Below are 56,335 nucleotides of genomic sequence, written 5' to 3'. Positions count from 1 at the left end.
TTGCGCCCGCTGATCGTGCGCTCGAAGATGCGGGCGCCCAGGTCGGTGGGGACGCCGGGTCCCTCGTCCGTGACCTCGATGACGGCCTGGTTGCCGGTCACGCGCGTCCGCAGCGCGACGGTGCCGCCGCCGTGCATGAGCGAGTTCTCGATCAGCGCCGCCAGGACCTGCGCGACCGCCCCGGGGGTGCCCACCGCCCGCAGATGCCGCTTGCCCGAGCTGACGATGGCGCGGCCCGCGCTGCGATAGGCCGGGCGCCACTCCTCCAGCTGCTGCTTGATGACCTCGTCCAGGTCGAAGGAGACGGCGGAGCCGGTACGCGGGTCGCGGGCGTTGGTGAGGAGCCGCTCCACGACGTCCGTGAGGCGCTCGACCTGCGCCAGCGCGATCGTCGCCTCCTCCTTCACCGTGTCGGGGTCGTCGGTGACGGTGATCTCCTCCAGCCGCATGGACAGCGCCGTGAGCGGCGTACGGAGCTGGTGGGAGGCGTCCGCGGCGAGGCGGCGCTCGGCGGTCAGCATCCGTGCGATGCGCTCCGCGCTGCCGTCCAGCACGTCGGCGACCCGGTCCAGCTCGGGGACGCCGTACCGCTTGTGGCGGGGGCGCGGGTCGCCCGAACCGAGCCGTTCCGCGGTCTCGGCGAGGTCGGTGAGCGGCGAGGCGAGCCGGTTGGCCTGCCGCACGGCCAGCAGCACCGCGGCGACGATCGCCAGCAGCGCCACCGCGCCGATGATCAGGAGCGTCCGCCCGACCTCCCTGGTGACGGACGAGCGCGGCTCCTGGACGGTGACCGTCTCGCCCTCCTCGCCCCGGGCGGTGTAGTGGATGATGTCGCCGGTCGGCTTGGTGCCGACCTCGATGGGGGCGCGGCCGGGGATCTCGATCACGGCGTACCGCTCGTCCGTGACCTGGTCCTTGAAGGTCTCCCCGGTGATCTTCTCGTCGCCGAGGATGCGGCTGTCCACGATGCTGGCCAGGCGCAGCGCCTCGGAGTCCACCCGTTCCTGGGCGCTGTTGCTGATGGTGCGGGTCTCGACGATCACGAGGGACACGCCGAAGACGGCGATCACGACGAGTACGACGGCGAGCGTGGACTGGATGAGACGGCGACGCACGGGGCCCTCCGGGCAGGTGGCTGTACGTGGTCCAGTGTGCCCCGGCGCCGCGCCGGCCCGGGCGACACGACGCCCCCGGGCCGGGCCGGGGGGCCGTCAGCTCTTCTCGAAGCGGAAGCCGACGCCTCGCACCGTCGCGATGTAGCGGGGGTTCGCCGCGTCGTCGCCGAGCTTCTTGCGCAGCCAGGAGATGTGCATGTCGAGCGTCTTGGTGGAGGACCACCAGGTGGTGTCCCAGACCTCGCGCATGAGCTGGTCGCGGGTGACGACCCGTCCGGCGTCCCGCACCAGCACCCGCAGGAGGTCGAACTCCTTTGCCGTGAGCTGGAGTTCCTCGTCGCCCATCCAGGCGCGGTGCGACTCGACGTCGATGCGCACGCCGTGCGTGGCGGGCGGCTGCTGGGGCTCGGCCGCGCCGCGCCGCAGCAGCGCCCGTACCCGGGCGAGGAGTTCGGCGAGCCGGAACGGCTTGGTGACGTAGTCGTCGGCGCCCGCGTCGAGACCGACGACCGTGTCGACCTCGTCGGCACGCGCGGTCAGGATCAGGATCGGGACGGTGTGGCCCTCGGCGCGCAGCCTGCGCGCCACCTCCAGGCCGTCCATGCCGGGCAGCCCGAGGTCGAGCACGACCAGGTCGACGCCGCCCTGCATTCCGGCGTCCAGCGCGGTGGGTCCGTCCTCGCGCACTTCGACCTCGTAACCCTCCCGGCGCAGGGCGCGGGCCAGCGGCTCCGAGATGGACGCGTCGTCCTCGGCGAGCAGTACACGGGTCATGGGGTGATGGTAGTCCGCCGCGGACGACAGCCGTGTGGTGATCGGCCCTCGTAATTCACACCCTCCACCAGGGGGATTCTTACCTGTGGCTGTGGGATGCGATCCTGGTGACCACCTTCGAATGAGTGTCCGTGGTTCCACGTTCACCTGTGATCCATCTCTCAAGTCCTTCCATATGCGGCATTGACATGTCGTATGGTGACCAGAACGCCTGTAGCACCACACGGGGACCTTTGGCGAGAGATTCACGCTGAAGGTCTCTTTTGTGTGCGGGCTGGTGTTTGCCAGCCTTGAAAGGAATGACCTGTGGCCGGGCCCGAACGCGCCGTTGCGTGAAGGGCGTGGATCCCGGTGGTCGCCGTCCGCCGCTTCACGATCTGGAGCGGACTCCCCCTGGGCGTGGGGGTGGACGACGTGCTCCGCCGGTGCCGGCCGCCCCCCACCGGGCGCGCAACGCTCATGCCGCGCGTCCCGACCAGCAAGGAACGACCATGGCGTCCAGCCTGACGAAGGACTCGGTCCGCCCGGGCACCCCCGGTTCCGAGAAGACCTTCTTCGGCCACCCCCGCGGACTGGCCACTCTCTTCATGACCGAGATGTGGGAGCGTTTCTCCTACTACGGCATGAGGGCTCTTCTCCCGCTGTACCTGGTCGCGCCGGGCGGCCTCCACCTGAGCGCGGCCACCGCGACCGCGATCTACTCGGTGTACCTGTCGCTCGTGTACCTGCTCGCGCTCCCGGGCGGCTGGTTCGCGGACCGCGTCCTCGGCCCCCGCAAGACCGTCGCCCTCGCGGGCGGCATCATCATGCTGGGTCACCTGACGCTGGCGCTGCCGACGGCCGGCACCTTCTACGCCGGCCTCGGCCTGGTGGCGATCGGTTCCGGTCTGCTGAAGGCCAACATCTCCACGATGGTCGGCCACCTCTACGACGGCCCGGACGACCCGCGCCGTGACGGTGGCTTCACCCTCTTCTACATCGGCATCAACGTCGGTGCGTTCGCCGCCCCGCTGGTCATCGGCACCATCGGCGAGAACGTCAACTGGCACCTGGGCTTCGCCCTCGCCGCGCTCGGCATGGCCCTCGGCCTCGTCCAGTACCTGCTCGGCGGCCGTCACCTCAGCGAGCGCTCCAGCGAGGTCCCCACACCGCTGTCCGCCGAGGAGAAGGCCGCGACCCTGCGCAAGGCCGCGCTGTGGGCCGGTGTCGCCGTGGTCTTCTACGCGATCGTCGGCTTCTCCGGTCACTACACGCTGAACTGGCTGCTGGTCCCGATCACCATCGCCGGTCTGCTCATCCCGGTCCTGGTCATCGCGCGCATCAAGCGCGACAAGAGCCTCGACCGTGTCGAGCAGTCGAAGATGTCCGCGTACATCTGGTTCTTCGTGGCCGCGGCCGTCTTCTGGATGATCTACGACCAGGGCGGCTCGACCCTGTCGATCTTCGCCGACTCGTCGGCCAAGAACACCGTCTTCGGCTGGGAGTTCCCGGTCTCCTGGTACCAGTCCGTGAACCCGGTCCTGATCATGGCGCTGGCTCCGGTCTTCGCCTGGCTGTGGCTGGCGCTGAACCGCCGCGGCAAGGAGCCGAGCACGGCGGTGAAGTTCGCCTCCGGTCTGATCCTGATCGGTGCGTCGTTCTTCCTCTTCCTGGCGCCGCTGGCGATCGCCGACGGCGGTCACAAGGCCGCCGCCATGTGGCTGGTCGCGATCTACTTCGTGCAGACCGTCGGTGAGCTGACCGTCTCCCCGGTCGGCCTCTCCGTCACCACGAAGATGGCGCCCGCGAAGTACGCCTCCCAGATGATGGGTGTCTGGTTCCTGGCCGTCACCGCCGGTGACGCCACGACCGGTCTGCTCTCCATCGCCGGCGTCGACCTCAACAAGACGGGCATCGTCGCCCTGCAGGCCGCGCTCGCCGTGGCCGCCGGTGTCGCCGTCTGGATGTACCGCAAGAAGGTCAAGGACCTCATGGGCGACGTCCACTGACGGACTCCCGCCTCCACGCGCGCCGAAGGGCCGTCGCACCGACCGGTGCGACGGCCCTTCGGCGTTGTGGCCCGGCCGCAGGACGGCTGCTCCGCGGCGACGGTCCGTCAGCCGCCCGCCCTGCGTCCCGGCAGGAACGTGAAGACCGCTCCGCCCAGCAGGACGACCGTCCCGGCGACCAGGCCGAGGGCCTTGAGCGCCCCGTGGCTGTCGGAGCCGGTCTCCGCGAGACCCCCGCCGGACGCCGTGCCGCCGGAGCCCGAGGCGGCGGACCCGCCGCCCGAGGCTCCGCTCGCCTGCTCCGTGGTGTCCAGCGTCAGGGAGACCTCGGACTTCGTCGGGGTGCAGGTCGTCGTCGTTCCGAGGGCCTTCACCGTCAGCACGCCCGGGGAGAGGGTGGAGCTGCCGCTCGCCCCCGGCTTGTAGGTGCCGGTGAGGTCGGGGATCTCGATCGGGTCGCCCGACTTGATCGCCTTGGCGTTGGTCGGCCCCTCGACGTGCACGGTGCCCTTGTCCGACCCGCCCAGGACCACCTCCATCGACGGCTTGACCGAGTCGGCGGGGATGTCGGCGGGGCTGTCCATCACGGACTTCTTGAACTGCACGGTGAGGTCGAAACTCCCGCCGTTCTTCTTGGCGTCGATCTGCACGGGCGAGGTGGCGTTCTTGTCTCCGATGGGCGTCTTGCACGCGTAGGGGACGGAGACCTCCTTGCCCGTGAAGTCCGACTGGCCGCCGCCGTCACCGCCGGTGGTGGATCCGCCGGTGTCGCTGCCGTCGCTCTCACTCGCGCTCGGGGACGGGGTCGCCGAGCCGGTGGGCAGTGTGGGCAGCCCGGTCGGCAGGGTCGGCGTCACCGTGGGCAGACCGCCCGTCGTGCCGCCCGTGTCTCCCCCGCTTCCCGTCACCTTGATGGTCGCCGCCGGTTTCACCGTCTCCTTCGGCGTGCACTTCGTGTCGGTGGACAGCGGTTTGCTGACGTTGATGTTGTACGCGTCCGGGGTCAGCGTGACGTCTCCGGCCGCGGTGAGTTTCAGCTTGCCGGTCATGTCGGACAGCTTCATGTCGCTGTTCTTGGGGATCGCCGGGTTGGACCGCGGCCCCTCCATCGCGATGTCGGCGGTCTGCGCGCCGGCCGCCTTCAGCGTGCCGGTCGGCTTGACCGTGTCCTTGTCGAGGTCGAGGACGTCGGGGTTCTTGGAGGCCGCCTGGACGAACTTCCAGGTGATGGTGACCTCGTCGCCGACCTTCGCCTCGGCGGGCGCGGTGACCTCGACCTTCGTGGTGCCCTGGACCGGGGGCAGCCCGGAGATCGAGGGCGGGATGCACTCGGTCTTGTACGACACCTCGGCGGCCTGTGCCGGGGCCGCGGCCACACCCAGCAGGATGCCCGCGCCGCCGAGCATCAGCGCGACCCCGGCCGCGCTCACTCTCCGCCCCGGTCCCGGTGCCACTCTCCGTTGCTCGCTCACGTATGTCCCTTCCTCGTCTGACTCGTCCGAGTCGTCGGGCTGTTGTCCTGCGGTGCGGAGAGCTGACCGTTCGCCGCGGTTTCCGGACCGTTGTCCGGGGTGAACCACGGCAGGGTCGGGTTCGTGGAGTTCGTGGACGCCGCCGGCGCCGTGCGCCGCTTCGGTGCCTTCCGGGTCTTCGGTGCCGCCCGCCGCCCGGGGGCCGTGTCGTCGGAGGCCGTGTCGTCGGAGGCCGTGGACAGCGCCGGCCGCGGCAGGCGCAGGGCGAGGCCGGGAAGCCCCAGGACCCGGCGGCGGGCCCGCCCGGTCGACCTGCGCGGCCCTACCCGGTCCACCACGGCCATCCCGGCACGGAACACGGCGGCCGGGACGACGAGGCAGAGCAGGATCCAGAAGACGGTCACGCCCCAGGGGCGGCCCACGCCCCACGGCTGCTCGGCGAGCACCTTGCCGCCGTACTTGAGCGAAACGCTGTAGTCGCCGTGCGCCCCGGCCGAGAGTTCGACCGGGAGCTTGATCTGTGCCTTCCGGCCGGGCGCGATCGTGCCGCGCCACTGCTGCTCCTCCCACTGCGGCGCGAACACGCCGTGGGAGGTGCCGACCTGGAAGAGGGGGTTCTTCACGGGGGCGGTGCCGACGTTGCCGACGGTGAAGACGAGGGTGCGCGAGGGCGGTGAGCCGAACCAGGTGAGCAGGCCGTCGGACCCGTCGAGCCGGGTGTCCGTGAGCACCGACAGGCGCCCGCCGCTCTCCTCCTTCGGCAACGGCTCGACCGAGTGCCCGGCCACCATGAAGATCGCGTCCGCCTCGGCCTTCTCGCCGGTGACGGTGGCGACGTGCACCACGCACGGGCACGGTTTCGGCGGCTCGGCGACCGGCAGCCGCTTGCTGAAGCCGCCCTTCGCGTCGGTGGTGACGGCCCGGCCGTCGGCGTTGGCGCAGGAGTTGGTGCCGCCGATCACCCCTCGGGACGGCACGGACTGACCGCAGATCAGCATCATCAGCAGCGCCTTGGGACGCCATCCGCTGCCGGTCACCGTGATCGAACCACCGGTCCCCGCCTGCGAGGCGGACAGCCGCACGCCCGGCTTCCCGTCGGCGGCCACGGCCGCCGTTCCCACCGTCGGGACCAGGACGAGCGCGAGCGCCGCGCCCAGCGCCGCCATCCGCACCTTGACGCTCACGACACCGCTCCCGTCAGTTCGACTTCCGCACACGGCTCTTCACTCGCCCCGCTGCGGCCCGTCCCGCGACGGGTGCGGCGCCGTACGACGACGAGGGCGCCCACCGCCGCGAGGGCGCCCGCCACCCCGGCCACCGGGCCCCACGGCACGAACCGCACCGACGCGGTCGAGGTGTCGCGTGCGCCGCCCGCGGCCGTCACGGTCAGCCGGACGTCGACCGAGTCCAGCGCCGGCGGGTCGTGCCACGGCTCGCTGAGCGTGACGCGGCGGCCTGGCAGGAGTTCGACGGGCAGGGCGCGCGGGGCACGGTCGAGGAGCTCGCCGAGGACGCCTTCGGCGTGGACCGCCAGTCTCGGGGCGAGGACGGTGGTGCCGCGGTTGACCAGCTCGTACGAGATCCGGTCGTGGCGCACGGTGACGTGCTCGACGGTGAGCGCCGACAGCGTCGGTCCGCCGACACGCAGGTGGACGCGGACCGCCGAGGACCGTCCGCCGGCGCTCGCGACGATCGCGCCGGGATGGTCGCCGGGCGTGGCCCCCGCCGGGACACTCACGGTGAACGGCACGTCGGCGCGGGTGCGGGCCGGGACCCGCACCGCGACCGTGCGCACCCCGACCCGCCGGCCCGCGGTGTGGGCGTCGGCGGCGCGGTCGCCGGCCCCGGTCTCCCGCGCGAAGCCGATCCACGCACCGGTGTCCGACGACCTGCTCCGCACGGTGAACGCGCCGTCCGCGGTGTTGTCGGCGTCCGCGCCGCGCAGCCGGACGGTGAGCGGATCCGGGCCCGGGTTCAGCACGGACACGGAGTCCTGGAGCACCGCGCCGGCGGCTCCTTCCGCGTAGACGTAGGGACGGGCGCCGGCCGGGTCCGCCGTGCTCGTGGACGGCACCACGGACCAGCCGTCGGCCCCGAGGGCCGCGGTCGCGGGTGCCGCGACCGACAGCGCCAGGGTCAGGCCCAGCGCACGGGCGGCGAAGAGTGCGTACGGCATCGGCGGCTCCCTGGGGCTTCGGGCGTGCGAGGCGTCAGCGGCGTACCGCCTGATGCCTGCGCGTGAGCCACAGGACGCCGGCCGCGCCCGCGAGCAGCACCGTGCCGCCGAGAGTGCCGAGGGCGATCGCCGAGTCCTCCGGGCCGGTCTGCGGGAGCTCGCCGCCGGAGTCCGAGCCGGCCTGGCTCTGGCTCGAACCCGACGAGCCCGAGCCGCCGCCCGCGGCGGTGACGTCGAGGGTCAGGGAGGGCTTGGGGTCGTTCGAGGGGGTGCACGTGGTGGTCGTGCCGAGGGCCTTGATGGTGAGCACGCCCGCGGTGAAGGTGACCTTGCCGGACTTCTTCGGCGTGTACGTGCCGCTCAAGTCGCTTATCTTTATGGGGGTGTTGGCGGGGATCGCCGCCGCGTTGGCGGGCCCGCTCACCGCCACCGTTCCGCTGTCCGCGCCGCCCACCTTGATCACGGCGCTCGGGCTCATCGCGCCCTTGCCCAGCTCCACGGGGCTGGAGGAGACGCCCTTCTGCCAGGACATCGTGAGCTTGTAGCCGCTGCCGCTCTTGACGCTCTTGATGTCGATGGGCGAGACGGCGCTCTTGTCGCCGATCGGCGTCTTGCACTGGTAGTTGACGTTCACCACGGCGGCCTGGGCCGCGGGGGCGGCCATCAGCACCGCCGAGCCGGCCAGGGCCGCGGCGGACGCGAGCGCGGCGGTTCGTTTCTGGTACGTCCGGTACGACACCTCGAAGTCCCTCCGTCGCCGAGATTTCCTGACGGCACATCAGATCGGGCGCTCAAAGTACGCCCGGGGTCTTGCGGAGGGAAGACAAAGTGCGCGCCGGATCTGAGGAGATCCGGCGCGCATGCGGCGACGTACGAAGAAGGGTTCGAACCGCCGGTAACCCCAGTTGCCGGGGCGGGACGGACACCGGGCGGCAGGTCCGCGAGGGCGCGGCGCGCCGTGGACGGCGGGTGCGCTCGTGCCGGGCGGGGCGCGGCGCGGCGGGTGTGCGCACGCCGGGGGCGCGCCGCACGAGACCGTGCGGCGGCTCCGCGAGCGCTACGCGGGGCCCCCGAGCTCCGCCCACACGGTCTTGCCCGCGACACCCGGGGTCCGCACGACCCCCCAGTCGAGGCACAGCCGCTGCACGATGAACATGCCGTGGCCGCCGGGACGGCCGGCGCGGTGCGGGGTGCGCGGGGCGGGCTGACCGTTGCCCCGGTCGGAGACCTCGATGCGCAGCACCTTGTTGTCGCAGCTGATCCTGAGTTCGTCCGGACCCTCGGCGTGCAGGCAGGCGTTGGTGACGAGTTCGGAGACGACCAGCAGGACGTCCTCGGCGGCGGCCCGCTGGTCGGCGCCCGAGGCGGGCAGCCAGCCCCACGCGTACAGCGCCTGGCGGGCGAAGTCGCGGGCGAGCGGCACCACGCCGCTCGCGCCGTCGAAGTTCAGCCTGCGGGCCTGGCGGTCCGCGGAGGGGACGGCCGCGACGACCGGGGGCGCGCCGTCTCCGGGCGCCAAGCCGCCCACGGACGCCCCGGAAGCGCCGCCGTCGCCCGACTCCGGGCCGCGGTCGCCCGGCGGGTAAGGCCGGGTGGTGCTCATCAGCGCTTCACCTCACCGATTCACCGGTTCACAATTCAAGACTCGGTACGTTTCAGGTCTCAGTACGTGCGGATCGAACTTGTGGATCAAACGTGCGGACCGACGGCGTGTGCACCGCCGCTCCGCTCCCGCCGCCGGCACATGTGCTGCCGACACGTTCAGGATGTCTCCTGCCCGACCGAACCGTCCGAACACCCACTTATTCGGCACGGAACGCGTGACGCGGGTAACGCATCGGTCACTCAGGGGCAACTGGGGCACAACCTCGAGGCGGGAGGGCCTGTGGAACAGGGCGATCAGCCGCCGAGGGCGGCTTCGAGCGTCTCGTGGACGGTGAAGACGGCCTCGGCCCCGGTGATCTCGAAGACCCGGGCGACCACGGGCTGCATCGCCGCCAGATGGACCCCACCGCCCGCGGCCTCGGCCTTCAGCCGGGCACCGAGCAGCACATTGAGTCCGGTCGAATCACAGAACTCAAGGCGTGAGCAGTCGACGACCAACCGTGAGTACCCCTTTTCGAGGCACTTCTCGAGTGGCTCACGCAACAATTCGGCGGTGTGGTGATCCAACTCACCCGCGGGAGTCACGACGGCGCTTGAGCCCTCTTCCCGCACCTCGACAAGAAGCCGGCCCGACTGTGCGCTGCCGACCGTCCCGCGGTCCATGCCGTCTCTCTCCCGGGTGTCGTGACTGCTGAAATCTGCACTCGAACACTACGCCTTCCCTACGACCTCCGACACCCGAACAACCCCCCGAAAATGGACATTTCGCCGCGAATCATACTTGCGGTGACCTCGTGAAAGCGGGTAGGGCTAGTAGAGACACGTATTCGACACGGCCGGCTTTGGAGGCGCCGCACACCGCAGTGCACGTATTGGCTTCGGCGGCCATATGCCGAGAACGATGGAGGACATCATGTCACCCCGGCTCGACGCATCGCAGACCCAGACGGCGACGTCGACACCTTCTCTGGACCTTCCGGAGCGCCTCGAAAGGACCGGTGGCCCCGATTCGGCCGCCGAAACCCACGAGTTCGACGGTTTCGACGCCCTCGCCGGACTTCCTGAGATCCCCCCGTACGACGAGGTGGGGCCGGTGGACGCACGGGCTCTGTCCAAGACGCTCTTCCAGCGGCTCGAGTCCCTCGAAGAGGGCACCCACGACCACGCCTACGTACGCAACACGCTCGTCGAACTGAACCTCGCGCTCGTGAAGTTCGCCGCCTCCCGCTTCCGCTCTCGCAGCGAGCCGATGGAGGACATCATCCAGGTCGGCACCATCGGCCTGATCAAGGCGATCGACCGCTTCGAGCTGAGCCGCGGCGTCGAGTTCCCCACCTTCGCCATGCCGACGATCATCGGTGAGATCAAGCGCTTCTTCCGGGACACGTCGTGGTCCGTGCGGGTGCCGCGCAGGCTCCAGGAACTCCGCCTGGACCTCGCCAAGGCGGGCGACGAACTCGCCCAGCAGCTGGACCGCGCCCCGACCGTGGGTGAACTCGCCGGGCGCCTCGGCATCAGCAACGACGAGGTCGTCGAGGGCATGGCCGCCTCCAACGCGTACACGGCCAGTTCGCTGGACGCCCAGCCCGAGGAGGACGACTCCGAGGGCGCGCTCGCGGACCGCATCGGCTACGAGGACCACGGGCTCGAAGGCATCGAGTACGTCGAGTCCCTGAAGCCCCTGATCGCCGAACTCCCGCCGCGCGACCGGAAGATCCTCTCGCTGCGCTTCGTCGCCAACATGACCCAGTCCGAGATCGGCGACGAACTCGGCATCTCCCAGATGCACGTCTCCCGGCTGCTGTCCCGCACGCTGGTGCGGCTGCGCAAGGGACTGACCGTCGAGGAATGACCTCCCCCGCCCTCGCCGGGCCGGCCGTGTCCCACCGGTCGGCGTCCGGCTGAGCGGCGTCCGGCCGACCGACTGTGTCCGGTACCCGATCGCCCGGGTACCGGACACAGTCGGTTCCGGACCCGCCCACCGCGCGGCCGACGTGCCCGGCGCCGCCCGCGACCGTCGCGGTCACGGCTTGGCATCAAGCCGAGTTACCCCCGGAAACCCCTTTTCCAGCCGGATCGCCTCCACCACTATGGGCCCCCCATACCCGCCGGTAGGTCAGGGCTCCGGCGGGCGGGCCGAGGGGACGCGAGGAGGCACGGGAATGGCTGGGGCCGGCCGGACCGACGCTGAGGACACCGGGGACGAGGCCGGGGGCGAGGGCATGTTCGCCACCGTCTCCGACGCGCAGCTCACCGAACTGCTGCGCGCCGACACCCCGACCGCGTATCCGGCGCTGCGCGAACTGCGCCTGCGCCACCGGCCCGCGGTCCACACCTACGCCCGCATGTGCGCGGCGGGCGAGGCCGCCGCCCGCCAGCTGACCGCGCAGGCCTTCGCCCTCGCCGCCCGCGACACCGCGCTCGGCAGCGACCCGCGCGGACCCTGGCGTCATCAACTCCTGCTCCTCGTGTGCCAGGTGGCCGCCTCCTGGGCCACCGGGGAACGTGCGAGCCGCCTCGACCCCGACCTGCTCGGACGGCTCCTGCACGCCGGTCCCGACGGGCCCGTCCCGCCGATGCTCGACGCCTTCGAGTCGCTGCCGACCCGCGTCCAGGGCCTCGTCTGGTACGGCGTCGTCGACGAGGAAGGCGACGAGCGGACCGCGACGCTCCTCGGCATCACCCCGCAGGACGTGACCTACGGGCGCGGGCCGGCCTTCCAGGCCCTGCGCCAGGCCTGTCTGAAGACCCGCCTCGCCCGCTCCGGCAACCCGCGCTGCCAGGACTTCCGGCGGCTGATCGAGGAGGCCGCGCACCCCGAGAGCCCCCGCTACAGCGCCGACCTGCACGCCCACATGGCGCACTGCGGACACTGCGCCGCCGCGTACGAGGAGCTGGGCGCCCTGCGGGACACCCCGCGCGAGGCCCTGGCGGAGGGGCTGCTGCCGTGGGGAGGTGCCGCTCTCGTGGGGCGCCGTGACGGCGAGCCCCGGACCGCGCCCGCCGCGCGGGGCGGCTGGGCCGGACTGCCCTCGCGGCGCTTCGTGCTGGTCTCCGCCGCGCTCGGTGTCGCGGTGGCGCCGCTGCTGCTGTTCCTGCTGACGTCCGGCGGCTCGGACCCCGCGCCCACGGCCGGAACGGTCCGCACCCCCGCGGCGCCGCCCCCCGTGACGGTGACGGCGACGGTCTCCGCGTCCGCGTCGCCGTCCCCGTCCGCCACCTCCCGGCACTCCAGCCGGCCGCCGACGCCGTCGCCGACCGCGAAGCCGTCGAAGACGCCCGCGAAGACGCCGAAACCGTCGCCGACGCGCAGCGCCTCCCGTCCGCCGGACGGCACCTTCGCCCAGGTGGTGAACGTCGGCTCCGGCCGGTGCCTGGACATCCGCGACGGCGACCTGGACCGCGGCACGGACGTGATCACGGCCCGCTGCACCTCGTCGCCCACCCAGATGTGGCGCGTCGACACCGACCGCGACGTCCTCCAGTCGTACGCCGACCCGGACTACTGCCTCGACAGCCGCGGCGACACCGACCGGGGTGTCGGCATCTGGGAGTGCGACTCGGTCTACGGCTCCCACGGCCAGAACCTGCGCTTCACCGTGGACGGCGACGGCGTGATCCGGCCCGCCATCGCCCCGGACCACGCGGTCACCCCGGACGACTACGGCGTCGCGCTCCTCACCGCCGGGGGAGGCGAGGACCAGCGTTGGCGCGCCGGGGCGACGGCTACCTGACCGGGACCCCGCGCCGCCACACGCGCGACACCAGCGGGACGCCCGGCCGGTAGGCCAGGTGCACATGGCTCGGGGCGTCGAGCAGGGCCAGGTCGGCGAAGGCGCCCGGGGTGAGACGGCCGACGTCGTCACGGCGCAGGGCCGCCGCCCCGCCCGCCGTCGCCGACCAGAGCGCCTCGTCCGGGGTCATCCGCATGTCGCGCACGGCCAGGGCGATGCAGAACGGCACGGACGACGTGAAGGACGAGCCCGGGTTGCAGTCCGTGGACAGGGCGACGGTGACACCCGCGTCCAGGATGCGGCGGGCGTCGGGCCATTCCGCGCGGGTGGAGAATTCGGCGCCGGGCAGCAGCGTGGCCACGGTCCGGCTGTTGGCCAGGGCGTCCACGTCGGCATCCGTCAGATGTGTGCAGTGGTCCGCGCTGGCCGCGTCCAGTTCCACGGCGAGCTGGACGCCGGGGCCGTAGGAGAGCTGGTTGGCGTGGACGCGCGGGTGCAGGCCCTTCGCCTTGCCCGCCGTGAGGATCGCGCGCGCCTGGTCGCCGTCGAAGGCGCCCTTCTCGCAGAACACGTCGACCCAACGGGCGTACGGGGCACAGGCGTCGAGCATCTCGCCGGTGACCAGGGCCACGTACCCGGCCGGATCGTCCGCATGGTCCGGCGGGACGATGTGCGCGCCGAGATAGGTGACCTCGTCCGTGTGCGCCGCCGCGATACGCAGAGCCCGCGCCTCGTCCTCGACGGTCAGGCCGTAGCCCGACTTCGTCTCGAACGTGGTCGTGCCCTGGCGCAGGGCCTCGGCCAGGTAGTGCGTGAGGTTGCGCTCCAGGGCCGCGTCGTCCGCGGCGCGGGTCGCGGCGACGGTGGTGCGGATGCCGCCCGCCGTGTAACCGCGGCCCGACATACGGGCGTTGAACTCCTCGGTGCGGTCGCCCGCGAAGACGAGGTGCGAGTGGGAGTCGACGAAGCCGGGGATCACGGCCCGGCCCCCGGCGTCGACCCGGTTGTCGGCGGCGGGTGCCTTGTCCGACGCACCGGTCCACGCGATGCGGTCGCCGTCGACGACGACGGCCGCGTCCCGGATCAGGCCCAGGGGCGACCCGTCACCGAGGGAGGGGTCGTTGGTGACCAGGCTTGCGATGTTCGTGATGACGGTGGTGCTGCTCATGGCGTCCTCAGGGGTGGCGGGACTGCGGGTGGGCATCAGGCGCGCAGGGCTTCGACGGCGTCCGCGAGCGCGGTCGGCACGTCCGGCACGAGCGTGTGCACCCCGTCCCGTACGACGTGCCGGCCGGCCACGACCGTATGGCGTACGTCGGCACCCGTCGCGGCGAACACGGCCGTCTCGGCGCCGAGGCGCGGCAGGGGCCCCGCTGTTCTGACCGTGTCGAGGGCGATCGTGGTGAAGTCGGCGGACGCGCCCGCTTCGAGGATGCCGGCGTCGTCCCAGCCGAGGGCCGCGTGGCCGTCGGCGGAGGCGGCGCGCAGCAGGGCGGCCGCCGTCCAGTGACCGCGGGTCCGGGTGCGCAGGCGCTCGTTCAGCTCCATCGCGCGGGCCTCTTCGAGCAGGTCGATCACGGCGTGGCTGTCGGAGCCCAGGGACAGGGGCGAGCCGGCCCGCTGGAGGGCGACGGCCGGCCCGATGCCGTCCGCCAGGTCGCGTTCGGTGGTCGGGCACATGCAGGTGCCGGTGCCCGAACCGCCGATCAGGGCGATGTCCTCGTCCGTGAGGTGCGTGTTGTGGACGCCGGTCGTGCGCGGCCCGAGGACTCCGTGGTCGGAAAGGAGCTGCGTGGGCGTGCAGCCGTGCGCTGCCCGGCAGGCCTCGTTCTCCGCCGTCTGCTCGGACAGGTGGACGTGCAGCGGGGCCCGCCGTCCCTCGGCCCAGCGCGCCACGGTCGGCAGCTGGTCCGCGGGCACGGCCCGTACGGAGTGGACGGCGGCACCGATCCGTGCGTGCTCCCGGTCCTTGAGCAGCGAGGCGCGCTGCGCCCAGGCGTCGGCCGTGCCGTCCGAGAAGCGCCGCTGGTGCGCGTTGGGCGGCTGTCCGAAGCCGGAGGACAGGTAGGCCGTGTCGAGGAGGGTGATGCGGATCCCGGCCTCCCGCGCGGCCTCGATCAGCGCTTCGCCCATCGCGTTCGGGTCGGCGTACGGGGTGCCGTCGGGGGCGTGGTGCACATAGTGGAACTCGCCGACCGCGGTGACGCCCGCGAGCGCCATCTCCGCGTACACCGCGCGGGCGAGCGCGCGGTAGGTGTCCGGGGTCAGCCGGTCGGCGAAGGAGTACATGACCTCGCGCCAGGTCCAGAAGGTCCCGGAGCCGACCTGGACGGTGCCGCGCAGGGCCCGGTGGAAGGCGTGCGAGTGGGCGTTGGCGAGTCCCGGGAGGGTGAGTCCGCGCAGGATCTCGGCGCCCGGCGGCGGGGTCTCGGCTCCGGTGCGGACCGCGGTGACGCGGCCGTCCCGTACGTCCAGGGCGACGCCCGGCTCGACGTGGGTGTCGAGCCAGGCGTGTTCCAGCCAGTACGTCTGCGTCACCTGCAGGCCAGCCCTTCGAGTACGTCGGCGAGTGCGGTCACCCCGGCCACGCAGTCGTCCTCGGCGGCGTGCTCGGCCGGGGAGTGCGAGACGCCCGTGGGGTTGCGTACGAACAGCATGGCGGTCGGGACGGTGCCGGAGAGGATTCCGGCGTCGTGTCCGGCACCCGTACCCAGAACGGGGACGGTGAGGTCCGCCTCCTTGCCCAGGATGCGCGCGAGTTCGTCGCGCAGCGCGTGCTCGAACTCCACGACGGGGGTGAACGACTCGCGGACGACGTCGAGTTCGATGCCGTGCGCCTCGGCGTACTCGCGGGCCGCCTTCTCGACGCCGGTGACGACGGTGTCGAGGGTCGGCTGGTCGGCGGCCCGGGAGTCGAGCCAGCCGCGGACGAGGGAGGGGATCGCGTTCACGCCGTTCGGCTCGACGGAGATCTTCCCGAAGGTGGCGACGGCACCGGCGAGTTCCGCCTCGCGCCGGGCGGCGAGCACCGTCTCGGCGTAGGACAGCATCGGGTCGCGGCGGTCCACGAGCCGGGTCGTGCCCGCGTGGTTGGCCTCGCCCCGGAAGTCGAACCGCCACCGCCCGTGCGGCCAGATGGCGCTGGCGATGCCGACCCGGTCGCCGCTGAGGTCGAGGGCGCGGCCCTGTTCGACGTGCAGCTCGACGAAGGCGCCGATCCGGGCGAGCCGCTCGGGGTCGGGCCCGATCGTGGCGGGGTCGTACCCGGCCCGTTCCATGGCCTGCGGCAGGGTCACGCCGTCCGCGTCGGTGAGCCGGTGGGCCTGTTCGACGGTCAGCTGCCCGGCCGCCAGCCGGGAGCCGACGCAGGCGAGCCCGAACCGGGCGCCCTCCTCGTCGCCGAAGTTGACGACGGCCACGGGCTTGGTGAACCGGACGCCCCGCGCACGGAGTTCGTCGAGCGCGGCGAAGGAGGACACGACACCGAGGGGCCCGTCGAAGGCGCCTCCGTCGGGGACCGAGTCCAGGTGCGATCCGGTGACCACGGCGTCCTGCCCGGCGGGGTCGCCGAGCCAGGCCCACTGGTTGCCGTTCCGGTCGAGCTCATAGGTGAGGCCGCGGGTCTCGGCCTGGTCCTTGAACCAGGCCCGGCAGTCGGCGTCGGCACCGGTCCAGGCGAACCGGCGGTATCCGCCGGAGGCGGAGCTGCGGCCGACCGGCAGCAGCTCCGCCCACATGCTCCGGAAGCTCACGCCTCGCCGCCCTCACGCATCGGCACGCGCACGCCGCGCTCGTCGGCGACCGACTCGGCGATGTCGTAACCGGCGTCGACGTGCCGGATGACGCCCATGCCGGGGTCGTTCGTCAGGACGCGGCGGATCTTCTCGCCGGCCAGCTTCGTGCCGTCGGCGACGGAGACCTGGCCCGCGTGGATGGACCGGCCCATGCCGACGCCGCCACCGTGGTGGAGGGAGACCCAGGAGGCACCGGAGGCGACGTTCACCATGGCGTTCAGCAGCGGCCAGTCGGCGATCGCGTCGGAGCCGTCGAGCATGGCCTCCGTCTCGCGGTACGGGGAGGCGACGGAACCGCAGTCGAGGTGGTCGCGGCCGATGGCCAGCGGTGCCTGGAGCTCGCCGCTCGCGACCATGTCGTTGAACCGCTCGCCGGCCTTGTCGCGCTCGCCGTAGCCGAGCCAGCAGATGCGGGCGGGCAGGCCCTGGAAGTGGACGCGCTCGCCGGCCATCTTGATCCAGCGGTGCAGGGACTCGTTCTCCGGGAAGAGGTCGAGGATCGCCTTGTCGGTCTTGGCGATGTCGGAGGCCTCGCCGGACAGGGCCGCCCAGCGGAAGGGGCCCTTGCCCTCGCAGAAGAGCGGGCGGATGTAGGCGGGGACGAAGCCGGGGAAGGCGAACGCCCGGTCGTACCCGGCGAGCTGGGCCTCACCGCGGATCGAGTTGCCGTAGTCGAAGACCTCCGCGCCGGCGTCCATGAAGCCGACCATCGCCTCGACGTGCTTGGCCATCGACTCGCGGGCGCGGGTGGTGAAGCCGGCCGGGTCCTTGGCGGCCGCGTCGGCCATGTCGTCGAAGTCGACGCCGACGGGGAGGTAGGCGAGCGGGTCGTGGGCCGAGGTCTGGTCGGTCACGATGTCGATGGGGGCGCCCTCGGCGAGCATGCGGGGCAGCAGCTCCGCCGCGTTGCCGAGCAGGCCGATGGAGAGCGGCTTGCGCTGGTCGCGGGCCTCGGTGGCCAGCTGGAGGGCGTGCTCCAGGGAGTCGGCCTTCACGTCGAGGTAGCGGTGCTCGATGCGGCGCTCGATCGCGCGCGGGTCGCAGTCGATGCAGATCGCGACACCGTCGTTCATCGTCACGGCGAGCGGCTGGGCGCCGCCCATGCCGCCGAGGCCGGCGGTCAGGGTGATGGTGCCCGCGAGCGTGCCGTTGAACTTCTTCGCGGCGACGGCGGCGAAGGTCTCGTAGGTGCCCTGGAGGATGCCCTGGGTGCCGATGTAGATCCAGGAGCCGGCCGTCATCTGGCCGTACATGGTGAGGCCGAGGGCCTCCAGGCGCCGGAACTCCTCCCAGTTCGCCCAGTCGCCGACCAGGTTGGAGTTGGCGATGAGGACGCGCGGGGCCCACTCGTGGGTCTGCATGACGCCGACGGGACGGCCGGACTGGACGAGCATCGTCTCGTCCTGCTTGAGGGTCCGCAGCGTGCGGACCATGGCGTCGAAGGAGCGCCAGTCACGGGCGGCCTTGCCGGTGCCGCCGTAGACGACGAGCTTGTCGGGGTGCTCGGCGACCTCGGGGTCGAGGTTGTTCTGCAGCATCCGCAGGGCGGCTTCCTGCTGCCATCCCAGGGCGCTCAGTTCCGTACCGCGCGGCGCTCGGACGGGGCGGGGTCCTGACATGGGCTGCCTCCTGTGCGGACGGGTCCGGTGTCCGGACTGTTCAGCGACTGTTGCTATGGATATTCACATCCTGACTTCTTGAATAGAGCTAGTCAATAGCGACGTGCGCCAGCGCCGCCGAGCCGTGGATGTTTGGCTGGGATGTATGGGTGCAGACAGGGACAGGACGGGGGATCCGGTGGAGCACGCGGAGGGCGGGAACGGGACGGACCGGAGCGGCGCGCACGGGGCCGCTCCCGGGAGCGGGGGGACGGACTCCCGGGGCGCGGGCGGGACCGTTCCGCCGCGGGCCCCGGCGGGGCGCGGCGGGACGGGCGGGAGCGGCTCGCCCGAACGGGACGCCGACCGGGTCGCGCGGCGCGACGAGGCGGTCCGGGCCGCGGTCGAGCAGGGCCTGACCGGGCCGGGAACGCCTGTCGTCGCGCTCCTCGACGTGCACGGCATCAGGGCGTCGGCGGCGGACCTGCGGGCCGCCTTCGCGGCGGTGACCGCCCCCGGCACCCCGGTGCTGCACGCCTTCGCGGTGAAGGCGACCCCGCTCGTCCCCGTCCTGCGGCTGCTGTACGAGGAGGGCATCGGCGCGGAGGTGGCGAGCCCCGGGGAGCTCGCGCTGGCGCGCGCGGCCGGAGTGCCCCCCGCGCGCACCGTCCTCGACTCCCCCGCCAAGACGAAGGCCGAACTGCGCGAGGCGCTGGCGCTGGGGATCGCGGTCAACGCCGACAATGCGCAGGAACTGGACCGACTGGACGCCGCCGTCCGTTCCGCACCCACCCGCGCTCCCCTCGGAATCCGGGTGAACCCGCAGGTCGGCGGGGGTTCCATCGAGGCGCTGTCCACCGCCACGGCGACCTCCAAGTTCGGGGTCGCACTGCGCGACGAGGGCGCGCGTCAGTGGCTCGTCGAGGCGTTCGCCGCCCGCCCTTGGCTGACCCGGCTGCACCTGCACTCCGGATCCCAGGGCGTCCCGCTGTCGCTGATGGCGCAGGGGGTGGCGGAGGTGTACGCACTGGCCGAGGAGATCAACCGGCGCGCCGGGCGGCGGCAGGTCGACACGATCGACATCGGCGGCGGGCTGCCGGTCAACTTCGGCTCCGACGCGACGACACCGACGTACGCGCAGTACGCGCGACTGCTGTCGGAGGCGGTGCCGGGGCTGTTCGACGGGCGGTACGGCCTGGTCACCGAGTTCGGGCGGTCGCTGCTCGCCAAGCACGGGACGGTGCTCGCGCGGGTCGAGTACGCGAAGTCCGCCGGAGGGCGGAAGGTCGCGGTCACGCACGCCGGGGTCCAGGTGGCGACCCGCACGGTGTACGCGCCGGCGTCGTGGCCGCTGCGCATCGCCGCGTACGACGCGAAGGGCCGGCCCAAGACGGGCCCGGACGTCGTCCAGGACGTCGCGGGCCCCGCCTGCTTCGCCGGCGACCTGCTCGCCGAGGGGCGTGCGCTGCCGCTGCTCGAACAGGGCGACCACGCGGCCGCGCTGGACACGGGGGCGTACTACTTCGCCCACCACTACGCGTACAACTCCCTGGCCCGTCCCGGGATCTTCGGGTTCGCCCGGGACGCGGGGGGCGGGGTGCGCTTCGCGGTCGTCCGCGAGCCGCAGACCGTCGACGAGATCGTCGCGGAGTCCGGCGGGGCGCAGCGGTCCGCCCTCACGGGGCTCTAGGAGTGCCGTCGGGGGCGCTCACGGGAACGCACGCCTCCCCGCACTCCTGGGCGCCCCCGGCCACCCCTGCGCGACGACACTTACCGGACACAGAATGTGGCCAGTTGACCCACCTTAGTCACCGCGGGCATGTTCCACAGGAAAATGCCGGATCCCTCACCCGTCACGCACACGTTGCGTAACTTCGGCGTCACTCGGCCGAACCCTTGGCGGGAGGGGAGAGACGGTGCCCGGAATCGACGAGTGCCTACTGGAAGCCATGACACTGCCCGGTGCGCGGGGTGCAGCGGTGGTCGACTGGACCAGCGGCCTGGCCCTGGGCACTGTGGGAGACGCGCCGGGCGGTGACCACGAGACGACGGCGGCCGAGGCCGCCGAACTCGCCCGGCTCGCCGCGGAACACCGCGCCTTCGCCCCGTCGGACGGCTCCGACTGGTCGGAGCAGGAGACCCCGGTCGAGGACCTGATCATCAGCAACCGCGACAGCTACCACCTGCTGCGGTTCGTACGGACGACCTTCGACAGCAGCGTGTTCCTGCACCTGTGGCTGGCCCGCTCCGACGGGAATCTCGCGCTGGCCCGGATACGGCTCGGCGAGATGGCCGGACGGCTGGTGCTGGGATGACGACGGTCAGAACACCTCCCCCGCCCCGCCTCCCCGTGCGGGACAGGGCGGCGGGCACCAGCGGCAACAGCGGCGTCTCGCCGATGCTCAGCCGCCTCGCCGACGAACGGGCCACCGGCGTCCTCATCCGCGAACGCGGCACCCTCTACCTCGCCGACGGCCAGGTGGTGCACGCCGAGAGCCCCTCCACCCCAGGGCTCGACGTGCTGCTCGCCGCCCGGGGAGTGCTGGACGCCGAGGCGTGGCGGGAGGCCGTCGCGGCGGCCGGCGCCCGCCGCCGGGTCGGCCGGTTCCTCGTCGACCACGGCCGGATCGCCGAGGGCGCGCTGGAGCTGTGCCACCTCGGCGCGCTGTACGACGCGGCGTACTTCGTGCTCGGCCCGAGCAGCTCCCCGACCCGTTTCCGCTACGGGGCCGCGCACTGGCTGGGCCCCGTCCACCCCGTGCCCGTGACCGCGCTGGAGCGCGAGACGGTGCGCCGCCGCGAACTGCTGCACCGCATCTGGCCCGACCCGGCGACGGACACCGCTCCGCTGCTGCGCTCCGGGCTGCCCGCCGGGCCGTCCGTGCCGCTGCGCCAGGAAGCCGTACTCGGCCGCGTGGACGGCGTACGGACCGCGGCCGACGTCTCCGTCGCGCTCGGGCGACCGGCCTTCCACACCCTGGTCGACCTGCGCCGGCTGGCCGCCGCCGGACTGGTGGGGGCCGTACCCGCACCACAGCCGCCTCCCCTGCCCGGCGTGCTCACCCAGCCCTCCGCCGATCCCGACGTCGCGCTGCTGCGGCGGCTCAGAGACGCGCTGGAGGCCCTGTGAGTGCCAACCCGGGGGAGGCCTTGTGATCCGCGCGCTACGACAGCGTGCCGAGAGGAGACTGCTGATGGCGGCGGAGCCCGAAGTCCTGGACGAACTCCACCGGTTGAGGGCCCGGGTGCCCCAGCTGACCGGGGCGCTCGCGGCCAGCGCGGACGGTCTCGTCCTCGCCCACGACACCCCCGGTGTGGAGCCGGACGGGCTGGCCGCGCTCACCGCGGCGGCCCTGGGGGTCGCCGCACGGATGACGGACGCGACCGAACAGGGCGACTTCCGCGAGCTGCTGGTCCGCGGCGTGCACGGCTATGTCGCCACGTACGCGGCGGGCACCTCCGCCGTGCTGACGCTGCTGGCCCAGGACCGGGTCAACGTCGGCCGGCTCCACCTGGAGGGGCGCCGTTCCGGGACCCGGATCGGGGAGCTCGTGGACGCCGCCACCGCACGCGGCGAACCGCTCGGCCCGGCCAGGGCCGCCGGGAAGGCCCCGTCCGGGGCCCCGACCACACGTACCCGCACGGCGCGCGGCCCGGGGAACGCGCGCACCACCACCGCACCCAACACCCCGACCACATCGGAAAGCTGAAAGGAAGCAATCCACCATGGCGAACACCGAAACCACGCTGAAAGAGGCTCTGGCGTCCATCGAGGGCGCGACCGGAGCGGCTCTCGTCGACTACACCAGCGGAATGGCGCTGGGCACGATCGGCGGCAGCAAGGGCTTCGACCTCAACGTCGCGGCGGCCGGCAACACGGACGTCGTCCGCGCGAAGATCCGCACCATGGAACACCTCGGCCTCAAGGGCGAGATCGAGGACATCCTGATCACGCTGTCCGACCAGTACCACCTGATCCGGCTGCTCAAGGGGCGGGGTGGGAACGGCCTCTTCCTGTACCTGGTGCTCGACGGCAAACGGGCCAACCTGGCGATGGCCCGGCACCAACTGCGCAGGATCGAAGCCGACCTGGAGGTCTAGGCAGGCGGGATGGTCAGACAGGGCCCAGCGCCCCGTCACGTCGTCACCGGCACCCGCGACCTCGTGGTCAGCGGCGCCGCGCCCCTCCGGGCGCGGCGTCGCCGGCCGCGACGCCGGTGGCACGGCAGGCCTTGACGGGCTTGCCCGCCGGTGCGCCCGCGCGGCGGCCGAGCCAGTCGACCCGCACCCAGATCAGCGTCTCCCCGGCGCGCTCGCGGCGCCCCAGCCAGCCGGCCTTGAGCCACAGCCCGGCCCCCACCCCCGCCAGCAGCATGCCGCCGGCGGCGGGCACCGCGAAGGAGCTGCCGAGCGCGGCCAGGAAGGCCAGGACGAGCCACCAGCGGTGACCCCGGCGCCAGTTGCGCACCGTCACGGCACGGTCCTGGAGCACGTCCTGCTTGCCGGCGCGGGCCGCGGAACGGACCAGGGCCGCGTACCGCTTGCGGCGCACGCACGCCGTCACGGCGGCCGCCACGAGGAACAGCGCTGCCCCGGCCGGCACTCCGATCCGTCGGCCGGTCAGTCCGGGGACCAGCACTCCGATCCCGGCCGCGAACACCCCGCACCACCACAGCGGTGCGGCACCGGCCCGCACGACGACGGCCACCCGGGCCAGTCCCTGCCCTCCGCGCGCCACGTTCCGCCTCCTCAGCTCACCGTTCGCCCCGTCGGGCGGGCACGGTAGCCGACGAAGGTGAGACGAGTCTGAGAGGCGGAGCGGCGCGCCGCGACGGCTACTCGGTGAACAGGCCCCGGGCGGCGGCCCGCGTGTCGAACTCCTCCAACCGCGCCTGTGCGTCGGGCAGGTCGTCGCACATGGCCTCCAGCAGGACACGTCCCAGCAGCATCGGGGAGCACGCCGTGTCGAAGGCGAGGCCGGTGCCGACGGCGGCGGGCAGCAGGAGGTCCGACACCTTGGCCACCGGCGCGAAGGCGGAGTCCGCGACGGTGACGACGGTCAGCCCGGCCTGCTTCGCGTAGGCCAGCGAGTCGACGACCTCGCGCGGGTGGCGGGGCAGCGCGAAGCACAGCAGGGCCGTGGCGCCGGCCCGCACGGCGGCGTCGATGCGGTCGTGGAGCATGGTGCCGCCCTCGTGCAGCAGCCGTACGTCCGGGTGGACCTTGGCGGCGAAGTACGCGAAGCCGTACGCCTGGGAGGCGGCGGCCCGCAGTCCGAGGACGGGCAGCGGGCGGGAGGCCGCGAGGAGCCGGCCCGCCCTGGCCACCGGACGGGGGTCGGCGAGCGCCTCCGCGAGGTGCCTCAGGTTCTCGATCTCGGCCTCGACGGCCTGCTGGTACTCGTTGTACGAGGAGGTGTCCGCGGCCGGTTCCGCGGGGGCGACCTCGCGCAGATGCCTGCGCAGCGCCGGGTAGCCGTCGAAGCCGAGGGCGACCGCGAAGCGGGTCACGGAGGGCTGGCTGACCCCGGCCAGCTCGGCGAGTTCGACGCTGGACAGGAACGGCACGTCGGCGGCGCGCCGCACCATGCTGTGCGCGATGCGCCGCTGGGTCGGTGTGAGGCGGTGCCCCTCGAAGAGAGCCTGCAGCCGTGCGGCGGGGCTGTCGGACACGTCGGCGCCCGCGTCGTCCCCCGCGTGCGGGACGGTCCCCGCGTCCCCGTCCGCGGCCGTGCCGGTGCCCGCGTTCCTGCCCGCGTTCCTGTCCACGCTCTTGCCCGCGCTCTTGCCCGCGCTCATGACGTGCTCCCCCTCCAGATGTCCGTGAACCGGTCCAGCAGCGCGGCCGCCGCCGTCACGTCGTCCGTGAGCGGCCGGTCGGCCTGCTCCGGGTCGAGCACCGACTCGGCCAGCTCCAGCGCCCGGCCCACCGGGAGGTCCGGCTCGGGCCGCAGGTCGCGCTGGCGCAGCGCCCGTACGGCGGCGACCAGTTCACAGCCGACGACGAGACGGTACGCGCCGCACGCCCGCAGTGTCTGGCGCGCGGCGAGCGAGGCGAAGCTCGCCTGCTCCTCGACGCCCCGGGAGAGTACAGCGTGTCCCAGCGAGGCGGGCGCGGAGAAGGCCCGCAGGTCACCGAGCGCGGCACCGGCGGCGTACTCCAGGATCATCACCCCGGAGGACGCGGGCTCCGGGTCGGCGAGGAAGGGACGCAGACGGGTGTAGGCCGGCTCGTTGAGGGTGGAGAGCCGGGAGGTGGACAGCCGCGCCACCTGGGTGACGGCCAGCCTGAAGTGGTCCAGGGCGAGCGCGAGTTGGGCCTGGTAGAAGCCGCCGTGGTGGTAGGCGGCCATGTCCTCGGGCGAGATCAGCGGGTTCTCGGCGGCGGCGTTGATCTCCACCGTGAGGACGCCGTCCAGCGCGTCCGCCGCGTCGTGCGCGGGTCCGTGGATCTGCGGCAGGCAGCGGAAGCCGTACGGGTCCTGGATGCGGCCGAGCGGAGGGGTGGGCCGGTCCGCCGCGCCGATCAACCTCCGCATCCGCCGGGCCACTTCGGTCGATCCCCGGTGCGGGCGGGCGGCGTGCACGGGCTCCGCGTACGCCTCGTGGGACCCGTCGACGGCCAGCAGCGACAGCGCGGCCACCACCTGGGTGGCCTCGATCAGGGCTCGCAGTTCGTGCAGCGCGAGGGCGGACTGGCCGAGGGTGAGCGCGTTGCTGCTGATGAGCGCGAGGGCGTCGTTGTTGTCCAGGGGCTGCGCCTCGGGGGCGCCCGCCCCGCGCCACGGGTGCTCCCCCGCCAGCGCCAGGCCCACCTGGGCGAGTGCCGCGATGTCACCCGTGCCCACCGAGCCGAATTCGTTGACCGCGGGGTACGCGCCGCTCTCCAGTGCCTCGCACAGGGCCGTGACGACGGTGGGCCGCAGGCCGGCGCCGCCCGCGAGGAGCTGGTTGGCGCGGACGGCGAGCATGGCGCGGACCTGGCGGGCGGGAAGCTCCTCGCCGATGGCTCCGGCGTGGCTGCGCAGCAGGCGCAGTCCGTGGTCGGCGGCGGCCTCGGTGGGCACGTCCTCGTTCCGGTTCGCGCCGACGCCGGTGGAGCGGCCGTAGACGCGTCCGGTCGCCGCGATCTGCCGGGCGGCGTCCCAGGACTCCTCGACCCGCTTCATCGCATCGGTGGCCGGCACCGGCCGCGCGGTCCCGTCGGCGAGGCGCACGACGTCCTCGACACCGGTGCCGCGCCCGTCCAGGACCACGAGATCGGTCACCGACAGGGGTGCCGCCGTACTCGACGTGTCCACAATCCGAGACGCCATTACGCCCGTACTCCCCTCAACCCGGACATTCAATCTTGCCTGGCGGTCATTGGTGACCAGCGATTAACGCCGGACCGTTGACAACCTATTCAGATACAGAGAACTCTGCATGACGATATACAGGCCGGGCAAGGGACACCTCATGATCCAGTTCGACACGGTCCACAAGCGCTTCCCCAATGGCACGACAGCGGTCCACGACCTCTCCCTGGAGATGCCGGAAGGTGGCGTGACCGTACTCGTCGGGTCTTCCGGTTGCGGCAAGACGACCACCCTCCGGATGATCAACCGGATGGTCGAGCCGACCTCCGGGACCATCCGCGTCGGCGGCAAGGACGTCCTGGAGCAGGACGCCGCGGAACTGCGCCGCTCCATCGGCTACGTCATCCAGCAGTCCGGGCTCTTCCCGCACCGCACAGTGCTCGACAACATCGCCACCGTGCCGCTCCTGCTGGGCTGGGGCCGCAGGAAGGCCCGGTCCCGGGCGGCCGAACTGCTGGAGACCGTCGGCCTGAACGCCGACGCCGGCAAGCGATACCCGCACCAGCTCTCCGGCGGCCAGCAGCAGCGCGTCGGCGTCGCCCGCGCCCTCGCCGCCGACCCGCCGGTCCTCCTCATGGACGAACCCTTCGGCGCCGTCGACCCGGTCGTGCGCACCCAGCTCCAGGACGAACTGCTGCGCCTCCAGAAGGAACTGAGCAAGACCATCGTCTTCGTCACCCACGACATCGACGAGGCGGTACGGCTCGGCGACCAGATCGCGGTCTTCCGCACCGGCGGCCACCTGGTGCAGTGCGCGGCCCCCGCGGAACTGCTCGCCCGCCCCGCGGACGACTTCGTCGCGGACTTCCTCGGCGCGGAGCGCGGTCTGAAGCTCCTCTCGCTGACGACCCTCGCCGACGTCCCGCAGGCCGCGGCCCCGCAGGACGGCCCCTGGACCCTCGTGCTCGACGAGGCGCGCAAGCCGCTGGCCTGGCGCTCCCGGTCCAAGGACGCCGAGGTGCCCCTGCGGCCGCTGAAGGACGGCGACTCCCTGCTGTCCGCGCTCAACGAGTCGGTCGCCTCCCCGGCCGGGCTGGTGGCCCGCGTCGACGGCGACGGCCGGCTCACCGGCGTGACCTCCCGCGAGGACATCCATGAGCACGCGGGCCGGGCGCACAGCGCGGCCGGTGCCACGACCGGCGCGGGCGTGGCCGCATGACCGTCGACTGGTCGTGGATAGGCGACCACACCGACGACCTGACCTCGCTCACCGTCTCCCACCTCGAAGCCGCGTTCACCGCCGTGCTCCTCGGACTGCTGATCTCGCTGCCGCTCGCCGTGCTCGCGCACCGCGTGCGCCCGCTGCGCGGTCTGCTCCTCGGGCTCTCGAACGTGCTGTTCACGATCCCGTCGATCGCGGTCTTCGTCCTGCTGCTGCCGGTCAGCGGGCTCACCCGCACCACCACCGTCATCGGCCTGACGATCTACACCCTGGTCGTCCTCCTGCGGAACACCGTCGAGGGCCTCGACTCGGTCCCGGCGAGGACGAAGGAGGCCGCGAAGGCCATGGGCACCCGCCCGCTGCGCACCCTGCTCACCGTCGAGCTCCCGCTGGCCCTGCCGGTGATCATGGCCGGCGTGCGGATCGCCACGGTCATGTCGATCTCGCTGGTCTCCGTCGCGACGTACATCGGCGACGGCGGGCTCGGCCAGCTGTTCACCGACGGCTTCCAGCGCAACTTCCCGACGCCGGTGATCGTCGGCGTCGTCCTGACCCTGCTGCTGGCCCTGGTCGCGGACGCGCTGCTGGTCGCGGTCCAGTACGCACTCACCCCTTGGACGAGGCGGCGCGCCTGATGTACGAACTCTTCGCAAACCTCGGCGGCTGGCTGGTCAGCGGCGACCAGTGGTCCGGCACGGACGGGATCGCCCACCGCCTGGCCGAACACCTCCAGTACTCCCTGCTCGCCACGCTCGTCGCCGCAGCCATCGCGCTTCCCGTCGGCCTGCTGATCGGGCACACCGGCCGCGGCGCCTTCCTCGCGATCAACCTCGCCTCCTTCGGCCGCGCGCTGCCGACGGTCGGCCTGGTCGTCCTCGTCTTCCTGGCGAGCGGCCTGTCGATGTGGCCGGTGTACATCGCGCTCGTCGCGCTCGCCGTCCCGTCGATCGTGACGAACACCTACGCCGGCATGAACGCCGTCGACGCGGACGTGAAGGACGCGGCACGCGGCCAGGGCATGCGCGGCCACCAGGTGCTCCTCCAGGTCGAGCTGCCCCTCGCGCTCCCGCTGATCATGACGGGCCTGCGGCTCGCGCTGATCCAGGTCGTGGCGACGGCCACCATCGCCGCGTACGTCTCCTTCGGCGGTCTCGGCCGCTACGTCTTCGACGGCCTCGCCCAGCGCGATCTGGTGCAGGTCCTCGGCGGGGCGGTGCTCGTCGCCGTGGTCGCCGTCGTCCTCGACCTCGCCCTCTCCGCGCTCCAGCGCGTCCTGTTCCGCCACCGTCCCGCCTAGGAGCACTCAGTCATGAACCGTCGCACCCTCCTCGGCGCGCTCGCCGGCGCGGCCGTCTCCGTCCCCGTCCTGACCGCCTGCGGCAGCGGCATCACCTCGCTCGACGGCGGGGGTTCCGCCGGCAGCGGCGGCAGCGGCTCCAGCAAGGGCGGCGTCACCATCGGCACCGCCAACTTCACCGAGAACCAGGTCCTCGGATACCTGTACGCCGCCGTCCTGGAGGCCGCCGGTGTGAAGACGACCGTCCGCCCCAACCTCGGCACCCGCGAGATCCTCATCCCCGCCCTCAAGGGCGGCGACATCGATCTGCTCCCCGAGTACCAGGGCGCCCTGCTCCACTACCTGGCCCCGAAGTCCAGGGCCACCGAGGAGGGCGAGATGCAGAACGCCCTCGCGATGGCGCTCCCGGCCGGCCTCCAGGTCCTCCCGTACGGCATGGCGGAGGACTCGGACGCCTTCGTGGTCACCCGGGAGACCGCACGGAAGTACGGCCTGTCCACGCTCGCCGATCTCGCGAAGCAGAACGGCAGACTCGTCGTCGGTGCCGCCCCCGAGGTCAAGAAGCGCGAGGTCGGCGTGGTCGGCCTGAAGGACGTGTACGGGGTGGAGTTCAAGGAGTTCAAGTCCCTCGACTCCTCCGGCCCGCTGGTCAAGGGCGCCCTGAAGAAGGGCGACGTCGACGTGGCGAACCTCTTCACCACCGACACCGACATCCAGGCCAACGACTGGGTGGTGCTGTCCGACCCCAAGAACCTCATCCCCGGCCAGCACATCGTGCCGCTCGTCGCCGACCGCAAGGCCGACTCCACGGTCCGCAAGGCGCTCGCCGAACTCGGCAACGTGCTCACCACCGCCCAGCTCACCGAGCTCAACCGCCAGGTGGACAAGGACAAGAAGGACCCCGAGGACGTGGCGAACACGTACGCCCGGCAGCACGGGCTGGCCAAGTGATGGCGGGCGGCATCGTGGAGCTGCGCTCCATCGACGTGGTCCCCGACGAGGAACGCCACGGCACGGCGTTCTCCCAGTTCACCCTCTGGCTCGGCGCCAACCTCCAGATCACCGCCGTCGTCACCGGCGCACTCGCCGTCGTCTTCGGCGGCGACGTGGTCTGGTCGATCGTCGGCCTGCTGCTCGGCAATCTGCTGGGCGGCGCGGTGATGGCGCTGCACTCGGCGCAGGGCCCGAAACTGGGCCTGCCGCAGATGATCCAGTCCCGGGCGCAGTTCGGGGTGCGCGGCGCGGTGGTCCCCCTCCTCCTCGTCGTCCTGATGTACGTCGGCTTCTTCGCCAGCGGCAGCGTGCTGGCCGGGCAGGCGGTCGGCGAACTCACGCACACCGACGACACCACCGGCATCGTCGTCTTCGCCGTGGTCACGGCCGTGACGGCGGCGGTCGGCTACAAGGTCATCCACGCGCTCGGCCGGGTCGCGAGCGTGATCTGCGCCCTCGCGTTCGTGTACCTCGGCATCAGGCTGCTGGACCGGGTGGACGTCGGGGCCCTGTTCGGGGACGCCCGCTTCGACCTCCCCATGTTCCTGCTGGCGATGTCCCTGTCGGCGTCCTGGCAGCTGGCCTTCGGCCCCTACGTCGCCGACTACTCGCGCTATCTGCCCCGCACGACATCGGCGCGCGCCACCTTCTGGTGGACCCTCGCCGGCTCGGCCCTCGGCTCCCAGTGGTCCATGACCTTCGGAGTCCTGGTCGCGGCCACGGCGGGCGAGAAGTTCCTGGCGAGCCAGGTCGGTTACGTCGTCGCGCTCGGCGGCACCGGACTCGTCGCGTCCTTCTTCTACTTCGTGATCGCGCTCGGCAAGCTGACCATCAACGTGCTCAACACCTACGGCGGCTTCATGTCGATGGTGACGAGCGTCAGCGGCTTCCGCGGTCAGCGGGTGCTGTCGCGAGCCGGCCGGGCGGCGTACATCGGCCTGATCATGGTGGCCGGCACGGCGGTCGCGCTGCTCGGCAAGGACAGCTTCCTGTCCTCCTTCAAGGACTTCCTGCTGTTCCTGCTGACCTTCTTCACCCCGTGGTCGGCGATCAATCTGGTCGACTACTACCTCATCTCCAAGGAGCGGTACGACATCCCCGCCCTGTCGGACCCGAACGGCCGCTACGGAGCGTGGCGCTGGGACGCGCTCGGGGTATACGCGGCGGGACTGCTCGCCCAGCTGCCGTTCCTCGCGACGAGCTTCTACACGGGCCCCTTCGTGGCGCCGCTGGGCGGTGCGGACGTCTCCTGGATCGTGGGGCTCGCGGTACCGGCACTCCTGTACTGGCTGGTCGCGCGGCGCAACACGGCGCACCTCCCGGAGCCGACGGCGCACGAACCGGCCCCCGGTCCCCGGCCGGCGCACCAGGAGCGATGAGTCCGCCTCCGAATCACCGGATGCGGTGAAACGGGCAGCCGAGGAGGCAGATGCGTGCCTACGGTGAGTGAGCGTCACCAGCACTCCTCCTGAGGGAGCGTCATGCCCTCGAACCGCAGGGTCTTTCTCGCGGCGGCCGGCGCCGCGCTCACCGCGGCACCGGCGGCGGCCCCGGCCGCCGCCGCACCGCATCCCCACCCGGCGTCCGCCCACGCGGCCCTCGCCGAACTCCTCGCGGGCAACCGGCGCTACGCCGCCGGCACCCCCCGCCATCCGCACCAGGGCCGCGACCGGCGGCAGCTGCTGGCCGCCGGGCAGCAGCCCTTCGCGGTGGTCGTCGGCTGCATCGACTCGCGCGTCCCGCCCGAACTCGTCTTCGACCAGGGGCTCGGGGACCTGCTCTGCATACGCACGGCGGCACAGGTGCTGGACGAGGCAGGGCTCGCGTCCGTCCAGTACGGCGTGGCCGAACTCGGCATCCCGCTGGTCCTGGTCCTCGGGCACGAGCGGTGCGGGGCGATCGCGGCGGCCCTCGCGCACCTGCGCGACGGGACGCCCGTGCCGGGACACCTGCGCGTGCTCGTGGACGAGATCCTGCCCGCGGCACGGCGGACCCGGCCGGTCCCCGGGGACTGGGCCGACCACACCGTGCGGGCACACACCTCATGGGTCCGGGACGCGATCAGGGCCGACCCGGCCTTCGACGCGGCCGAGGTGACCGCCGCCCGCTTCGACCTCGACAGCGGGCGGGTGCACCTGCTGCCCTGACCGGAACACGGCGCCTGCCGCCCCGGGGCCGCGGGACGTCCGGGCCCGCTGCCACGCGTACGGGGGTGCGGCACAGCCCGAACAGGGGGGCTAACCCCAGTGCCACGGCGGCCCCGGCTCCCTACCGTGAGCGGTATGACCGGTAGGGAAGCCCGCGGCGACGCCGAATTGAAGAAGGAACTCGACGCCACCCTGCACGCGCGCAGGGAACTAGGCGACGAGTACGAGTCCGCGCTGGTCGACTCGTTCCTGGAGAAGGTCGAGCAGCGCCTCGACGGCGCGGTCGACCGCCGGGTGCGGCGCCAGCTCGCCGAACAGCAGATGGTGGTGGCCCGCGGCTCGCGCTCACCGCAGACGACCGACTCCTGGGGCGAGCGCTTCGGGTTCGGGATCGTCTCGCTCGTCCTCGCGATCCCGCTGTCCGCGATCGGCGGCGGCGTCGCGCACCTGCCCGGCCTGCTGGTCGCCTGGGGCGGCATCGTCGGGGTCAACGTGGTCCAGGCCGCGCGCCTGTCCCCCCACTTCTTCAGCCGCCGCAAGGACCGGCCGGAGTCCGACTGGGAGGACTGAGCGCACCTGCGCGAAGGCCCGCCGGCCGGCGTCGGGACGCACGCGAGGGCCCGGCACCTGTGAGAGGTGCCGGGCCCTCGTGACGTGTTGCGCGGGGACCGCCGCACCCCCGTCACCGGGGGGCGGGACGACGGCGGTCCCCGCGAGGGACGCGGGCCGGGTCAGGGCCGGGCTTGCGCGTCCGTGGCGTCCATGGAGGTCCGGGAGCCGCTCCGGAGGTCCTTGGCGCCGTTTCGGTGCCGGCCCGGGCGGGGAGCCGCTCCCGCCCTGCCGACATCCACCAATGTGCCGGACGCGTGTTAAGCGGGTGCTGCGTGGACGTGACACGCTCGTACCACTTCCGCGAAGTCCCGGCCGGCGCCGCCGGAGGATCCGGCACCCGACGGACACCTCGTACGCCCGTCGGGCGCCGCCCGCCCTCACCGGACGGACGGCGGCCCGGCGCGTCACTGCTTGGCGCCGCCCTTGGCAAGGAAGGACAGCAGGTCCTGGCGGCTGACCACGCCGGTCGGCTTGCCCTCGACGAGCACGATCGCCGCGTCGGCGGAGCCGAGCACCGACATCAGGTCGCCGACCGGCTCACCGGAGCCGACCTGCGGCAGCGGCGCCGACATGTGCTTCTCCAGCGGGTCCTGGAGGGAGGCGCGCTGGGTGAAGAGCGCGTCGAGCAGTTCGCGCTCGACGACCGAACCGACGACCTCGGCGGCCATCACGTCCGGGTGGCCGGCGCCCGGCTTGACGATCGGCATCTGCGAGACGCCGTACTCGCGCAGCACCTCGATGGCCTCGCCGACGGTCTCGTCCGGGTGCATGTGGACGAGGGAGGGGATGGAACCGCCGGCCTTGTCGTTCAGCACGTCGCCGACGCGCGCGCTCGGGCCGGAGTCGTCGAGGAAGCCGTAGTCGGCCATCCACTCGTCGTTGAAGATCTTGCTGAGGTAGCCGCGGCCGCTGTCGGGCAGCAGTACCACGACGACGTCGTCGGGCCCGAGGCGTTCGGCGACCCGCAGCGCGGCGACCACGGCCATCCCGCAGGAGCCGCCGACCAGCAGACCCTCCTCCTTGGCGAGCCGGCGCGTCATCTGGAAGGAGTCCTTGTCGGACACGGCGACGATCTCGTCGGCGACGGTCCGGTCGTACGCCGTCGGCCAGAAGTCCTCGCCGACGCCCTCGACGAGGTACGGGCGCCCGGAGCCGCCGGAGTACACGGAACCCTCCGGGTCGGCGCCGATGACCTGGACCTTGCCGTCACTGGCGTCCTTCAGGTAGCGGCCGGTGCCGGAGATGGTGCCTCCGGTGCCGACGCCCGCCACGAAGTGGGTGATCCTGCCCTCCGTCTGCTCCCACAGCTCGGGGCCGGTGGAGTGATAGTGCGAGAGCGGGTTGTTCGGGTTGGAGTACTGGTCCGGCTTCCAGGCGCCGGGCGTCTCACGCACGAGCCGGTCGGAGACGTTGTAGTACGAGTCGGGGTGCTCCGGGTCCACGGCGGTCGGGCAGACGACCACCTCGGCCCCGTAGGCGCGCAGCACGTTGATCTTGTCGGTGCTCACCTTGTCGGGGCACACGAAGATGCACTTGTACCCCTTCTGCTGAGCGACGATCGCCAGACCGACGCCGGTGTTGCCGCTGGTCGGCTCGACGATGGTGCCGCCCGGCTTGAGCGCGCCGCTCTCCTCCGCGGCCTCGATCATCCGCAGGGCGATGCGGTCCTTCACGGACCCGCCGGGGTTGAAGTACTCGACCTTCGCGAGGACGGTCGCCTGGATGCCCGCGGTCACGCTGTTGAGCCTCACCAGCGGGGTGTTGCCGACGAGGCTGATCATCGAGTCGTGGAATTGCACCGTTGTCTCCGGAGCTGCGTTCTAAAAGGGATGGTCCCGTCAGCCTAAGGCCCTGGGGGACCGTTCACGCGCCGTTGAGATTGGCTGACCCTCTGCACGGGGCAAGCAGTGTTTGTACGGCTACGAGGAGGTGGCGGCCAAGGATGTCGAGCTTGTCGAGGGCGAGGGTGGCGCGGCGCATCGCGGCGGGCGCGGCGTACGGCGGTGGTGGGATCGGCCTGGTGGGCGCGGCCGCCGTCGGCCTGGTGCTGGCCGAGGTGCAGCTGGCGAAGCGCCAGGTGGGCAACGGGAACGCGCCCTACGCGCCGCGCGCCGACGGCCTGTACGGGTACGACTACGCCGGCGCCGCCCCCGGCGAGGCCCCGCTCCGCCTGACGATGCTCGGCGACTCCACGGCCGCGGGCCAGGGCGTGCACCGCGCCCGGCAGACACCGGGAGCACTGCTGGCCTCCGGGCTCGCCGCGGTGGCCGAGCGGCCGGTGGAACTGTGCAACGTGGCGCTGCCCGGTGCCCAGTCCGACGACCTCGACCGCCAGGTGGTGCTCGCCCTCGCGGATCCCGCCCGGGTGCCCGACGTCTGCGTGATCATGATCGGTGCGAACGACGTGACGCACCGGATGCCGCCGACCCGGTCGGTGCGCCACCTGTCCTCGGCGGTGCGGCGGCTGCGTACCGCGGGTGCGGAGGTCGTCGTCGGCACCTGCCCCGACCTGGGCACCGTCGAGCAGGTCCAGCAGCCGCTGCGGTGGCTGGCCCGGCGGGCGTCGCGCCAGCTCGCCGCCGCGCAGACCATCGGCACGGTCGAGCAGGGCGGCCGGACGGTCTCGCTGGGCGACCTGCTGGGCCCCGAGTTCGAGGCGAACCCTCGGGAGCTGTTCGGGCCCGACAACTACCACCCGTCCGCGGAGGGGTACGCGACGGCCGCGATGGCGGTGCTGCCCACGGTGTGCGCCACGCTCGGCCTGTGGCCGGCCGACGAGGAGCGGCCGGACGCCTCGCGGCACGAGGGGTTCCTGCCGGTGGCCCGGGCTGCGGCGGAGGCCGTGTCCGAGCCCGGCACGGAGGTCACCGCCGCCATGCCCACGGGGCCGCGGGGGCCCTGGGCGCTCCTCAAGCGCCGTCGCCGCCGCAGGCTCCCCGCCACGGACCCGGCACCGGCGCCGTCCCCATAGCCCCCTGGGGTCTACCGCCCCTGCGGTGCCGCAGCCCAGGGCAGGCTCCTGTTGCCGCAGCCCAGGGGCAGGCTCCTGTGCCTCAGCCCTGGCGGTGGGTTCGGCGCGCCCGGGCATCGGCCTGGACGGCCTCGTCCTCGAGCGCCGGACGGGCTGAAGTCCTCTGCCCTCGGCCGGAACTTCCCAATCCATGTCGAATCGGCCTGGACGGCCTCGTCCTCGAGCGCCGGACGGGCTGAGGTGCCCTGCCCTCCACCGGAACTCCCCGGTCCACCTCGAATCGGCAGGTCCCCTGCCCGGAAACACTCGGCGCACCGGGGGGCGGAGCGCAAGTTTCAGCCCCTCCGGCGTTTGAGGAGCGGGGTCTGGGGCGGAGCCCCAGGTGTGGGACGGGTAGGGGCGGAGGGGGCGAGAGACAGGTCCGGGGTCCAGGCTGGAGAAGAGGCCCCACCGAAAACCCCCGCCCCGCCAAGAGGAAGCCCCACCGAAAACCCCCGCCCCGCCGAGAAGGAGCCCCGCCGCCCCCAGCTAAAAGGAGCCCCGGAGCCCCCTCACGAGGCGCCCCCGCACGGATGAGCCCACCTCCAGCCCCCCGGCCCCCCGCAAAAGGCGCCCCCGCCAGAAAAAAGCAAGCGCTTAGAAAAGTGCGGCCCGAGTCACACCCCCACACCCGTGACCTCGCCCATACGTACGGGTAACTTCCCAACCAGCCCTGCTCGAAGGTTCATCCCCGTATGCCAATGGAGCCGTGATGCCCGAAGCCGTGATCGTCTCAGCCGCCCGCTCCCCCATCGGCCGCGCCTTCAAGGGCTCCCTGAAGGACGTGCGCCCCGACGACCTGACCGCCACGATCATCGAGGCCGCCCTCGCCAAGGTCCCCGAGCTGGACCCGAAGGACATCGACGACCTCATGCTCGGCTGCGGCCTCCCCGGCGGCGAGCAGGGCCACAACCTCGGCCGCATCGTCGCCGTGCAGATGGGGATGGACCACCTCCCGGGCTGCACCATCACCCGCTACTGCTCCTCCTCGCTGCAGACCTCCCGCATGGCGCTGCACGCCATCAAGGCAGGCGAGGGCGACGTCTTCATCTCCGCGGGCGTCGAGATGGTGTCGCGCAGCGTGAAGGGCACCAGCGACGGCATGCCGGACACCCACAACCCCCTCTTCGCCGAGGCGGAGGCCCGCACCGCCGCCGTCGCGCAGACGGAGGGCTCGACCTGGCACGACCCGCGCGAGGACGACCTGATCCCGGACGCGTACATCGCGATGGGCCAGACCGCCGAGAACCTGGCGCGCCTCAAGGGCGTCACCCGCCAGGACATGGACGAGTTCGGCGTCCGCTCGCAGAACCTCGCCGAGGAAGCCATCAAGAACGGCTTCTGGGAGCGCGAGATCACCCCGATCACGACGCCCGACGGCACGGTCGTCTCCAAGGACGACGGCCCGCGCGCGGGCGTCACCCTGGAGGGCGTGCAGGGCCTGAAGCCCGTCTTCCGCCCCGACGGTCTCGTCACGGCCGCCAACTGCTGCCCGCTGAACGACGGCGCCGCCGCCCTCGTGATCATGTCCGACACGAAGGCCCGCGAGCTCGGCCTCACCCCGCTCGCCCGCATCGTGTCGACCGGTGTCACCGGCCTGTCCCCCGAGATCATGGGCCTGGGCCCGGTCGAGGCCAGCAAGCAGGCCCTCGGGCGCGCGGGGCTGACCGTCGACGACATCGACCTGTTCGAGATCAACGAGGCGTTCGCCGCCCAGGTGATCCCGAGCTACCGCGACCTGGGCATCCCGCTGGACAAGCTGAACGTGAACGGCGGCGCGATCGCCGTCGGCCACCCCTTCGGCATGACCGGCGCCCGTATCACCGGCACGCTCATCAACAGCCTCCAGTTCCACGACAAGCAGTTCGGCCTGGAGACGATGTGCGTCGGCGGCGGCCAGGGCATGGCGATGGTCATCGAGCGCCTCAGCTGACACGGTCGCGCACACGGATCCGAACGGGCGGCAGATCCCTTACGGGTGACCGTTGTTGAACCGAACGTGATCGGATCGGCCCGGATCCCCGCAACCACCGGGGCTCTGGGCCGATTTGTGATCCAATCCCGCCCAAGATGTGACCTATCTCCCCCTGGAGAGGGATTTTCGCAGGTCAGAGCGCTTGCACGACTAAACCCCAGGCACAAAGTCCTGTCCCTTTCGTGACGTTACGCACTGACAGCCGGATGGTCCGCCCTTCAAGCTGATGTAGGAAGTCGGGGGCCGACCTTGAACCGGGAGTACGTCAGTGAGCGCCATGCCGATTGCTTTGCTCCTCACCACGGGTGCCACCGCGGCCGTGGGCATCGCCGTACTGCGCACCGTGCGGGGACTGCGTCGACAGGTCGCGGCTCTGCACACCGAGCTCGTCGAGAGCCGGGCGACGGCCGCCGCGCATGGTCTCGTGCCCGCCGCCCGCCCGGCCGCCGACACGGACGGGATACGGGCCGCGGTCGCCGAGGCGCTCGCCGAGGAGCGGGAGCGGGAGCTCGCCGAGGCGCGGGCCTTCTGGGCCGCGCAGGAAGCGCGTGACGCCTCCGAGGCACCCTCCCTGCTGGGCCTCACGGACAGCGAGATGTTCCTGCCGCGCCAGTCGGACTTCGTCGGCCTGGAGCCCCTGGAGCCGGTCACCGAGGCCGCCGCGGACGCCGAGGAGGGCTCCGCCGGCGCCCACAGCGAGTCGCCGGAACTGGCCGCGGCCCGCCGCCGCCACCCCTCGCACCCGGACTTCGTACCGGTCCAGTCGCCCGTGGTGAACGACCATGAGCGCACGGTGGCGTGCCTGGAGGAACTCGCCGTGTCCGGCACGGAGCTGGCGGACGTCCGCCCCGGCCCGCTCGGCACCCTCGACGTCTATGTCTTCGCGGACGGTACGACGCTGTGCATGACGCCGGGTCACCGCGAGACGGCGGAGCGGCTCGCCACCGCGCTGAGCGAGGGCGAGACCCCGGTCCTGCTCGGCGGGTCGGGCGTGTCGGGCGCCTACACGCTGACGTTCGCCTGCGGCGACGAGAACGTCTACATCCTGGCGGACCGCGTCATCGCGTCGCTGTAGGAGCGCGCGCCACCCAGAAACATCACCCCGCGCCGGAGTCGGTCAGCCGATCAGACCCCGGCGCGTTTCTGTGCCTCCTCCACGAGGGCCACCGCCTGCGCCAGCTCCTCCTCGGTCGTCAGTACGAGAGCCAAGTCGTGTGCCGCGACGGTGATTTGGTCGGCGGCGGCGAACATGCCCGCGTCGGGCATCTCCCGGGGGGCCGCGGAGGGGTCCTCCAGATGCTGGGCACGCAGTGCCAACTCCCTGGCCAGACCCAGTGCCTCGGCTGCCGCGCTGCGTTGCAGGCGGCTCTGCGGCGCGGCCCGCAACCGGTCGGCGAAGTGATCCACGGCTCGGGTCAGCGGCGTCGTATCAAGCACGTCGCGAGACTACGCGCCGCGACAGGACTGTTGCCAACAACCCAACCCTCAGGCACGGTGGCGTGAAGGACCGGCTTACATCCCCATTGCGTCCGGAGGCGCCGATGTCCCAAGTCTTCTCCGAGGAGACCCATCGCAATCTGCTCGCCCGAATCCCCCACTGCACCGGTCGTGAGATCTCCGACTGGCTTCGCACCGTCGAGGAAGGCCCCGCCCTCTTCCGCTTCGAGGAGAAGGTCAGCTGGCTCCGCGCCGAGCACAACCTCGCGTACGGCCACGCCAAAGCGATCATTCACGAGTACGACCTGAGGAGGGCCGCGCGCAAACTGCTCTGAGCGCGCACCGCAGTGACATCAGGCATCCGACGACAGGCATCCCACGACGAAGGGCCCGCGAACCGTGGTTCGCGGGCCCTTCAAGTGCCTGTGGCCGGGTCGTCCGGCCAGGTGGCCGGCCGGTGCGGCGACCGCTGTCGCCGCACCGCCGGCAGCCGGCTAGTCGTCGCCGCTGAAGATGGCGACCAGGCGCAGCATCTCGACGTAGATCCACACGAGGGTGAGGGTCAGGCCGAACGCGGCCAGCCAGGCCTCCTCCTTCGGCGCGCCGTAGGCGATGCCGTCCTCGATCTGCTTGAAGTCGAGGGTCAGGAAGAACGCGCCGATCAGGATCGCGAGGATGCCGACGATCGCGCCGAGCGGGCCCATGCTGCGCAGTCCGCCGTCCTCGGCGACGCCGAAGACGACCAGCAGCAGGTTGACCGCCATGACCACGACGAACGCGATGGCGATGGTCATGCCGATGCGCGCGTACCGCGCGGTCACACGGATCCAGCCCGCCTTGTAGACGAGGAGGGTCGCGCCGGTGACCGCCATGGTGCCGAGCACGGCCTGGAAGGGCGCGCCGGACCACTGGCTGTTGTACATCTCGCTGATGACCCCGAGGAAGACGCCCTCGAAGGCGGCGTAACCGAGGATCAGCGCGGGCGAGGCGGTGCGCTTGAAGGACTGCACCATGGCCAGCACGAAGGCGACCAGTGCGGCGCCGATCGCCAGGCCGTAGCTGGTGGACGACACCGGCAGCAGGGCCCAGGCGAGGATGGCGCCGACGGCGACCGTGCCGAGCGTCATGGCCGAGCGCATGACGACGTCGTCCATGGTCATGCGGCCGGTGGTGGCCGGGGCCTGCGGCGGAACGCCGTACTGGAGGTCCTGCTGTGCGTACGGGTTCTGCGCGTAGGGGTTGCCGCCCTGCTGGGCGTACGGGTTGCCCTGGGTTCCGGCAGCGGGTCCCCCGGCCTGCGGCGCCGCGTTGAACCCCGCGTAACCGTTGTCGCGGCTGAACCCCCGTCGCGAGAAGACCGGGTTACTGCTCCTCATTTCACTCCTCCATGGCCACCCTGCGTGGCCTTGGCCTCAAGGGTAATGGGTAGGCAAAGGATTGACCCTAGTGCTTGGGGAGGATCTTTCCCTCGTGCTGCCACGGTACGCGTGCGGTGTCGAGGCTGCCCGCACTGGTACCAAGCCGTGACAGCGCCCGTGGCCTCCTCTTTATGCCCGCCGGCGCCCCGGGTGCCCGGCCCGGCCCTTCGCGGCCCGTACCGCCCCCTCCGCCCCCGCGGGCGCCGCTCCGTCCGCGGGGCCGTGCCTGCGGACGGCCTCGTCCAGCGGGAAGCCGGTGTATCCCTCGGCCAGGTCGGTCTCGGCGGCCCTGGTGCCCGCGATCCGCTCCAGGCGGGCGAGCTGGATGCGGCCGTCGAAGGGCGACGCCCCAGGGTCGCTGTGCAGCAGCGTCGTCATGTCGTAGGAGAAGCGCTCGGCCTGCCAGACGCGGCGCAGGCAGGTCTCGGAGTACGCGTCGAGCAGGGCGGCGGAGCCGGTCTCCTTCTCGTGCGTGAGCGCCCGCGCGAGGGTGACGACGTCGCCGACGGCGAGGTTGAGGCCCTTCGCACCGGTCGGCGGCACGATGTGCGCGGCGTCCCCGGCGAGGAAGAGCCGGCCGTACCGCATGGGCTCGTGGACGTGGCTGCGCATCGGGGTGACGGACTTGGAGGTGATGGGGCCCCGGCGCAGCCGCCAGTCGTCGCGGGTCTCCAGGCGCCGCTCCAGCTCGTCCCAGATCGCCTCGTCCTCCCATTCCTCGGCGGTGGCGCCCTGCGGCACCTGGAGGTAGAGGCGGGAGACCTCCGGGGAGCGCATGCTGAGCAGGGCGAAGCCGCGCTCGTGGCGGGCGTAGACGAGTTCGTCGTGGGAGGGCGGCACGTCGGCGAGGACGCCGAGCCAGCCGAAGGGGTAGGTCCTCTCGAAGACGCGGGAGAGTCCGGCGGGCACGGCCTGCCGCGCGACTCCCCAGAACCCGTCGCATCCGACGACGTAGTCGCAGTCGAGGACGTCCTCGCGGCCCTCGTACCTGAACCGCACGCGCGGCCGGTCGGTCCCGGCGTCCTCGACGGCGAGCGCCTCGGCGCCGAAGAGCAGCGGGCCGCCCTCCTCGAGCTGGAGCGCGATGAGGTCCTTGCAGACCTCCGTCTGGGCGTACACCGTCACGGAGCGTCCACCGGTGAGGGCGGGGAAGTCGACGCGGTGGCGCCGGCCGTCGAACCGCAGCTCGATCCCGTCGTGCCGCAGACCCTCCCGGTCCATGCGCTCGCCCGCCCCGGCGGCCCGCAGTACGTCCACGGTGCCCTGCTCCAGGATCCCGGCCCGCTGGCGCTGCTCCACGTACGCACGGTCCCGGCTCTCCAGCACGACGGAGTCGATCCCCGCGTTGTGCAGCAGCCGCGCCAGCAGCAACCCGGCCGGCCCGGCCCCGACGATCCCGACGGTGGTACGCATCGGCACGCCCCTTCGCGTTCCCATGTTCGTCCAGTGAAATTTCCTTCACTGCTTTCTCCGGTGTGAGTCTCCGACCGCACCGGCCCGCTGTCAACGGTGAGAGACGAAGCTCCCGGGGGAGCCCGGCGCACGGCCGCGTTCCGCGGTGCGCGACGGATGAAAGAGAGGGTTCGGAGGTGCCCGGAACCGGACTTGAACCGGTACGCCCGCGAGGGGCAGCGAGGTTTAAGCTCGCCGTGTCTGCATTCCACCATCCGGGCAGGCCATGGGCTCCGCATCGAGGTTCCGAGCCTATCGGGGCGCGTCCCCCGGACAGCGGTCGAGCGACCCGATGTTGTCTTATTTTATTGACGTCTGAGGGTGCATCAGCACGCGGTACGGGCCATCCGCACTTGCCAATAGCCTTTCGGACGCCCCACGACATCGCATGCGGAATGACGGAATTTCACCGTCCGAACGAGCGCACTGCGTGACGTCGCACCCGGGGGTCCCCTCAGGGGGTTCCGTCATCCCCAGGTATGACTCGGCCGCCGCCGGTCCGACCGCAGTCTGTCCCCGGAACCGGAACAGCGGCTGACTACAGCGCGCGGATCGGGACCGACGATGGGAGACATCCCCGAACGTCGTCCCGACAGGAGCACTCTCCCGTGACCACCACGCCCCTTGCCGGCACCACCACCGCCGTGGCCGCCCGCGCCACGGAACTGTCGAAGGTCTACGGACAGGGCGAGACCCAGGTGGTCGCCCTCGACCGGGTCTCGGTCGACTTCCGGCAGGCCGAGTTCACCGCGATCATGGGTCCCTCGGGGTCCGGCAAGTCCACGCTCATGCACTGCGTGGCGGGCCTCGACACCTTCAGCAACGGCTCCGTGCGCATCGGCGAGACCGAGCTGGGCTCCCTGAAGGACAAGCAGCTGACCAAGCTGCGCCGGGACAAGATCGGGTTCATCTTCCAGGCCTTCAACCTGCTGCCGACACTGACGGCCCTGGAGAACATCACGCTCCCCATGGACATCGCGGGCCGCAAGCCCGACAAGCAGTGGCTGGACACCGTCATCAAGATGATCGGGCTGTCCGACCGTCTCGGGCACCGTCCCTCCCAGCTCTCCGGCGGCCAGCAGCAGCGCGTCGCCGTCGCCCGCGCCCTGGCCTCGCGGCCGGACATCATCTTCGGTGACGAGCCGACCGGAAACCTCGACTCGCGCTCGGGCGCGGAGGTGCTGGGCTTCCTGCGCAACTCCGTACGGGAGCTGGGGCAGACCGTCGTCATGGTCACCCACGACCCGGTGGCCGCCGCGTACGCGGACCGCGTGGTCTTCCTGGCGGACGGCCGCATCGTCGACGAGGTGTACGGGCCGACCGCCGAGTCCGTGCTCGACCGGATGAAGCAGTTCGACGGCAAGGGCCGCACGAGCTGACGCCCCGTCCGACCACCGACCACCCCGCCGCCGCACCTTCCCTGGACTGAGAAAAGACCCATGTTCCGTACCGCCCTGCGCAACGTGCTCGCGCACAAGGCCAGGCTCCTGATGACCGTGCTCGCCGTGATGCTCGGCGTGGCGTTCGTGTCCGGGACCCTGGTCTTCACCAACACGATCTCGGACGCCTACCAGAAGAGCTCCGCCAAGGGCTTCGACCAGGTCGACGTCGCCGTCCGGCCCAAGAGCCAGGAGGACAAGGGCGACACGGTCGGCAAGGAGCACAAGCTCACCCGGCCGCTGCTCGACAAGGTCGCCGCCGCCCCCGGCGCCGGCACCGCCGTCGGTGTCGTGAACGGCTTCACCGCCATCGCCGGCAAGGACGGCAAGCTCATCGGCGGCGGCTTCCAGTCGCAGGGCGGGAACTACTGGGGCGCCGACGACCCCCGGTACCCGCTGACGAAGGGTCACGCGCCGCACGGCGAGGACGAGGTGGCCATCGACTCCGAGACCGCACGGCGGGCCGGCTACAAGGTCGGCGACACCGTACGGATCTCCGTCGACGGGCCCGTCCTGACCCCCACGGTGACCGGCATCTTCACCACGGACGACGGCAACGTCGCCGCGGGCGGCAGCCTCGCCCTGTTCGACACGGCCACCGCGCAGCGGCTGTTCCACTCGGTCGGCTCCTACGACGAGATCGACGTGAAGGCCGCCGCGGGCACCAGCCAGACCGCGCTGCGGGAAGCGATCGACCGGGTCGTGCCCGAGGACGTCGCCTCCACCACCACCGGCCGGCAGCTCGCCGACGACCAGGCCACCCAGATCGCCTCGGCGATGAGCGGCATGAAGACGGGTCTGCTGGTCTTCGCCGGGATCTCGCTGTTCGTCGGCACCTTCATCATCGCCAACACCTTCACCATGCTGGTCGCGCAGCGCACCAAGGAGCTGGCCCTGCTGCGCGCGGTCGGCGCCTCCCGCCGGCAGGTCACCCGGTCGGTGCTGGTCGAGGCGTTCGTGGTGGGTGCGGTCGCCGCCGTCGCGGGCCTGGCCGCGGGCATCGGCATCGGCGCGGGGATGCGTTCCCTGATGGGCACCTTCGGCGCCACCGTGCCCGACGGCCCGCTGGTCGTGTCGCCCGGCACCGTCGGCACGGCGCTGCTCGTCGGCGTCCTCATCACCATGCTCGCCGCCTGGCTGCCGGGCCGCCGCGCCGCGAAGATCCCGCCGGTCGCCGCGATGAGCAGCGTGCACGCGAAGGCGACGACGAAGTCGCTGGTCCTGCGGAACACGCTCGGCGCCCTGCTCGCCGCCGCCGGTGTCGCCGTGGTCCTGTACGCGACCACCCTGGACGGCTCGGACGGCCAGGCGCCGATGGGCTTCGGCGCGGTCCTGCTCATCATCGGCGTCTTCGTCCTCACCCCGCTGCTGTCCCGGCCGCTGATCGCGGCGGCCGCCCCGGTGCTGCGTGTCTTCGGCATCTCCGGCAAGCTGGCCCGGCAGAACTCGGTCCGCAACCCGCGCCGTACGGCGGCGACCGCCTCCGCCCTGATGATCGGTCTCACCCTGATCACCGGCATGACGGTGATGGCGGGCAGCCTGCAGAAGTCCATCGACAAGATGGCCAGTTCGGCCATCCGGGCGGACTACGTCGTCTCGATGGCGAACGGCAACTCGCTCTCCCCCGACGTGGAGAAGAAGCTCGCCGGGGTCGACGGGGTCACCGACACCAGCTCCCTGCGCAACGCGCCCTCCCGCATCGACCGGCAGACGGAGTTCCTGACCGGCGTCAACGGCCCGGCCATCGGCAAGCTGACCGATCTCGACGTCACCGACGGCTCCTTCGCGGTCGGCGGCACCCGGGTCGTCGTCGACAAGGACACCGCCGCCTCCCACCACTGGAAGGCCGGCTCGCGGTTCACCGTCTCGTACGAGGACGGGAAGAAGCAGCGCCTCACGGTCGCCGGTGTCTACGAGGGCAACGAGATGATCCAGGGCATCATCCTGGACAACGCCACCCTCTCGCCCCACCAGACCGACACCTCCGACATGCAGGTCATGCTGAAAACGTCGCACGGCGCGTCGGACGCGACCAAGGACCGGCTGGAGAAGGCCCTCGGCGACAACCCGGCCATCAAGGTGCAGGACAAGCAGGACCTCTCCGACGGCATCGCGCAGATGTTCACCCTGATCCTGAACATGATGTACGGGCTGCTCGCGATGGCGGTCGTCGTCGCCGTCCTCGGCGTCATCAACACCCTCGCCATGTCGGTCTTCGAGCGCTCGCAGGAGATCGGGATGCTGCGTGCGATCGGCCTCGACCGCAAGGGCATCAAGCGCATGGTCCGCCTGGAGTCCCTGGTCATCTCGCTCTTCGGCGGAGTCCTCGGCATCGGCCTGGGCGTGTTCTTCGGCTGGGCTGCCGGTGAGCTGCTGGGCAGCAGGATGTCGACGTACGAACTGGTGCTGCCCTGGGGCCGGATGGCCGTCTTCCTGCTCCTCGCGGCGACGGTCGGCGTCCTGGCGGCGCTGTGGCCGGCGCGCCGGGCGGCCCGCCTGAACATGCTGACGGCGATCAAGTCGGAGTGACACCGGCCGACACGGACCGCAAGGCCGGGGCCCCTCCCGTACGGATACGGGAGGGGCCCCGGCGCGTGCGGGTCAGTTCCAGGTCCGCGCCCGCAGCGGCAGCCCGGAGGCACCGGCCGGTTCGGGTGTCCTGACCGCAAGGACCTGGTTGACCCCGATGCGGTTGTGTTCGAAGGCGAGCGCGCTGGCCGCCATGTAGAGGCGCCAGACGCGGGCGCGCGGGGGGCTGGAGAGCTTGACGGCCCTCGTCCACTGCGCCTCCAGGTTGGCGACCCAGCGGCGCAGGGTGAGCGCGTAGTGCTCGCGCAGGGACTCGACGTCGCGCACCTCGAACCCGGCGCGCTCCAGCTGTGTCACCGTGGTCCCGACCGGCGCGAGCTCGCCGTCCGGGAAGACGTACGCGTCGATGAACTCGTCCACGGAGTACGTCGTCTCGTCCCGCTGCGGGCGGCGGGCGATCTGGTGGTTGAGCAGCCGGCCGCCGGGCCTGAGCAGCCCGTGCAGCACCTGCGCGTACTCCAGGTAGCGTTCGGCGCCGACGTGTTCGGCCATCCCGATGGAGGAGATCGCGTCGTAGGGGCCGTCGGTGACGTCGCGGTAGTCCTGCACCCGGATCTCGACCCGGTCGGTCAGACCCTCGTCGGCGACCCGCTTGCGGGCGTAGGCGGCCTGCTCCTGCGACAGCGTGATCCCGACGACGCCGACGCCGTGCTCGCGGGCGGCGTGGATGGCCATCGATCCCCAGCCGCAGCCGACGTCCAGCAGTCGCAGACCGGGCTTCAGGCCGAGCTTGCGGCAGATCAGTTCGAGCTTGTCGCGCTGCGCGTCCTCCAGGGTCCCGCCGTCCTCCCAGTAGGCGCAGGAGTACACCATGGACGGGCCGAGGACGATCTCGTAGAAGTCGTTGCCCACGTCGTAGTGGTGGCTGATGGCCCGCCTGTCGGTGCGGCGGGTGTGCAGGTGACGGTGTCTGCGCGTCTCCTCGCGCGGCGGGGCGGGCGGCAGCGGCGGACCCGCCATGGCCACCAGTCCGCGGACGGCGGCCCGCACCTGGGGGTCGCGCAGCGACTCGACGAGCCCCCGGGCGTCCTCCCCGCGCTCCCACACCAGCCCGGACATCAGGTCCAGGGCGGCGTACAGGTCGCCCTCGACGCCGAGGTCACCGGAGACCCAGCCGCGCGCCAGCCCCAACTCGCCCGGCTTCCACAGCATTCGGCGCAGGGCCCGCCGATTGCGTACGACAAGGACGGGAGCGCCCGGGGGCCCCGCCTCCGAACCGTCCCAGGCGCGGATGCGCACGGGGAGGGGGGTTCCCAGCATCTGCTCGACAAGGCTCTTCAGCCGCAGCGCGGCGTCCTGCATGGCGCACACCTCCGATGGGGGTCTCCCCCACTCGAACGAAGCCGAGGGCTCGGGGGCGGACCACTCCCGAACGCTCCGACACCACGTAAACACCATCGCGCCCCGCGCGCAGTCCCCCTTACGCGTTACGGCTTCGCAAAATAGGTGTAGCAGCCATGTTTTTCGTCGGTGCGGGCCGCCGCTTCTTTGACCCGTCCGGCGGAACGCCGAAGGGGCCGCCCGCACCACGGATGGCGGGCGGCCCCTTCAGGGCGTTCGGTGACCGGAGGTCAGGAGGCCTTGGCCTTCTCCTCGGTCTTCACGGCGGGCGCCGGGGCGGCCGCCGCTGCGGGCGCCGGCTTGGCGGCCTCGTAGAACTCCTCGCGCGGAGTCTCCATGGCGCCGAGGGAGACGACCTCGCGCTTGAGGAACATCGCGAGCGTCCAGTCGGCGAACACGCGGATCTTCCGGTTCCAGGTCGGCATGGCCATACCGTGGTAGCCGCGGTGCATGTACCAGGCGAGACGGCCCTTGAGCTTGATCTTCATCTTGCCCATGACGATCATCGCGACGCCCTTGTGGAGGCCGAGACCCGCCACCGCACCCTTGTTGGAGTGCGAGTACTCCTTCTGCGGGAAGCCCCGCATGCCGGAGATGACGTTGTCGCCGAGGACCTTGGCCTGACGCAGCGCGTGCTGGGCGTTCGGCGGGCACCAGGCGTTCTCGACACCGGCCTTGCGGGCGGCGACGTCCGGCACCTGCGCGTTGTCGCCGGCGGCCCAGATGTAGTCCGTGCCCTGCACCTGGAGGGTGGTCTGGGTGTCCACGTGGCCGCGCGGGCCGAGCGGCAGGCCGAAGCGGGACAGGACCGGGTTCGGCTTGACGCCGGCCGTCCACACGATGGTGTTGGAGTCGACCTCCAGGCCGTTCTTCAGCACCACGTGACCGTCGACGCAGGAGTCCATGGAGGTGGAGAGGTAGATCTCCACACCGCGGCTCTCCAGGTGCTCCTTGCCGTACTGGCCGAGCTTCGGGCCGACCTCGGGAAGGATCTTGTCCGCGGCGTCGACGAGGATGAAGCGCATGTCCTCACGGGACACGTTGTTGTAGTACTTGGCCGCGTCGCGGGCCATGTCCTCGACCTCACCGATGGTCTCCGCACCGGCGAAGCCACCGCCGACGAAGACGAAGGTGAGCGCCTTGCGCCGCACCTCCTCGTCCGTGGTCGAGTCGGCCTTGTCCAGCTGCTCGAGGACGTGGTTGCGCAGGCCGATGGACTCCTCGATGCCCTTCATGCCGATGCCCTGCTCGGCGAGGCCGGGGATCGGGAAGGTGCGGGAGACCGCGCCCATCGCGATGACGAGGTAGTCGAAAGGCAGCTCGTACGCCTCACCCACGAGGGGGGCGATCGTGGCGACCTTGCGGTCCTGGTCGATGGTGGTGACCCGGCCGGTGAGGACCTCCGCCTTCGGGAGCACGCGTCGCAGCGGGACGACGACATGCCGAGGGGAGATGCTGCCGGCGGCGGCTTCGGGGAGGAAGGGCTGGTAGGTCATGTACGACCGGGGGTCGACGACCGTGACGGTCGCCTCTCCGTAGCGCATCTTCTTGAGAATGCGCCGAGCTGCGTACAGGCCTACGTACCCACCGCCTACTACGAGGATCCTGGGACGCTCCGTGGTGCTCATGCCATCGAGTATCCACCCGCCCCCGGGGGGTCGCTCGTGCGCCCCTTCACAAGCTTTGACAGGGGCTCTGCTACACTGCGCCGCCCACGTGACCCAGGTCATGTCGCCGCGGGGGAACCACTGTGCCATGAAGGCCGTTGCCAACACCGCGTGAGCTGCCACTCCGGCGCCACCGGCCGTCAGGACCACTGCCCCGCGGGGCCCTCCCACGCCGCCCCGGAGACGCTCCGGTGAGCACTCTCCCGGGCCGCCTGAGCCCTCGTACAGGGCCCTGGGGGCCACATCCTCGCCCAGCAGGGCCTTTTTCCTTGTGAAGAACTTCACGAAGTTTTCCGACGGCGTGTCGCCCGGCGCCGTTCCAGCCGCCCGAGGGGCGCTCATACGTTATTCGACCTGCTCAGCCGAGGCTACCGATTGGTAGTAAAAGGAGAGCCAGACCACGGCGGAGCCGTGGCCCGCGTCACCGCCGGGCCTGCGCCGCCGAGGGCGGAACCCCGGCGGACGACGCAGGCCGGGTCGCTATGCGCCGGAGTCCCCGGCCACACTCCAGGCAATGCCGTCGAGGATGTCGTGCTCGCTCACCACGACCTCCCGGGCGCCGATCCGCTCCATGATCGCGAGCAGGACGAGGGCCCCCGAGGCGATGACGTCCACACGGCCCGGATGCATCGAGGGGATCGCGGCCCGCTCGGCGTGCGTGGACGCGAGCAGCCACTCGGTGATCTCGCGGACCTTGTCGTAGGAGACCCGGGAGTGGTGGATCGCCGCGGAGTCGTACTCGGGAAGGTTCTGGGCGATCGCCGACACCGTGGTCACCGATCCGGCCAGCCCGACGAGCGTGTGCGCCTCACGCAGGGGCACCGTGCGCTCCGCGAGGTCCAGCGCGGCCTCGATGTCGGCGCGGATCGCCTCGACCTGGGCGGGCGTCGGCGGATCGCTGACGGCGCCCTCGTGCACGAGGTGCCGCTCCGTCATGCGTACGCAGCCGATGTCCACCGAGCGGGCCGCGCGCGCGTGCTCCTCGCCCACCACCAGCTCGGTGGAGCCGCCGCCGATGTCCACGACGAGGAAGGGCCGGGCGAGGTCGTCGCGTCCGGTGAGCTCCTTGGTCGCCCCGGTGAAGGAGAACTCCGCCTCCTGGTCCCCGCTGATGACCTCCGGCTCGACCCCCAGGATGTCCAGCACCCCGCGCACGAACTCGTCCCGGTTCTCGGCGTCCCGGGAGGCCGAGGTCGCCACGAAGCGCAGGCGCTGCGCGCCGAGCTCCTTGATGACCGTCGCGTAGTCCCGGCAGGCCGCGAAGGTCCGCTCCAGCGCCTCGGGGGCGAGCCGTCCGGTGCGGTCGACGCCCTGCCCGAGCCGCACGATCGTCATCCGGCGGTCCAGCTCGACGAGTTCACCGGTGTGCGGGTCCGCGTCGGCGACGAGCAGCCTGATGGAGTTGGTGCCGCAGTCGATGGCGGCGACCCTGGTCATGGTCTCTGGTCTCCTGTCGTGATCGTCCTCGCCGCCGGGCGTCCCCGCCCGGCTCCTGCCCGAAGGGCGGTTCCCCGGTGCGCGGGTGCGGGCCGGGGCAGGGTCCCGGGGCGAGAGGTGCGCGGGCGCGGGGCGGCGGCCCGAAGGCGGCCGCTCCCGTCACCCGCGGCAGGTCAGTCCTGGTCCCCGTCCGGCAGGACCACACAGGCCCCCTTGCTCCACCACTCCGGGAGCATGGCGATCGCCTCGTCCCCGAGGGGGTTCACACCCGGCCCGGCGGCCAGCGAGTGCGCCACCAGCACGTGGAGGCACTTCACCCGGTCCGGCATGCCGCCCGCGCTGGGGAAGCCCTCCAGCACCTCGATGGAGTCGCGGCGCGCGATGTAGTCCTCGTGCGCGGCACGGTAGGCGGCGGCCAGCTCCGGGTCGCTCGCCAGCCGTTCGGTCATCTCCTTCATGACGCCGTTGGCCTCCAGCGTCCCGATGGCGGACGCGGCCCGCGGGCACGTCAGGTAGTACGTCGTGGGGAACGGTGTCCCGTCGGGAAGACGCGGCGCCGTCTCGACGACGTCCGGCTGCCCGCACGGGCACCGGTGCGCGATCGCGCGCAGTCCGCGCGGCGGCCGGCCGAGCTGCTGCTTGAAGGCCTCGACGTCCGCGTCGGTCGGTTCGGTGCGCGGGGTGGGCGGCGGTGGCGTTTCCATGCCGTGTGTCACATGTCTTTCTGGTCAGTTCACTTGTCGGCGGCGTCGGACTTGTCCACGCCGTCCCAGACGTTGGCGTACCAGGGGCGCGGTGCCGCCCGCCGGTCGGCGCGGGACTGCTTCGCCGCGTCCGGGTCGACGACGATGTAGCCGGTCTCGCCGGGCATCACGTAGTGCAGCCGGTCCCGGATCTGCTGTTCGGCGTACGCGTCGTCCTGCCAGCGCGCCTTGAGGTCGCGCAGCTGCTCGACCCGCATGCGGGCCTGCTCCCGCTGCCGCTCCACGTCGGCGATCTCGGCGCGCTGGGAGACGTACTGCCTTATCGGGTACGCGAGCGCGACGATCAGGGAGCACAGGACGAGGGCGAGCAGCGCGGCCCGGCCGGTCAGCCGGGAACGACGGGCCTGCCGCTTCGTCTGCGAGCGGTACACCCGGGCCGCCGTCTGCTCACCGAGCAGCCGCAGCCTGGTCGCGGTGGAGAACCGGTCCCGGTCCTTCACGGCCATGTATCCCGCCTCCCCGGTGCTTGCGCGTCCGCCGGCCCGTCACGTGCGTACGTCCCCGCACACGGTACGGGACCGAGTACGGGGACGTACGTACGACGCTTCCTAAGCCAGTGCGACTCAGCCCTTGAAGCGGGGGAAGGCGCTGCGGCCGGCGTACACCGCGGCGTCGTCGAGGATCTCCTCGATGCGCAGCAGCTGGTTGTACTTGGCGACGCGGTCCGAGCGGGCCGGGGCACCGGTCTTGATCTGACCGCAGTTCACGGCGACCGCGAGGTCCGCGATCGTGACGTCCTCGGTCTCGCCGGAGCGGTGGGACATCATGCACTTGAAGCCGTTGCGCTGGGCCATCTCGACGGCGTCGAGGGTCTCGGTCAGCGAGCCGATCTGGTTGACCTTGACGAGCAGGGCGTTGGCGGAGCCCTCCTCGATACCGCGGGCCAGACGCTCCGGGTTGGTGACGAAGAGGTCGTCGCCGACGATCTGGACCTTGTCGCCCAGCTTCTCGGTGATGACGTTCCAGCCGGCCCAGTCGTCCTCGTACAGCGGGTCCTCGATGGAGACCAGCGGGTACGCGGAGACGAGCTCCTCGTAGTACTCGGTCATCTCGGCGGCCGAGCGGGACTTGCCCTCGAACTCGTACTTGCCGTCCTTGTAGAACTCGGACGCGGCGACGTCGAGCGCGAGCGCGATCTGCTCGCCCGGGATGTAACCGGCCTGCTTGATGGCCTCGAGGATGAGGTCGAGCGCGGCGCGGTTCGACTCCAGGTTCGGGGCGAAGCCGCCCTCGTCGCCGAGGCCGGTGGACAGGCCCTTGGTCTTCAGCACCTTCTTGAGGGTGTGGTAGACCTCGGCACCCCAGCGCAGGGCCTCGGAGAAGGACTCCGCGCCGATCGGGGCGATCATGAACTCCTGGATGTCCACGTTGGAGTCGGCGTGCGAGCCGCCGTTCAGGATGTTCATCATCGGAACGGGCAGCAGGTGCGCGTTCGGGCCGCCCAGGTAGCGGAAGAGGGGGAGGTCGGACGCCTCGGAGGCGGCGTGCGCGACGGCGAGCGAGACGCCGAGGATGGCGTTGGCGCCGAGCGAGCCCTTGTTGTCGGTGGCGTCCAGGTCGAACATCGCCTGGTCGATCAGGCGCTGCTCGGTGGCGTCGTAGCCGACGAGCTCCGGGCCGATCTGCTCGATGACGGCGAGGACGGCCTTCTCGACACCCTTGCCCTGGTAGCGGTTGGGGTCACCGTCGCGGAGCTCGATGGCCTCGAAGGCACCGGTGGAGGCGCCGGACGGGACGGCGGCACGACCGGTGCTGCCGTCGTCGAGGCCGACCTCGACCTCGACCGTGGGGTTGCCTCGGGAGTCCAGGATTTCCCGGGCTACGACGACGTCGATGGACGGCACGAGCATCTCCTTCTGGGATGTGACGCGGGTACGCCGGACACCGGGCCCGGCACGGCGCGGAGCCTGGGACGGCTTCGCGACATGAGCCTAACCGCCCCGGGGGGATCGGCCAGCCTGACGACCACCCCTTGAGCAGAACCGAGCGTAAATTGTTTCCGAACGGAACAAAAACCTGCCCCGTACATGAATACCGCCCCGCACGAAAAGCCCCGCCCCGGCGCGTGCGGGGGAACACGTGCCGGGGCGGGGAGCCCGTGGGGACGGGGGGACCCTCACGAGACCTCCGGTGCGGAGACCTCTTCTATGGGAGAGCCATGGACCGGCCGAGGCCTTTCGGGGACCGGTGCCGGACCGCGACCGGCGGCGCGGGGCCGGACCGGACGGCGTGGACGCCGGTCCGGACCGCACACGGCCGATGGGGGCGCGGACGCAGGTGGGGGCTGCGGTCGCGGACGGACGCACGGCGGCCGGTGGGGGGCGCGGCCGCCGCGCGAGGGCCGGTCAGCCGAGGTGCAGCTGCTGGCCCGGGAAGATGAAGTCGGCGTCGTCGACGATGTCCTTGTTCAGCTTGAACAGCTGCTGCCAGCCACCCTTGACGTGCTTCTTCTCGGCGATGGAGCTGAGGGTGTCGCCCTTGACGACCTTGTACTCGCCGTCACCCTTCTTGACCTTCTCGCCGGTCGGGGTGGTGACGGTCTCCTTGGCGGCCGGGCGCTCGGCCGAACGTGAGGCGGGCTGCTCCGTCGTACGGGTGGTGGTGCTCGGGGTGCTCGACGCGGAGTCGGCACTGCCGCCGTTGTACGTGGCGTTCGACAGGCCCGTGCCGCAGGTCGGCCAGGCGCCCTTGCCCTGCGCGGCGAGAACCTTCTCACCGACGGCTATCTGCTGGGCCTTGGAGGCCTTGTCGGCGGTGGAGGCGTAGGCGGTGCCTCCGTACGCGGCCCAGGTGGAGGCCGCGAACTGCAGGCCGCCGTAGTAGCCGTTGCCGGTGTTGATGGCCCAGTTGCCGCCGGCCTCGCACTGGGCGACGGCGTCCCACTCGGACGCGGTGGCGGCGGAGGCGTTGCCGGCGGCCATCAGCGGAGCGGCGATGGCGACACCGGTGACACCGGCGAGGGCGGCGACACGTGCGGCCTTGGAAGGACGACGGTGCTTGCCCTTGTCGGAAAACAGCATGGAGGATCCCCTCACCGACGCCTGCGAGGTGAGCTGTCGGGTTCGGGCGGGTGAGTGCCCGGCCGCGCGCTCCAGCGCTCGGCTCCACCCCTAGCCGCTCCCGGTTCAACAACCGTTCGCGGCACTTACCTTGGGTCCCCCGCTCCTGCCCACGGCGCTTGACGCGTCGACTGTTCCCGTACGGCCGTCGGCAGGATTCGGCGTTGCGACCGTCGGGGCCCGCTGTGGCGAGCGATCACGACCGTAGGCATGCGGTCGACGGAATTCCAAAGACGATCAGGGCCTCTGAGACTCATCTCTCACTCGCACCAAACCGGACATTCCACGGCGAACCGTGACGCGAACTCCCGCTACTTTTCGCCCGATTCGGCATCAACTGCAAGGCTCTGACCGGGGAGGATGAGGTCGGGGTCGGCGCCGACCGTCTTCTTGTTCGCGTCGTACAGCCCGGACCATCCGCCCGGCAGGTCGAGGGCGTCGGCGATCGTCGAGAGGCTGTCGCCGTTGCGCACGGTGTAGGAGCCGTCGGCGGATTCACGCGAGGGGGCCGAGCCGCGGGAGGCGTGCCGCCCCGGAGTGCCGTCCTTGCGGGCGTCACCCGCGCCCTCCGTGGCGTCCTCGTCGGCGCTGTCGCCGCGGTGGCGGCCGGCTCCGGCCGTGCCGCCCTCGGACGCCTCCGAAGACTCGTCGCTCCGGCCCGACTTGTCCGATCCATCGCTCTTCGGCGTCGCCTGGTCCGAGCGGTCCGAGTCCTGGGAGTCCTCGTCGGACGAGGTGTCGGACTTGGTGGAGTTCCCGCCCTCGCGCGAGGTGTCGGTCAGGGAGGACGAACCGGACGAGAAAGAGGAGTCGGAAGAATCAGATGAAGAGGACGAACCGGACGAGTCCGAAGAACCGCCCTCGTTCGAGGAATCGTCGCCCAGGCCCGTGTCGACCTCGACGTCAGCGGAGTTCTTGCTGAGCCCGGAGAGCGGCCCGCAGGTCGGCCAGGCGGTGAGCCCCTCGCCGTCGAGGACCTTCTCCGCGATGGCTATCTGCTGCGAGCGGCTGGCCTGGTCGGCGCTCGGGGCGTAGGCGAGACCGCCGTACCTCTCCCAGTTGTCCTGGGTCAACTGAAGGCCGCCGTAGTAGCCGTTGCCGTTGTCGGCGCTCCAGGCGCCGCCGCTCTCGCACTCCGCGACCCGGTCCCACGTGGTGCCGTCGGCTGCGCTCGCGCTGGTGGCGCCGAGCAACGGGATCGCGATGGCCGATCCGGTCACTCCTGCGGCGACGATGAGGGCCGGGGCCTGACGGGGGCGACGGTGACGGCCGTTCCCGGAGAGCATGCGGAAGCCTTTCGCGTGACAGCAGGTGACTACAGCGGCTACAGCGACAGATGGGCCGCGTTGCTGGGTGAACGTATCCGCACTCGAACGCTTGTCACAAGTCGATGCAGCGCAGATCACGTGAAGATCACAGATATGACGGACCGTCATCCACTGCCGGTCGGGACGCCGTTCCGCGGCATGCCTACCTGATCGGCGTGAACTCCACCGGAAGTGTGCGCAATCCACGCATAATGAGGCCACCACGCCAGCGCAAATCGGCCGGATCCCCCGCGAGTTGCAGATCGGGCAGGCGGGCGAGGAGCGTGGCGAGCGCGGTCTGCCCCTCCAGACGGGCGAGCGGCGCGCCGAGACAGTAGTGAAGGCCGTGACCGTACCCGAGGTGCTGGTTGTCACGCCGGGACAGGTCGAGCGTGTCCGGCTGTTCGAACCGTGCGGGGTCACGGTCCGCAGCCGCCAGGACGACGAGGACGGGATCGCCGGGCGCGATGTCCTGCCCGCCGATCCGCACGGACTCCGTGGCGAACCGCCAGGTGGCGAGCTCGACCGGCCCGTCGTAGCGCAGGAGTTCCTCGACCCCGGTCTCGAGCAGTGCCCGCTCCCCCGCGGCGAGGGAGGTCTGGAGGCGGGCCCGCTGCCCGGGGTGGGTGAGGAGGGCGTAGGTGCCGTTGCCGATGAGGTTGACCGTCGTCTCGAATCCCGCGAAGAGCAGGATGAACGCCATCGCGGCGGCCTCGTTCTCGGTGAGGTGCTCGCCGTGGTCGGAGGCGCGGATGAGCCCGGAGATGAGGTCCTCGCCGGGTGCGGGGTGCTCGGGCAGCGCCTCCCGCTTGCGGTGGATGAGGTCGGCCAGATAGCCGCGCATCTTCTTGACGGACCGCGCCACCCCGCCCCTCGGCCCGCCACCGTGCCGGATCATCATGCCCGCCCAGTCCCGGAAGTCGTCCTGGTCCTCGCGGGGGACGCCGAGCAGGTCGCAGATGGCGTAGATGGGCAGCGGGAACGCGAAGTCGTGGATGAGGTCCGCGGAGCCCTCGCCCGCGAACCGGTCGATCAGCCGGTCGGTCAGTTCCTGCACGCGCGGCGCGAACTCCGCCACCCTGCGCGGGGTGAACGCCTTGCTGACCAGCCGCCGCAGCCGGGTGTGGTCCGGCGGGTCGATGTTCAGCAGATGGGTCATCAGCTCGGCCTTGCGCTCGCCCGGGATGCCCGTCTTCCCCTTGGCGTGGGCGGGTTCGTCGTGATGGGCGGGGTTCTTGGACAGCCGTTGGTCGGCGAGCGCCTGCCGGGCGTCCGTGTACCGGGTGACGAGCCAGGCCTCCACCCCGCTGGGCAGCCGGGTCCGGTGCACCGGGGCGTGCTCCCGGAGCCAGGCGTACGCCGGGTAGGGGTCGGTCGCGAACTCCCAGGTGAAGAGTTCGGGGGCGGGGCTGGCGGAGGCGTGGGGCTCGGTCACTCCCCGACGGTATCCGCAGCGCCCGGAGGTGCCGGGACCGACCGGCGGCCGGGGCGGCCGGCACGGCGCGCACCGACCGCGTGCACGCGTCCACGGCGGCGGGCGGCACGCGTCCGCGGCAGCGGGCGGCACGCGTCCGCGGCAGCGGGCGGCACGCGTCCGCGGCAGCGGGCGGCACGCG

At 71.8% G+C, this 56,335-nt stretch carries 48 protein-coding genes, 1 tRNA gene, 1 pseudogene and 1 riboswitch (1 of these 51 cut by a window edge); of the genes and pseudogenes, 21 read left to right on the top strand and 29 right to left on the bottom strand.

Annotated elements, in window-relative coordinates; genetic code table 11:
* Both ABEB03_RS41865 and ABEB03_RS41860 read right to left on the bottom strand, forming a co-directional pair.
* Nucleotides 1-1,115 carry the 5' portion of an ATP-binding protein gene (locus ABEB03_RS41865; protein WP_345658304.1) on the bottom strand. Its footprint begins 160 nt before the window's first position, so the window shows 1,115 of its 1,275 coding nt (coding positions 1-1,115); it begins with the start codon at nucleotides 1,113-1,115; its stop codon lies beyond the left edge, outside the window.
* A gap of 96 nt (nucleotides 1,116-1,211) precedes the next feature.
* Nucleotides 1,212-1,889, bottom strand: a complete 678-nt coding sequence (locus ABEB03_RS41860; protein WP_018566970.1) for a response regulator transcription factor — start codon at nucleotides 1,887-1,889, stop codon at nucleotides 1,212-1,214.
* A 491-nt stretch (nucleotides 1,890-2,380) separates the two neighbouring features.
* Between ABEB03_RS41860 and ABEB03_RS41855 the strand changes: the two genes are divergently transcribed.
* Nucleotides 2,381-3,877: an oligopeptide:H+ symporter gene (locus ABEB03_RS41855; RefSeq protein ID WP_345658303.1), complete on the top strand. Its 1,497-nt coding sequence runs from the start codon at nucleotides 2,381-2,383 to the stop codon at nucleotides 3,875-3,877.
* 107 nt (nucleotides 3,878-3,984) lie between these two features.
* On the opposite strand, the gene ABEB03_RS41850 is transcribed toward ABEB03_RS41855, so the two are convergent.
* The 6 genes from ABEB03_RS41850 to ABEB03_RS41825 form a co-directional block, all read right to left on the bottom strand.
* Nucleotides 3,985-5,283, bottom strand: a complete 1,299-nt coding sequence (locus ABEB03_RS41850) for a hypothetical protein (protein WP_345658345.1) — start codon at nucleotides 5,281-5,283, stop codon at nucleotides 3,985-3,987.
* Between the two features lie 62 nt (nucleotides 5,284-5,345).
* Entirely contained in the window at nucleotides 5,346-6,515 is a 1,170-nt protein-coding gene (locus tag ABEB03_RS41845; protein ID WP_425589380.1) for a hypothetical protein, read from the bottom strand.
* Between the two features lie 14 nt (nucleotides 6,516-6,529).
* Complete coding sequence (locus ABEB03_RS41840) at nucleotides 6,530-7,525, bottom strand: hypothetical protein (protein WP_345658300.1); 996 nt, start codon at nucleotides 7,523-7,525, stop codon at nucleotides 6,530-6,532.
* Nucleotides 7,526-7,559: 34 nt separating this feature from the next.
* On the bottom strand, nucleotides 7,560-8,264 hold the full coding sequence (locus tag ABEB03_RS41835) for an LPXTG cell wall anchor domain-containing protein (protein WP_345658299.1): 705 nt from the start codon (nucleotides 8,262-8,264) through the stop codon (nucleotides 7,560-7,562).
* Nucleotides 8,265-8,582: 318 nt separating this feature from the next.
* On the bottom strand, nucleotides 8,583-9,128 hold the full coding sequence (locus ABEB03_RS41830) for an ATP-binding protein (protein WP_345658298.1): 546 nt from the start codon (nucleotides 9,126-9,128) through the stop codon (nucleotides 8,583-8,585).
* A gap of 296 nt (nucleotides 9,129-9,424) precedes the next feature.
* Entirely contained in the window at nucleotides 9,425-9,793 is a 369-nt protein-coding gene (locus tag ABEB03_RS41825) for an STAS domain-containing protein (protein WP_345658297.1), read from the bottom strand.
* 250 nt (nucleotides 9,794-10,043) lie between these two features.
* Between ABEB03_RS41825 and ABEB03_RS41820 the strand changes: the two genes are divergently transcribed.
* Nucleotides 10,044-10,982 carry an RNA polymerase sigma factor SigF gene (locus ABEB03_RS41820; RefSeq protein ID WP_425589379.1) on the top strand — a complete coding sequence of 313 codons (939 nt, stop codon included), beginning with the start codon at nucleotides 10,044-10,046 and terminating at the stop codon, nucleotides 10,980-10,982.
* A gap of 310 nt (nucleotides 10,983-11,292) precedes the next feature.
* A complete protein-coding gene (locus ABEB03_RS41815; RefSeq protein WP_425589376.1) occupies nucleotides 11,293-12,864 on the top strand; it encodes a ricin-type beta-trefoil lectin domain protein in 1,572 nt (523 codons plus the stop codon).
* On the opposite strand, the gene hutI is transcribed toward ABEB03_RS41815, so the two are convergent.
* From hutI to hutU, 4 genes are read right to left on the bottom strand one after another with little or no spacing between them, the layout of a single operon-like run.
* Complete coding sequence (hutI, locus tag ABEB03_RS41810) at nucleotides 12,857-14,068, bottom strand: imidazolonepropionase (protein WP_345658294.1); 1,212 nt, start codon at nucleotides 14,066-14,068, stop codon at nucleotides 12,857-12,859. The genes ABEB03_RS41815 and hutI overlap by 8 nt on opposite strands.
* Nucleotides 14,068-15,408, bottom strand: a complete 1,341-nt coding sequence (locus ABEB03_RS41805; RefSeq protein ID WP_425589378.1) for a formimidoylglutamate deiminase — start codon at nucleotides 15,406-15,408, stop codon at nucleotides 14,068-14,070. Before ABEB03_RS41805 ends, hutI begins: the two co-directional genes overlap by 1 nt.
* Entirely contained in the window at nucleotides 15,399-16,616 is a 1,218-nt protein-coding gene (locus ABEB03_RS41800; protein WP_345658292.1) for an allantoate amidohydrolase, read from the bottom strand. Before ABEB03_RS41800 ends, ABEB03_RS41805 begins: the two co-directional genes overlap by 10 nt.
* Nucleotides 16,613-18,277: a urocanate hydratase gene (hutU, locus tag ABEB03_RS41795; protein ID WP_345658290.1), complete on the bottom strand. Its 1,665-nt coding sequence runs from the start codon at nucleotides 18,275-18,277 to the stop codon at nucleotides 16,613-16,615. Before hutU ends, ABEB03_RS41800 begins: the two co-directional genes overlap by 4 nt.
* A 145-nt stretch (nucleotides 18,278-18,422) precedes the next feature.
* Here hutU and ABEB03_RS41790 point away from each other — a divergent pair, with 145 nt between their 5' ends.
* From ABEB03_RS41790 to ABEB03_RS41770, 5 genes are all read left to right on the top strand, one after another.
* Nucleotides 18,423-19,946, top strand: coding sequence for a type III PLP-dependent enzyme domain-containing protein (locus tag ABEB03_RS41790; protein WP_345658288.1), 1,524 nt, complete (start codon nucleotides 18,423-18,425; stop codon nucleotides 19,944-19,946).
* A 226-nt stretch (nucleotides 19,947-20,172) separates the two neighbouring features.
* Complete coding sequence (locus tag ABEB03_RS41785) at nucleotides 20,173-20,571, top strand: hypothetical protein (RefSeq protein ID WP_345658287.1); 399 nt, start codon at nucleotides 20,173-20,175, stop codon at nucleotides 20,569-20,571.
* A complete protein-coding gene (locus tag ABEB03_RS41780; protein WP_345658286.1) occupies nucleotides 20,568-21,386 on the top strand; it encodes a transcriptional regulator in 819 nt (272 codons plus the stop codon). The genes ABEB03_RS41785 and ABEB03_RS41780 overlap by 4 nt, the downstream gene beginning before the upstream one ends.
* A gap of 64 nt (nucleotides 21,387-21,450) precedes the next feature.
* Entirely contained in the window at nucleotides 21,451-21,966 is a 516-nt protein-coding gene (locus ABEB03_RS41775) for a roadblock/LC7 domain-containing protein (protein ID WP_345658285.1), read from the top strand.
* Nucleotides 21,967-21,982: 16 nt separating this feature from the next.
* The gene (locus ABEB03_RS41770; protein ID WP_345658284.1) at nucleotides 21,983-22,357 is read left to right on the top strand and encodes a roadblock/LC7 domain-containing protein; all 375 of its coding nucleotides are present in this window, start codon (nucleotides 21,983-21,985) and stop codon (nucleotides 22,355-22,357) included.
* A gap of 67 nt (nucleotides 22,358-22,424) precedes the next feature.
* Here the strand turns inward: ABEB03_RS41770 and ABEB03_RS41765 are convergent, their stop codons facing one another.
* The 3 genes from ABEB03_RS41765 to ABEB03_RS41755 form a co-directional block, all read right to left on the bottom strand.
* Nucleotides 22,425-22,994, bottom strand: a complete 570-nt coding sequence (locus tag ABEB03_RS41765; protein WP_345658283.1) for a hypothetical protein — start codon at nucleotides 22,992-22,994, stop codon at nucleotides 22,425-22,427.
* A gap of 97 nt (nucleotides 22,995-23,091) precedes the next feature.
* Nucleotides 23,092-24,054 carry a MurR/RpiR family transcriptional regulator gene (locus ABEB03_RS41760; protein ID WP_345658282.1) on the bottom strand — a complete coding sequence of 321 codons (963 nt, stop codon included), beginning with the start codon at nucleotides 24,052-24,054 and terminating at the stop codon, nucleotides 23,092-23,094.
* Complete coding sequence (locus tag ABEB03_RS41755; RefSeq protein ID WP_345658281.1) at nucleotides 24,051-25,571, bottom strand: aromatic amino acid ammonia-lyase; 1,521 nt, start codon at nucleotides 25,569-25,571, stop codon at nucleotides 24,051-24,053. Before ABEB03_RS41755 ends, ABEB03_RS41760 begins: the two co-directional genes overlap by 4 nt.
* Nucleotides 25,572-25,713: 142 nt before the next feature.
* Between ABEB03_RS41755 and ABEB03_RS41750 the strand changes: the two genes are divergently transcribed.
* The 7 genes from ABEB03_RS41750 to ABEB03_RS41720 all read left to right on the top strand — a co-directional run bounded on the left by ABEB03_RS41750 (nucleotide 25,714) and on the right by ABEB03_RS41720 (nucleotide 31,782).
* A complete protein-coding gene (locus ABEB03_RS41750; RefSeq protein WP_345658343.1) occupies nucleotides 25,714-26,772 on the top strand; it encodes an ABC transporter ATP-binding protein in 1,059 nt (352 codons plus the stop codon).
* A complete protein-coding gene (locus ABEB03_RS41745) occupies nucleotides 26,769-27,410 on the top strand; it encodes an ABC transporter permease (RefSeq protein WP_345658280.1) in 642 nt (213 codons plus the stop codon). The genes ABEB03_RS41750 and ABEB03_RS41745 overlap by 4 nt, the downstream gene beginning before the upstream one ends.
* Nucleotides 27,410-28,072, top strand: coding sequence for an ABC transporter permease (locus tag ABEB03_RS41740; RefSeq protein WP_345658342.1), 663 nt, complete (start codon nucleotides 27,410-27,412; stop codon nucleotides 28,070-28,072). The genes ABEB03_RS41745 and ABEB03_RS41740 overlap by 1 nt, the downstream gene beginning before the upstream one ends.
* Nucleotides 28,073-28,084: 12 nt before the next feature.
* On the top strand, nucleotides 28,085-29,023 hold the full coding sequence (locus ABEB03_RS41735) for an ABC transporter substrate-binding protein (RefSeq protein ID WP_095934814.1): 939 nt from the start codon (nucleotides 28,085-28,087) through the stop codon (nucleotides 29,021-29,023).
* Nucleotides 29,023-30,444 carry a purine-cytosine permease family protein gene (locus ABEB03_RS41730; protein ID WP_345658278.1) on the top strand — a complete coding sequence of 474 codons (1,422 nt, stop codon included), beginning with the start codon at nucleotides 29,023-29,025 and terminating at the stop codon, nucleotides 30,442-30,444. Before ABEB03_RS41735 ends, ABEB03_RS41730 begins: the two co-directional genes overlap by 1 nt.
* A 102-nt stretch (nucleotides 30,445-30,546) precedes the next feature.
* A complete protein-coding gene (locus ABEB03_RS41725) occupies nucleotides 30,547-31,212 on the top strand; it encodes a carbonic anhydrase (RefSeq protein ID WP_345658277.1) in 666 nt (221 codons plus the stop codon).
* A gap of 135 nt (nucleotides 31,213-31,347) precedes the next feature.
* Entirely contained in the window at nucleotides 31,348-31,782 is a 435-nt protein-coding gene (locus ABEB03_RS41720; RefSeq protein ID WP_345658276.1) for a hypothetical protein, read from the top strand.
* Between the two features lie 446 nt (nucleotides 31,783-32,228).
* On the opposite strand, the gene ABEB03_RS41715 is transcribed toward ABEB03_RS41720, so the two are convergent.
* Nucleotides 32,229-33,623: a cystathionine beta-synthase gene (locus ABEB03_RS41715; RefSeq protein WP_028803882.1), complete on the bottom strand. Its 1,395-nt coding sequence runs from the start codon at nucleotides 33,621-33,623 to the stop codon at nucleotides 32,229-32,231.
* Nucleotides 33,624-33,766: 143 nt separating this feature from the next.
* Between ABEB03_RS41715 and ABEB03_RS41710 the strand changes: the two genes are divergently transcribed.
* From ABEB03_RS41710 to ABEB03_RS41700, 3 genes are all read left to right on the top strand, one after another.
* Nucleotides 33,767-34,795 carry an SGNH/GDSL hydrolase family protein gene (locus ABEB03_RS41710; RefSeq protein ID WP_345658275.1) on the top strand — a complete coding sequence of 343 codons (1,029 nt, stop codon included), beginning with the start codon at nucleotides 33,767-33,769 and terminating at the stop codon, nucleotides 34,793-34,795.
* A 751-nt stretch (nucleotides 34,796-35,546) separates the two neighbouring features.
* The gene (locus tag ABEB03_RS41705) at nucleotides 35,547-36,767 is read left to right on the top strand and encodes an acetyl-CoA C-acetyltransferase (RefSeq protein WP_345658274.1); all 1,221 of its coding nucleotides are present in this window, start codon (nucleotides 35,547-35,549) and stop codon (nucleotides 36,765-36,767) included.
* 319 nt (nucleotides 36,768-37,086) lie between these two features.
* The gene (locus tag ABEB03_RS41700; protein ID WP_345658273.1) at nucleotides 37,087-37,884 is read left to right on the top strand and encodes a hypothetical protein; all 798 of its coding nucleotides are present in this window, start codon (nucleotides 37,087-37,089) and stop codon (nucleotides 37,882-37,884) included.
* 50 nt (nucleotides 37,885-37,934) lie between these two features.
* Here the strand turns inward: ABEB03_RS41700 and ABEB03_RS41695 are convergent, their stop codons facing one another.
* Nucleotides 37,935-38,246, bottom strand: a complete 312-nt coding sequence (locus ABEB03_RS41695; RefSeq protein ID WP_345658272.1) for a hypothetical protein — start codon at nucleotides 38,244-38,246, stop codon at nucleotides 37,935-37,937.
* Nucleotides 38,247-38,350: 104 nt separating this feature from the next.
* Here ABEB03_RS41695 and ABEB03_RS41690 point away from each other — a divergent pair, with 104 nt between their 5' ends.
* Nucleotides 38,351-38,581: a DUF4287 domain-containing protein gene (locus ABEB03_RS41690; RefSeq protein ID WP_028803887.1), complete on the top strand. Its 231-nt coding sequence runs from the start codon at nucleotides 38,351-38,353 to the stop codon at nucleotides 38,579-38,581.
* A 159-nt stretch (nucleotides 38,582-38,740) separates the two neighbouring features.
* Here the strand turns inward: ABEB03_RS41690 and ABEB03_RS41685 are convergent, their stop codons facing one another.
* From ABEB03_RS41685 to ABEB03_RS41675, 3 genes and pseudogenes are all read right to left on the bottom strand, one after another.
* Nucleotides 38,741-39,622 carry a Bax inhibitor-1/YccA family protein gene (locus ABEB03_RS41685; protein ID WP_345658270.1) on the bottom strand — a complete coding sequence of 294 codons (882 nt, stop codon included), beginning with the start codon at nucleotides 39,620-39,622 and terminating at the stop codon, nucleotides 38,741-38,743.
* Between the two features lie 285 nt (nucleotides 39,623-39,907).
* Nucleotides 39,908-41,077: pseudogene (locus ABEB03_RS41680) on the bottom strand (4-hydroxybenzoate 3-monooxygenase); the annotation flags it as partial.
* 177 nt (nucleotides 41,078-41,254) lie between these two features.
* A tRNA-Leu gene (locus ABEB03_RS41675) sits at nucleotides 41,255-41,337 on the bottom strand.
* Between the two features lie 387 nt (nucleotides 41,338-41,724).
* Between ABEB03_RS41675 and ABEB03_RS41670 the strand changes: the two genes are divergently transcribed.
* A complete protein-coding gene (locus tag ABEB03_RS41670; protein WP_095934822.1) occupies nucleotides 41,725-42,495 on the top strand; it encodes an ABC transporter ATP-binding protein in 771 nt (256 codons plus the stop codon).
* Nucleotides 42,496-42,555: 60 nt separating this feature from the next.
* Nucleotides 42,556-45,084 carry an ABC transporter permease gene (locus tag ABEB03_RS41665; RefSeq protein WP_345658268.1) on the top strand — a complete coding sequence of 843 codons (2,529 nt, stop codon included), beginning with the start codon at nucleotides 42,556-42,558 and terminating at the stop codon, nucleotides 45,082-45,084.
* 72 nt (nucleotides 45,085-45,156) lie between these two features.
* Here ABEB03_RS41665 and ABEB03_RS41660 read toward each other — a convergent pair whose 3' ends face one another.
* The 9 genes from ABEB03_RS41660 to ABEB03_RS41620 form a co-directional block, all read right to left on the bottom strand.
* The gene (locus ABEB03_RS41660; protein WP_345658267.1) at nucleotides 45,157-46,446 is read right to left on the bottom strand and encodes a class I SAM-dependent methyltransferase; all 1,290 of its coding nucleotides are present in this window, start codon (nucleotides 46,444-46,446) and stop codon (nucleotides 45,157-45,159) included.
* A 269-nt stretch (nucleotides 46,447-46,715) separates the two neighbouring features.
* Nucleotides 46,716-48,113, bottom strand: a complete 1,398-nt coding sequence (locus tag ABEB03_RS41655; protein ID WP_345658266.1) for an NAD(P)/FAD-dependent oxidoreductase — start codon at nucleotides 48,111-48,113, stop codon at nucleotides 46,716-46,718.
* Nucleotides 48,114-48,632: 519 nt separating this feature from the next.
* Nucleotides 48,633-49,589, bottom strand: coding sequence for a Ppx/GppA phosphatase family protein (locus tag ABEB03_RS41650; RefSeq protein ID WP_345658265.1), 957 nt, complete (start codon nucleotides 49,587-49,589; stop codon nucleotides 48,633-48,635).
* A 173-nt stretch (nucleotides 49,590-49,762) separates the two neighbouring features.
* The gene (locus ABEB03_RS41645; protein WP_345658264.1) at nucleotides 49,763-50,293 is read right to left on the bottom strand and encodes a DUF501 domain-containing protein; all 531 of its coding nucleotides are present in this window, start codon (nucleotides 50,291-50,293) and stop codon (nucleotides 49,763-49,765) included.
* Between the two features lie 29 nt (nucleotides 50,294-50,322).
* A complete protein-coding gene (locus ABEB03_RS41640) occupies nucleotides 50,323-50,799 on the bottom strand; it encodes an FtsB family cell division protein (RefSeq protein ID WP_345658262.1) in 477 nt (158 codons plus the stop codon).
* Between the two features lie 117 nt (nucleotides 50,800-50,916).
* Nucleotides 50,917-52,203: a phosphopyruvate hydratase gene (eno, locus tag ABEB03_RS41635; RefSeq protein ID WP_028803896.1), complete on the bottom strand. Its 1,287-nt coding sequence runs from the start codon at nucleotides 52,201-52,203 to the stop codon at nucleotides 50,917-50,919.
* Nucleotides 52,204-52,698: 495 nt separating this feature from the next.
* Complete coding sequence (locus tag ABEB03_RS41630) at nucleotides 52,699-53,373, bottom strand: transglycosylase family protein (RefSeq protein ID WP_345658260.1); 675 nt, start codon at nucleotides 53,371-53,373, stop codon at nucleotides 52,699-52,701.
* A 3-nt stretch (nucleotides 53,374-53,376) separates the two neighbouring features.
* Nucleotides 53,377-53,540, bottom strand: a riboswitch (cyclic di-AMP (ydaO/yuaA leader).
* Nucleotides 53,541-53,723: 183 nt separating this feature from the next.
* A complete protein-coding gene (locus ABEB03_RS41625) occupies nucleotides 53,724-54,698 on the bottom strand; it encodes a transglycosylase family protein (RefSeq protein ID WP_345658259.1) in 975 nt (324 codons plus the stop codon).
* Between the two features lie 184 nt (nucleotides 54,699-54,882).
* Nucleotides 54,883-56,154, bottom strand: coding sequence for a cytochrome P450 family protein (locus ABEB03_RS41620; RefSeq protein WP_345658258.1), 1,272 nt, complete (start codon nucleotides 56,152-56,154; stop codon nucleotides 54,883-54,885).
* Nucleotides 56,155-56,335 lie beyond the last annotated feature (181 nt).

The organism is Streptomyces siamensis (genome assembly GCF_039543605.1).
Taxonomy (GTDB): domain Bacteria; phylum Actinomycetota; class Actinomycetes; order Streptomycetales; family Streptomycetaceae; genus Streptomyces; species Streptomyces siamensis.
Note: the sequence above shows the minus strand (reverse complement) of the source record. Positions and strands in the feature narration are given on the sequence as shown.

Coding starts and splice junctions, on each gene's coding strand:
- ABEB03_RS41720 (WP_345658276.1), top strand. CDS start 31,348: ATGACCGGTAGGGAAGCCCGCGGCGACGCCGAATTGAAGAAGGAACTC.
- ABEB03_RS41730 (WP_345658278.1), top strand. CDS start 29,023: ATGGCGGGCGGCATCGTGGAGCTGCGCTCCATCGACGTGGTCCCCGAC.
- eno (WP_028803896.1), bottom strand. CDS start 52,203: ATGCTCGTGCCGTCCATCGACGTCGTCGTAGCCCGGGAAATCCTGGAC.
- ABEB03_RS41745 (WP_345658280.1), top strand. CDS start 26,769: ATGACCGTCGACTGGTCGTGGATAGGCGACCACACCGACGACCTGACC.
- ABEB03_RS41760 (WP_345658282.1), bottom strand. CDS start 24,054: ATGAGCGCGGGCAAGAGCGCGGGCAAGAGCGTGGACAGGAACGCGGGC.
- ABEB03_RS41830 (WP_345658298.1), bottom strand. CDS start 9,128: ATGAGCACCACCCGGCCTTACCCGCCGGGCGACCGCGGCCCGGAGTCG.
- ABEB03_RS41660 (WP_345658267.1), bottom strand. CDS start 46,446: ATGCAGGACGCCGCGCTGCGGCTGAAGAGCCTTGTCGAGCAGATGCTG.
- ABEB03_RS41825 (WP_345658297.1), bottom strand. CDS start 9,793: ATGGACCGCGGGACGGTCGGCAGCGCACAGTCGGGCCGGCTTCTTGTC.
- ABEB03_RS41645 (WP_345658264.1), bottom strand. CDS start 50,293: ATGGAAACGCCACCGCCGCCCACCCCGCGCACCGAACCGACCGACGCG.
- ABEB03_RS41685 (WP_345658270.1), bottom strand. CDS start 39,622: ATGAGGAGCAGTAACCCGGTCTTCTCGCGACGGGGGTTCAGCCGCGAC.
- ABEB03_RS41705 (WP_345658274.1), top strand. CDS start 35,547: ATGCCCGAAGCCGTGATCGTCTCAGCCGCCCGCTCCCCCATCGGCCGC.
- ABEB03_RS41860 (WP_018566970.1), bottom strand. CDS start 1,889: ATGACCCGTGTACTGCTCGCCGAGGACGACGCGTCCATCTCGGAGCCG.
- ABEB03_RS41815 (WP_425589376.1), top strand. CDS start 11,293: ATGGCTGGGGCCGGCCGGACCGACGCTGAGGACACCGGGGACGAGGCC.
- ABEB03_RS41740 (WP_345658342.1), top strand. CDS start 27,410: ATGTACGAACTCTTCGCAAACCTCGGCGGCTGGCTGGTCAGCGGCGAC.
- ABEB03_RS41735 (WP_095934814.1), top strand. CDS start 28,085: ATGAACCGTCGCACCCTCCTCGGCGCGCTCGCCGGCGCGGCCGTCTCC.
- ABEB03_RS41625 (WP_345658259.1), bottom strand. CDS start 54,698: ATGCTCTCCGGGAACGGCCGTCACCGTCGCCCCCGTCAGGCCCCGGCC.
- ABEB03_RS41710 (WP_345658275.1), top strand. CDS start 33,767: ATGTCGAGCTTGTCGAGGGCGAGGGTGGCGCGGCGCATCGCGGCGGGC.
- ABEB03_RS41725 (WP_345658277.1), top strand. CDS start 30,547: ATGCCCTCGAACCGCAGGGTCTTTCTCGCGGCGGCCGGCGCCGCGCTC.
- ABEB03_RS41850 (WP_345658345.1), bottom strand. CDS start 5,283: ATGCTCGGCGGCGCGGGCATCCTGCTGGGTGTGGCCGCGGCCCCGGCA.
- ABEB03_RS41665 (WP_345658268.1), top strand. CDS start 42,556: ATGTTCCGTACCGCCCTGCGCAACGTGCTCGCGCACAAGGCCAGGCTC.
- ABEB03_RS41755 (WP_345658281.1), bottom strand. CDS start 25,571: ATGGCGTCTCGGATTGTGGACACGTCGAGTACGGCGGCACCCCTGTCG.
- ABEB03_RS41840 (WP_345658300.1), bottom strand. CDS start 7,525: ATGCCGTACGCACTCTTCGCCGCCCGTGCGCTGGGCCTGACCCTGGCG.
- ABEB03_RS41630 (WP_345658260.1), bottom strand. CDS start 53,373: ATGCTGTTTTCCGACAAGGGCAAGCACCGTCGTCCTTCCAAGGCCGCA.
- ABEB03_RS41775 (WP_345658285.1), top strand. CDS start 21,451: ATGGCGGCGGAGCCCGAAGTCCTGGACGAACTCCACCGGTTGAGGGCC.
- ABEB03_RS41690 (WP_028803887.1), top strand. CDS start 38,351: ATGTCCCAAGTCTTCTCCGAGGAGACCCATCGCAATCTGCTCGCCCGA.
- ABEB03_RS41640 (WP_345658262.1), bottom strand. CDS start 50,799: ATGGCCGTGAAGGACCGGGACCGGTTCTCCACCGCGACCAGGCTGCGG.
- hutI (WP_345658294.1), bottom strand. CDS start 14,068: ATGCCCACCCGCAGTCCCGCCACCCCTGAGGACGCCATGAGCAGCACC.
- ABEB03_RS41820 (WP_425589379.1), top strand. CDS start 10,044: ATGTCACCCCGGCTCGACGCATCGCAGACCCAGACGGCGACGTCGACA.
- hutU (WP_345658290.1), bottom strand. CDS start 18,277: ATGTCAGGACCCCGCCCCGTCCGAGCGCCGCGCGGTACGGAACTGAGC.
- ABEB03_RS41855 (WP_345658303.1), top strand. CDS start 2,381: ATGGCGTCCAGCCTGACGAAGGACTCGGTCCGCCCGGGCACCCCCGGT.
- ABEB03_RS41790 (WP_345658288.1), top strand. CDS start 18,423: ATGGGTGCAGACAGGGACAGGACGGGGGATCCGGTGGAGCACGCGGAG.
- ABEB03_RS41780 (WP_345658286.1), top strand. CDS start 20,568: ATGACGACGGTCAGAACACCTCCCCCGCCCCGCCTCCCCGTGCGGGAC.
- ABEB03_RS41650 (WP_345658265.1), bottom strand. CDS start 49,589: ATGACCAGGGTCGCCGCCATCGACTGCGGCACCAACTCCATCAGGCTG.
- ABEB03_RS41700 (WP_345658273.1), top strand. CDS start 37,087: ATGCCGATTGCTTTGCTCCTCACCACGGGTGCCACCGCGGCCGTGGGC.
- ABEB03_RS41655 (WP_345658266.1), bottom strand. CDS start 48,113: ATGAGCACCACGGAGCGTCCCAGGATCCTCGTAGTAGGCGGTGGGTAC.
- ABEB03_RS41770 (WP_345658284.1), top strand. CDS start 21,983: ATGGCGAACACCGAAACCACGCTGAAAGAGGCTCTGGCGTCCATCGAG.
- ABEB03_RS41845 (WP_425589380.1), bottom strand. CDS start 6,515: ATGGCGGCGCTGGGCGCGGCGCTCGCGCTCGTCCTGGTCCCGACGGTG.
- ABEB03_RS41750 (WP_345658343.1), top strand. CDS start 25,714: ATGATCCAGTTCGACACGGTCCACAAGCGCTTCCCCAATGGCACGACA.